Genomic DNA, 57,671 nt, shown 5'->3' with positions numbered 1-57,671 from the left:
CCGGCAACCGGCAAAATAATTGCGTCTACAGAAGTGAAATCTAAATTTTGTATACTTTCTTTTACTGCCCCTGTGAAACCATGATCTAACTGATCAAAACCTATCAAAGAAAGTTTCGCATCCAATTCAACTAGCTTACGAATTACTTCTAGCTGCCTTGCATCTCCTCCTATGACAGCAATATGCATCTCAGTCAACATTCCCTAATTCACCTTCTTTTTCTGTCATTTATAAGAAAAGTGCCTACTTTTTCTTTTTCCTCCACATCATATGTAATGTACGAGTTTATGGTGATTGAAAATCCAAATGCACATATGATTTATCAGGTTTCTATGTAGATACAAAAAAAGATGACCAAAATGGCCATCCTTCACTCCGAATTTGAACGATCTATACTATCACAAAGAAGCATATCGTGTCCGACTTTCTTTATTTGACTCCATGCCACTCTTACTTCTTGTGGTTCCTTTTTAAAACCTCCCCACTTCCCTACAGGTATTATAAGTGTTTGTATTTGTCCGTCTTTCTCATTAATCTCTAAATCCATATAACCTAAGGCTCCCATTTTTTCCGCTTTTTCTATATCTACAACCTCTTTACCGCTTAATTCACTTAATCGCATACTCACTCCACTCCCCTACTAAATTTTTCATTTGCATTGTCTATAATTAGTACCTATTCTATATGTATAAAAAAAATAACCTTCTCTCATTTAAAAAGAGAGAAGGTTATTTTCAGATACATCGTAAAAGTTGATTATAGTTTTATTCCTTTTGGAAGTTTTCCATCTGGACTAATTAATGCTGCAGAGAATTCATCTGTAAACATGTTACGAATTAACCCATCTACATTTTCTTTTGTTACAGTGTTTACACTTTCGATAATCTCATCAAGTGAACGATGCTTACGAAGTAGCAATTCATTTTTACCATTACGGCTCATACGACTATTCGTACTTTCTAAACTTAACATTAAGTTTCCTTTTAATTGCTCTTTACTATTAATAAGCTCTTTTTCTGTAATACCTGTATTTTTCAATGTTTCTAATGTTTCTTGCATTGTTTCATACAGTGTATCTAATTGTTGACTACCTGTTCCACCATACAGTGTTAACATACCTGTATCTTCATAAGAAGAATGGTAAGAAAATACTGAGTAAGCTAACCCACGTTGCTCACGTACTTCTTGGAATAAACGGCTACTCATACTACCGCCTAAAACGTTATTTAATACAATTAAGTTATAAATATCTTCGTGTCCCATTTGTAAGCCTTTATATCCTAAACATAAATGAGCTTGTTCTGTTTCCTTTTTACGTGCTACTTTGTTAAAATGGAAAATTGGACTATGTACTTGTTCACGGTTTGTTGTTCCTTCATAACTACCGAAATATTGCTCTACCGTTTGTAAGAAGGCTTCATCAATATTTCCTGCAACTGAAACAACTACATTTTCAGGTGTATAATGATCCTTAATATATTGGCGTAGCGTATCACCTGTAAACGTATCAAGTGTTTCTTCTGTTCCTAAAATAGGATATCCAAGCGGATGCGTTTCATATGTTGCTTTCGTTAACATATCATGCACAATATCGTCTGGAGCATCTTCGTACATTTTAATTTCTTCACATACGACATTCTTCTCTTTTTTCAATTCTTCTTCATCAAATGTTGAATTAAAGAACATGTCAGCTAATACATCTAAAGCATATTTAGCATGTTCATCTAGCACTTTTGCATAGTAACAAGTGTACTCTTTTGAAGTAAAAGCATTCACTTGCCCACCAATACTATCAAATGATTCTGCAATTTCGCGTGCACTACGTGTTTCTGTCCCTTTAAAGAACATATGCTCTAAAAAGTGAGAAATCCCGTTATTTTTTTCATTTTCATTTCTTGATCCCGCATGGATCCAAATACCAATCGCAACCGATCTTACAGTTGGTATATTCTCCATAACTATTCTTACACCATTTTTACAAGTATATTTTTTAATCAAAAACTTTCCTCCTACTGCCAGTTTCTCTAAATAAGTGCTATTATTTAATGATAACAAGTTTAAGGATGAATGTCATGCAAATGTATTTAATCCACACGTTTTTCATCCAGTAATTCTGTTATATTCCCTACTTTATATCCTTGTTCCTTCAATTTTTTAATCATTGTATCTAATGCTTCTGCCGTTGACGAAGTAGGATGCATTAATACGATAGCACCTGGGTGTATTTTTCTCATTACTCTCTGCAATAGTACATCTGGCTCAGGTCGCTTCCAATCGATTGTATCGACAGTCCACATAATCGTTCCCATTTGGAAATCATCAGCGATTTTCACGACTTCATCCCGAAAACTTCCACTCGGCGGGGCAAACCATCTCACCTTTTGATTCGTAGCAGCTTCAATCATTCGATTTGTTTTTTGTAACTGCTCTCGTATTTCATCAGACGATAGCGTTTTCATATTAGGGTGCGTATAAGAATGATTTCCGACTTCTTGATTTGCATCGACAATCATTTTTGCAAATCGTAAATTTTCTTTCACCCAACGTCCTTCTAAAAAGAAAGTCGCCTTCACATCATGCTTTTTCAATATTTCTAATATACGAGGCAAATACTCGTTTCCCCATGCCACATTTATTGTTAATCCCACCATCTTTTTATTCGGATGCCCCCTATAAATTGGAGCAGGTGATAAATCTTCTAAGTGGACACTCGGTGATACTTCCTTAAATTCAAGGTGTTTTTGATCAAATTCCTTTAGCTTCTTCATATTGTTATAGGATGCTTCCATATCAACTTGTCTTCCATTATATCCTGGTGTTGCTTTCCATATCTTATCAATCATCGCATTTTGAGGTGCAATCTCATATTGTTTTGCATGCTTTTGAATTTCTTCATATAAGTTATCCTGTGCAAAAACAGAATAAGAGCCTAAACTGACATATAAAGAAAATATACATATGTATGCCAATATACGAACTTTCATATAAACCCTCCCAAATTAACTATATAAAAAAACATTTTTCTTCTTATCTTTGTTAATTTGAGCGTTATAATGAAAACTATACCTATACTGACATAAAAATATATATAAATCATATTTTTACATAACAAAAAAAGCCAGTTAAACTGGCTTTCGCTTATTGCTGCTCTTGTTTGTTTTCTTCTTTAGCAGCTTCTTTTTCTTGCTCTTCTTTTAGCAATACTTTTCTAGATAGATTAACACGACCTTGCTTGTCAATCTCGATAACTTTAACCGTAATTACGTCACCGATTTTTACAACGTCTTCTACTTTACCTACACGCTCAAGTGCAAGTTCAGAAATGTGAACTAATCCATCTTTACCGCTGAATAATTCAACGAAAGCACCGAATTTCTCAACACGTTTCACTTTTCCTTCGTAGATTTCACCTACTTGTACTTCGCGAACGATATCTTCGATAATTTTCTTAGCTTTGTCGTTCATTTCTTGGTTTATTGAAGAAATGAATACTGTGCCATCTTGCTCGATGTCAATTTTAACGCCAGTTTCTTCAATAATTTTATTGATTTGTTTACCGCTCGGTCCGATAACGTCACGGATTTTATCTGGATTAATTGTCATTGTAATAATCTTTGGAGCGTACGCTGATAATTCAGTGCGTGGCTCTGGAATAACAGATAACATATGATTTAGAATGTGCACACGACCAACTTTCGCTTGTTGTAATGCCTCTTCTAAAATCTCACGAGATAGACCATCGATTTTAATGTCCATTTGTAGTGCAGTTACACCTTGTGCTGTACCTGCTACTTTAAAGTCCATATCACCTAAATGATCTTCCATACCTTGAATATCAGATAAAATTGTGTAATGCTCACCAGTTTTAACTAGACCCATTGCAATACCTGCAACTGGAGCTTTAAGTGGAACACCAGCATCCATCATTGCTAAAGTACTACCACAAATACTTGCTTGTGAAGTAGAACCATTTGATTCTAAAACTTCAGATACAAGACGTACTGTGTATGGGAAATCTTTTTCAGATGGAATTACAGGCTCAAGTGCGCGTTCTCCTAGTGCACCGTGACCGATTTCACGACGACCTGGTCCACGCATTGGTCTAGTTTCACCAACACTAAATGATGGGAAATTGTAATGGTGCATAAAGCGTTTTGATTCTTCTACACCAAGACCATCTAAAATTTGCACATCGCCTAATGCACCTAATGTACAAATACTTAATGCTTGTGTTTGTCCACGAGTGAACAAACCAGAACCGTGTGTACGAGATAAAATGCCAACCTCTGATGCTAATGGACGGATTTCGTCACCTTTACGGCCATCTGGGCGGATTTTTTCAACTGTAATAAGACGACGTACTTCTTCTTTTACAATTTTATATAAAATCTCATTTACTTGTCCTAATGTATCAGCGTCAGCTTCCTGCGCTTCGTAATGCTCAATAACACGCTTTTTCACTTCGTTAATTGCATCTTCACGTGCATGCTTCTCATGTACTTGAATTGCTGAATGCATATCTTCTTCAGCCATTTCACGTACAGCTTGGTTAAGATCAGCGTCAACTTCATAAAGTTTCACTTCTGTTTTCTCTTTACCTACAGCTTGTACAATCTCTTCTTGGAATGCAATTAGACGTTTAATTTCGTCATGACCAAACATAATTGCTTCTAACATTGTTTCCTCAGGCACTTGATCTGCTCCTGCTTCAACCATGTTAATTGCATCTTTCGTACCAGCTACAACAAGGTGAATATCACTTTGTTCTTGCTGTTCTACTGTTGGGTTGATAACGAATTCGCCGTTAATACGACCAACTGTTGCACCCGCGATTGGACCTTCAAATGGAATATCTGAAATCGATAACGCTAATGAAGAACCAAGCATAGCTGCCATTTCAGAAGAACAATCTTGATCAACACTCATTACGATGCTGACAACTTGTACTTCGTTACGGAAACCATCTGCGAAAAGTGGACGGATTGGACGATCGATTAAACGACTTGCCAAAATTGCTTTTTCACTTGGACGACCTTCACGTTTAATGAAACCGCCAGGAATTTTTCCGACTGCATATAAACGCTCTTCATAGTTTACTGTAAGTGGGAAGAAATCTACATTTTTTGCTTCTTTTGATGCAGTTGCTGTAGATAGAACCGCTGTATCGCCATATCTTACTAATACTGCTCCGTTCGCTTGTTTTGCAAGCTGACCAGTTTCAACTGTTAGCTGGCGACCAGCTAAATCTATCGAGAAGACTTGCTTTTCTTGACTCATTTAAGTACCCCTCTCAATTTAAAGTATTCAATTCTTCTATGTAAATGGATAGTATATCACAATATTCTACCTCTAGTATTGCCTAAAATTAAGTAAGCTATAAAGCGTAGAAGATATATTTTTACCTAACAAAAAAGCGGGAATATTCCCGCTTCTTTGACTATCGACGTAAGCCAAGCTTTGTGATTAATTCACGGTAACGTGTGATATCGCTATTACGAAGGTAAGTTAGTAAGTTACGACGTTTACCAACCATCTTTAATAGACCACGACGTGAATGATGATCTTTCTTGTGAGTACGTAAGTGCTCGTTTAGAGTGTTAATTTGCTCCGTTAGGACAGCAATTTGAACCTCTGGAGAACCAGTATCAGTCTCATGAGTTCTAAATTGTGCAATGATTTCATTTTTACGCTCTTGTGTTAAAGCCATCCTATTTCACCTCCTATTAATTAAACCCCCAATTACCTAGCAAGCGTCGGTGAGTCGCAATGCCAAGCAATGGTTGTCATAAAGTACATAACATAGAATACTACTTTTCATTTGAAAAAGCAAGTATATTCTTTTCGCTCACAAAATATTCTTGGGCTGTTTTCTTATCTTTTGCGATTTGTTCAACTAACTCATCAATACCGTTGAATTTCTTTTCTGCTCTTATACGCATATGCCACTCTACTGTAACATTTTGATCGTATATATCTTTGTTAAATTCAAATAAATGCACTTCAATTGATAATTGACGCTCATCTTCTTTAAAAGTTGGTTTATATCCAATATTACATACACCATCGTACCATTCATCGTGAACTTTTAATCTCACTGCATAAACACCTACAGGTGGCAATAAATACTCATCACTTAAACCTACATTAGCTGTTGGAAAACCAATTTGACGTCCACGTTTGTCGCCATGTATAACTGTTCCCGCTACAGTATAGGCTCTACCTAAAATAGATGGAATTTGCTCCATTTCGCCATTTCGAATTAACTTTCGTAATGCTGTAGAACTTACTTTCTCTTCTTGAAATTCAACTTTTTCAATCACAGTCTGTGTAAACTCCCCTCTTGCATGAAATGGTAAAGTCTCCATCTTTCCTTTTCCTAAACGTCCATATGAATAATCAAACCCTGCTACTACATGCTTTACATTTAAACCAATAATATAATCATCTACAAATTGTTGCGGTAATAACCCTGCAAATGATTCATCAAATTTAATTACATATAATATATCGATTCCTAAGCTTTCGACTATTTTTTCTTTATCGCGCATCGGTGTAATATACTCCACATGCGCATCCTTTTTTCCTAAAACAACAGATGGATGAGGATGAAATGTCATAACTGCACTTTTATATCCTCGGTCGTCCGCTATTTTTTTCGCAGTTCGAATTACACATTGATGTCCTAAATGAATGCCATCAAAAAATCCTAATGCCATTACAGTAGGTGGTAATTCTAATTTATTTTGTTCATGTGGATGAGTTAAATGAATAAGTTTCACGCTTGAATTCACCTTTTTCTGTAATAATCCTTCCAATAATTCATTATAGCTTTAGTTCTTGATTATTCACAAGTACTTTCATCGGCTTTAACATACCAGGATGTTTCGGATGATGTTCATAAATTGCTAAGCAACGATCATTTTTATCAAACACTGTAATAAATGGTGCTGTTATTTCTAATTCATTTTTTAAGAACATACCATTCTTTATTTTCTCTGCTTGCTTTTCATCTACAACCATTTTTGGAAACTTACTTAATGCTTCATCAATTGAAATGAAGATAGACTCTACTGTTCCATTTTGCACGTTTTCTTCAATTTCTTCAAATGATATGCAATCTTCTAATAAAAATTCACCAGATGCCGTTCTTATAAGGTGCGACATATGTGATGGGAAACCAAGTTTTTCCCCGATCATTACAGCTAACGTTCTTACATATGTTCCTTTACTACACGTTACACGGAAACGGAATGAAATATTTTCTCCTTCAAAAACTTCACGATCATCAAGTAATATGAATTCATGAATTGTAATTGTACGAACTGGACGTTCCACCTCTTGCCCTGCTCTTGCATATTCGTATAATTTTTTCCCGTTTACTTTTACAGCCGAGAACATTGGTGGCATTTGTTCAATCGTGCCTGTTAATTCCGCAAGGACTTTCTCTACTTCCTTACGAGTAATAGTACGATCTACATTTTTCGTTTCAACAACCTCACCAGAAGCATCTTCAGTTGTCGTTGAAAACCCTAATGTTACTTCACCTTCATATGTTTTCGTTTCACTTGTTAAAAATTGTGCAATTTTCGTTGCTCTTCCAACGCAAATTGGTAATACTCCTGTTACATCAGGGTCTAATGTTCCCGTATGACCAATTCTCTTTTCTCGCAATATCTTTCTTAATTTAAATACACAATCATGTGATGTCATGCCTTTTGGCTTATGTAATAATACTACACCTTCCATATATGTTCACCTCATCATAATTCTCTCGTAGTAAATATCCAAAACTTATTTTGCATTGAAAAAATGGATAGACAAATGTCTATCCATTATTCTTCACGTTTACCGTCTTTATTAATTTCATGTAAAAGTGTATCAATTCGATGACCATATCCGATAGACTCATCAAACTCAAAGGTAATTTCTGGTGTTTTACGAAGACGAATACGTTGGCCAATTTCTGAACGAATAAAGCCTTTTGCCTTCGCTAAACCTTTTAAAGTATTTTCTTTCTGTTCTTCATCACCTAAAACAGAAATATATACTTTAGCAATTTGTAAATCACCACTCACTTGTACATCAGTTACTGTAACAAATCCAATACGTGGGTCTTTAATTTTACGACTGATAATGTCGCCTAATTCTTTTTTCATTTGCTCGCCCACACGGTTCGCACGTAATTTCATAACTCTTCACCTCATTCAATACCATTCCAAATGTGTTATTGTACGTTCAATTTCAGGAAATGAATCGATGTACTCAAGTACACGATTCATTTCTTTCTCACAGATAACACGATTTGAGGATACGGAAACAATTGCAATTTCTGTACGTTGCCATACATCTTGGTGCCCAACTTCAGAAACAGCTACATTATAGCGCTGTTTTACACGAGTTAACACACGTTGTAAAATTGCACGTTTCTCTTTTAAAGAATGCACATCGTAAATCATACACTCGAATGAGAGTGAAGCGATAATCATCGCTTCACTTCTTCCATAATGTACGCTTCAATGATGTCCCCTTCTTTAAGATCATTATATCTCTCAATTGTAATACCACACTCATAGTTTTGTGCAACTTCTTTTACGTCGTCTTTGAAACGTTTTAACGTATCAAGTTGTCCTTCGAAAATTACTACGCCGTCACGGATAATACGTACGCCACTATCACGCGTAATTTTACCGTCTGTTACGTAACAACCTGCGATTGTTCCAACTTTTGTTACTTTAAACGTTTGACGAACTTCTGCTTGACCGATTACTTTTTCTTCGAATTCTGGATCAAGCATACCTTGCATAGCTGCTTCAATCTCTTCGATTACTTTATAAATAATACGGTGTAAACGAATATCAACGTTCTCTAATTCAGCTGTACGCTTCGCGTTCACATCTGGACGTACGTTAAATCCAATTACAATTGCATTAGATGCAGAAGCTAAAATGATATCAGATTCTGTAATCGCACCTACACCAGTGTGAATGATTTTAACTTTTACGCCTTCAACATCAATTTTACGAAGTGATGCTGCCATCGCTTCAACAGAACCTTGTACGTCTGCTTTTACGATTAAGTTAATTTCTTTTACATCGCCCTCTTGGATTTGTTGGAATAAATCTTCAAGGCTTAATTTAGATTTCTCACCACGTTGTGCAACTAACGCTTCTTGTGCACGTGATTCACCAATTTGACGAGCTTTCTTCTCATCAGCAAATGCCATGAAACGATCTCCAGCCTGTGGTACTTCGTTTAAACCAGTAATTTCAACAGGAGTTGATGGACCAGCAACTTTTACACGACGACCAATATCACTTACCATTGCACGAACACGTCCGAATGAAGTTCCAACAACGATTGGATCTCCAACTCGAAGCGTACCATTTTGAACAAGTAATGTCGCGATAGTTCCTTTACCTTTATCAAGCTGTGCTTCGATTACTGTACCAGTTGCATAGCGGTTTGGATTTGCTTTATATTCTTCTACTTCACTTACAAGAAGGATCATTTCTAGTAAGTTGTCAATGCCTTCGCCTTGAATTGCAGAAATTGGTACGAAAATAGTATCTCCGCCCCAAGCTTCTGGAACTAATTCATATTCAGTTAGTTCTTGCATTACGCGATCAGGGTTTGCAGCTGGTTTATCCATTTTATTCACAGCAACAATAATTGGTACTCCTGCTGCCTTCGCATGGTTAATTGCTTCAACCGTTTGTGGCATAACACCGTCATCCGCTGCAACAACAAGGATTGTAATATCCGTTACTTGTGCCCCACGAGCACGCATCGTTGTAAATGCTGCGTGACCAGGTGTATCTAAGAATGTAATCTTCTTATCGTTTACTTCAACTTGATATGCACCGATATGCTGAGTAATTCCACCCGCTTCGCCTGCAGTTACTTTTGAGTTACGAATAGAATCCAGTAATGTTGTTTTACCATGGTCAACGTGTCCCATGATTGTAACTACAGCTGGACGTTCTTTTAAGTTCTCTTCATCATCTTGCTCATCAATGAATGTTTCAAACTCAGTCTCGCTTACAATTACTTCTTCTTCTACTTCAATACCGTAGTCGTTAGCAATTAACTCAATTGTATCTTTATCCAAGTCTTGGTTAATTGTTGCCATAATTCCAAGCATGAAGAGCTTCTTAATAATTTCAGATGGCTCTTTGCTTAATTTTTTAGCAAGATCTCCTACTGTAAGGCTTCCAGAGAAAGTAATTTTATCTGGTGTTTCTACAATTTGAGTTTGTTGTCTACCAGCAAAGTTCTCTTGACGTTTGTCTTCGTTTCCTTTGCCTTTTTTCTTTTTCTTATTGCTGTTCTTTTTACTGCGAACAACTTTTTCTTCTACTTCAAACTCATCTGCAACAGAAGGTTTTTCAGTTTGATATTCATTATCTAATTTATTTACTACTTCATCGTCTAACATTGTCATATGATTCGAAACCTCGATATTCATTTCTTTTAGTTTTGTCATAAGATCTTTACTTGAGATATTATGTTTTTTTGCATATTCATGCACTCGAATTTTACTCATACCTTCACCCCCGGTAATTTGTATCGAGCATGCTACGCAGCTTTTTCGCAAAGCCTACATCTAACACAGCTACAACGACTCGCTCATCTCTCCCAATCGCATGCCCTAATTGTTGTCGATTTTCGACCTTTCTCATTGGTACGTTGTAGTACGTAGTTTTATCTGTGATGCGTTTTGTAGTATTTACTGACGCATCTTCAGATAGCAATACAAGTTTTGCTTTGCCACTTCGTACTTCTTTTAAAACGAGTTCTTCACCCGAAATAATTTTCCGAGCCCGGTTTGCTAGTCCTAAAAACGATTTCCAATCGGACACTTATTTCGACTCCTTCTCAACAAGCTCAAGAAGCTCTTCATATAAAGAACCGTCGATTTTCGCTTTTAGATGATGTTCCAAAACATTTTTCTTTTGAGCTTGAAGAATGCTCTCCTTGTCCTTCGACAAGTAAGCACCTCGTCCTGATTTTTTCCCAGTTAAATCAATGGACACTTCTCCCTCTTTGGAACGAACAATGCGAACGAGCTCTCGTTTTGATTTCATTTCTTGCGTTGCAACACATTTTCGTAACGGAACTTTTCGATTGCTCATACTCATCACCTCTATTCGATTTCGTCTTCCACTGAATCGAATCCAAATGCGATTACGCTATCTTCTTCTGTTACAATACCAAGTTGTTTCGCATCAGACTCACTCTTAATATCAATTTTCCAGCCTGTTAATTTAGCTGCAAGACGTGCATTTTGTCCACGCTTACCGATAGCTAATGATAACTGGTGGTCTGGAACAACTACTGTTGTCGCTTTTTCTTCTTCATCTACAAGTACTTTAACAACTTGTGATGGGCTTAATGCATTTGCAACATATTCAACTGGATCATTTGACCAGCGGACGATGTCAATTTTTTCACCTTTTAATTCGTCTACAATGCGTTGTACACGTTGCCCTTTTGGTCCTACACAAGAACCAACTGGATCAACATCAGTGTTCTCTGCATATACAGAGATCTTAGAGCGATCGCCAGCTTCACGTGCTACAGAACGAATTTCTACAGTTCCATCATAGATTTCAGGAACTTCCATTTCGAATAAACGTTTTAAAAGACCAGGATGTGTACGTGATACGTAAATTTGTGGTCCTTTTGTCGTTTTTTCTACTTTCGTAATGAATACGCGAATACGATCATGTGGTTTGTATTGCTCATTAGGCATTTGCTCACTTACAGGTAATAAAGCTTCTACTTTTCCTAAGCTTACATAGATGAAACGAGCATCTTGACGTTGTACAATACCTACCATAATATCTTCTTCACGGTCACTAAACTCAGAGTAAATAACACCGCGCTCTGCTTCACGCACTCGTTGTGTGACAACTTGTTTTGCAGTTTGTGCTGCAATACGACCAAAGTCTTTTGGTGTTACTTCAATTTCTAGTACGTCACCATCTTGGTAGTTTGGATTAATTTGTCTTGCTTCCTCTACAGAAATTTCAAGACGTGGATCAAACACATTGTCTACTACGTCTTTACGTGCTAAAACTTGAATTGTTCCCACTTCTGGGTTAAAGCTCACACGAACGTTTTGTGCTTGATTAAAATTGCGCTTATAAGCAGAGATTAAAGCTGCTTCAATCGCATCAATAATAATGTCTTTGCTAATGCCTTTTTCAGATTCTAATACGAGCAAAGCATCTAATAACTCAGTGCTCATGAAGATCCCCCTTCTAACTAAAACGTAACAGCAAGTCGCGCATTTGCGACTTTATCCATCGAAATTTGGATTTCTTTTTTACGTGTTTTAATTGTTAATAATAATGTTATTGTTGTACCATCGTAAGAAAGCAGTTTTCCTTCAAACATCTTTTCACCATCAATCGGCTCATATGTTTTAATTGCCACTTGTTTTCCTACCGCTTGCTGGAAGTCTTTTTCTTTCTTTAATGGGCGTTCCGCTCCAGGAGATGATACATCCAAAAAGTAAAGATGAGGAATTGGATCCTCTTTATCTAAAGCTTCGCTTAAACGTTCACTTACCGCACCGCATTCTTCAATGTCGACTCCCTTTTCAGAATCGATGAATACGCGTAAGAACCAGTCTTGTCCTTCTTTCACATACTCTACATCTACAAGTTCAAGATTTAACTCTTCAACGATCGGCTGCGCAAATGCTTCTACAACTTCTGTGACTTTCTTATCCATAAACAGCCTCCTTCCTGCCGTCATGTACCATTTAAAAGAAGAAGATCCCGCCACTTTAAAAACGGTCTATCTTATTCTTTCTCGTTAGCTAACAAAAGCCCCTGCTGTTCAGCAGGGATTATCTGTCTTAGTATTACCAAATTTAAGAAGTAAAACTTGTAACAAAATATGTATATACGACAGAAATCTTTTACCTATCTACGTAGAGAAAACATAGATAGTAACACGAAAGAGTGGGTTTCCCCACTCTTTTCTTTACACAATATACATGACATGGTTATCTCGGTTAATAGTATATCATAGGAAATGTTGATTTGCAAAGACTTTTCCTACCTACTAGAACAGTGATAACTGGTTTTGATCCGGTAAATCTCCTAAACAACCTTGACTATCTAAATACTCAATAATTGTTTTCGAAACCTTACTACGCTGCTGCAAGTCCTCTTTTGATAAGAAGTCTCCATTTTTACGTGCTTCCACAATACTTAAAGCTGCGTTTGTACCAAGACCAGGTACCGCATTAAATGGAGGAATTAATGTGTCTCCATCAATAATAAATTCTGTTGCATGTGAGCGGTATAAATCCACCTTTTGGAATGAGTATCCACGCTCACACATTTCAAGTGTCATTTCTAGTACTGTTAATAAACTTTTCTCTTTCGGCGCAGCATCTAGTCCCTTTTGAGCAATTTCATCAATTCTTGCACGTATAGATGCTGAACCTTTCGCCATTGCCTCTACATCAAAATCATCTGCACGAACTGTAAAATATGCGGCATAGAATAACAGTGCAAAATGTACTTTAAAGTATGCGATACGTACAGCCATAAGTACGTAAGCAGCCGCATGGGCTTTAGGGAACATGTATTTAATCTTCTTACATGAATCAATATACCAACCTGGTACATTATTATTTTTCATGTCTTCTTCCCATTCTTCCGGTACACCTTTACCTTTACGAACCGACTCCATGATTTTGAAGGCTAATGATGGATCTAGACCTTGATAGATTAAATATACCATGATGTCATCACGACAACCGATAACTTCGCTCAGCGTACATGTACCGTTATAAATTAACTCGTTTGCATTACCAAGCCATACGTCAGTACCATGTGATAGTCCAGAAATTTGGACTAACTCTGAGAATGTCGTCGGTTTCGTCTCTTCTAACATCTGTCTTACGAATTTTGTACCAAACTCTGGTATACCAAGTGTACCTGTTTTACAGTTAATTTGCTCTTCCGTTACCCCTAACGATTCTGGACCAGAGAAAATTTTCATTACTTCTGGATCATCCGTTGGGATTGTTTTCGGATCAATACCACTTAAATCTTGTAACATACGAATAACGGTCGGATCATCGTGTCCTAGTATATCAAGTTTTAATAAATTATCATGAATTGAGTGGAAATCAAAATGCGTTGTTCTCCATTCAGCACCAATTGAATCAGCTGGGTACTGTATTGGTGAGAAATCAAAGATATCCATGTAATCTGGCACAACGATAATACCGCCTGGATGCTGTCCTGTTGTACGTTTTACACCGGTACACCCTGCTACTAAGCGATCAATCTCTGCATTTCGAATCGTTAAGTTATGATCATTTGCATAACCTTTTACATATCCGTAAGCAGTTTTTTCCGCAACTGTACCAATCGTTCCTGCACGATATACATAGTCTTCACCGAACAGTACTTTCGTATAGTTATGGGCACGTGGTTGGTATTCCCCGGAGAAGTTCAAATCGATATCGGGCACCTTATCTCCTTTAAATCCAAGGAACGTTTCGAAAGGAATGTCATGTCCATCTTTTACATATGGAATATTACAAGCAGGACATTCTTTATCTGGTAAGTCAAAACCAGAACCTACAGAACCATCATTAAAGAATTCTGATTGCTTACACTTCGGACATACATAGTGTGGTGGTAATGGGTTTACTTCTGTAATTTCCATCATCGTTGCAACAAATGATGACCCTACCGATCCACGCGAACCTACTAGATATCCGTCTACTAACGATTTTTTCACAAGCTTATGTGAAATTAAATAAATTACGGCGAATCCATGCCCAATAATACTTTTTAATTCTTTTTCTAAACGTGCTTCTACAATTTCCGGTAGCTCTTCACCATAAATGCTACGCGCCATTTTATAACTCATATCACGCGTTTCATCATCAGCACCTTCAATTTTCGGTGTGTATAGATCGTCTTTTACTGGATGCACATCACCAATTAATGACGCAATCTTTTGTGTATTTGTTACAACAACTTCTTTCGCTTTGTCTTCACCTAAGAATGAAAAACATTCTAACATCTCATCAGTTGTACGGAAATGTACTGGCGGTAATGAATGTCGATTTAACGGATTGGCTCCGCCCTGCGAACTGACTAAAATTTTACGATACATCGCATCCTCAGGGTCTAAATAATGCACGTTTCCTGTAGCAACAACTGGTTTATCTAACGTCTCACCTAGTTTTACTAAGTTAGAAATAATTGTTTTTAATTGACCTTCGTCTCGAACAAGCTCACGTTCTACTAAATGACGCAACACCTCTGGAGGCATTACTTCAATGTAATCATAGAACTGGGCAATTTCTTCTACCTCTTCAGGTGCCTTTTGCATCATTGCCTCGAACACTTCACCTTTATCACAAGCCGTTCCTACTAAAATTCCTTCACGATATTTTTTTAATAGTGACCTCGGCACACGTGGTACACGGTAAAAGTAATTAAGGTGAGAATATGAAACAAGTTTATATAAATTTTTCAATCCAACATCCGATGTGGCAAGTAACGTCATATGACTTGGACGGCCACGCTTATACGCATCCCCTTGTCCCATGCTATCATTTAATTGATCGTGATATTCAAATCCCTTTTCAATTACGTCTTTCAACATTTTCACAAGTAAATATCCCGTCGCTTCTGTATCATAAATCGCACGGTGATGTTGTGTTAATTCAATATCAAGTTTTTTACACATCGTATTTAATCGATGATTTTTCATTTCTGGGAATAAAAATCGTGCAAGTTCTAACGTATCAATAACTGGATTATTCGTTTTTTCTAGTCCAGCCTTTTTAAAACCTACGTTAATAAAGCCCATATCAAAGCTCGCGTTATGGGCAACAAGTGTATGGTCGCCCATCCATTCCTCAAACTTTTTAAACACTTCGTCCACTTCAGGTGCATCAGTTAACATATCATCCGTAATACCTGTCAATTCAATAATCGTCGCTGATAATGGTTGATGTGGATTTGCGAAAGATTCAAAGCGATCAATAATTTCGCCACCCTTTACTTTTACGGCAGCCAACTCAATGACTGTATCGTATACAGCTGATAAACCTGTCGTCTCAACGTCGAAAACAACATACGTTTCCTCTGCAAGTAAACGATGCGCTTCGTTATACGCTATCGGTACACCATCATTAACTAGATTTGCTTCTACACCATATATAACTTTAACACCAGCCTTCTTCCCTGCAGAATACGCCTCTGGGAAGGACTGAGCCACGGCATGATCTGTAACCGCAATAGCCTCATGTCCCCATTTACCAGCTTGAGCAACAAGCTTAGAAACTGGAGTGACAGCGTCCATTTGACTCATCGGAGTATGGAGATGCAGCTCTACTCGTTTTTCGCCTTCTGGTGCTTTATCTTTACGAGACGGTCCTGTTATTTCATTAATATCATTTGCAATCATTACTAAATCTCGAACGAATGTATCGTTTTGAACAGAACCACGCGCTTTCACCCACATTCCTTTTTTCAAGGATTGCAGCATTGGAATATCTTCTTTGTCACGCGAGAACATTTTGATCATAATAGAATCCGTATAATCCGTTATTTTTAAAGTTAATAACGTACGCCCACTACGAAGCTCTTTTGTTTCTACATGGAAGACATATCCTTGAACCGTTTTTCTTCTTTCTTCATCTTGAATTTCTCGCATCGGTGTAATCTCTTCATCTGGCTTAATAAGATACCCGAGTGTAATCGGTCCTTCATACACAACGCTGCTTTCTTCAGCTTGCTTCTTCGCCATTTCTTCCATAGCTTGTATAACACGCTCACGGTCTTCTTGCTGCGTTTGTTCACGAAACTTTTGCATTTCTTCTGTATTTTGCTGTATATGTGTGTCTAACTGAAAACGCGGGAATCCAAAAACTTCGTATTGATCCCCTACTGGTTTCGCAACGTTTTTCTTTAAAGCCGTAGACTCCAGCTCGTTATTTACATTTATTAGCAACTTCACTCCATTCACCTGTGGAAGCTGCTTCTTTAAGTATGCGAACATAGGTGAAAATGTAATTCGTTCCGTACAAAGCGGCCAATACGCCCTCACTTCTTCTTCTGTAAATTGTTTATTCTCTGTTTCTAATGCAAATGTTGTTCTTGCAATATGAGAAAATGATTGCTTAAGCTTTGTTTCTAGCAATTCATATAATTCTGTAGGCAAAATACGTGGCACTTGTAAATCAAAATGCCAACTTTTATTCGCTTTATCAATAACGAGCCTTTCAATACCACCGCCTTGTAAATATTGATTTATAAGGTCGTCTGGTATTTGCAACTGCTGGAGCAAAATTTGAAATCGCTCTTGTTGTTCATTTGTTAAAGACATAAGCACTCTCCTTCCATTTGCTATTATAAATTGAAACGTACCACAAAGAAAGATTTCTCACCTCTTCTTTTACAAAATACGTTTACAAAGAAAGAGAAGGTACCCCATTACGAGGTACCTCTTCTTATTTTAAAATATTTGCAATATATGTTTGAAGTTCTTCTACTTTTACTTCTTCAGACTCACCTGTAGCACGTACTTTCACTTCTACAATACCTTCGTCTGCTTTTTTACCAACTGTAACACGAACTGGAAGACCGAATAAATCTGCATCTGCAAATTTAACACCTGCACGTTCTGCACGATCGTCTAATAACACTTCATAGCCTTGTTCTTGTAATGAGTTGTAAATATTTTCACCCATTTCACGTTGTGCATCAGATTTCATATTTACTGGAATTACATGCACATGGAACGGTGCTACCGCTTTTGGCCAAACTAAGCCGTTCTCATCGTTAAATTGCTCTGCAATTGCTGCTACTGTACGAGATACACCGATACCGTAACAACCCATAATAAGTGGTTGTGTTTTTCCGTTTTCATCTAGGAATGTTGCGTTCATTGCTTCACTATAACGAGTTCCTAATTTGAATACATGACCAACTTCAATTCCGCGTGCGAAAAGAATTGTTCCGTTTCCATCTGGAGATTGGTCTCCTTCTTGAATGAAGCGTAAATCTGTATATTGACTTACTTTAAAGTCACGTTCTGGATTTACATTTACATAATGGAATCCTTCTTCATTCGCTCCTGAACATCCGTTAACAATTGATGCTACAGCATGATCAGCAATAATTTCGATATCACCTGTTACATTAATCGGTCCTAATGAACCCACTTCACAATTTAATAATGCTTTTACTTCTTCATGAGAAGCAAGCTCAACAACTGAAGCGCCGTATACATTTTTCACTTTCACATCGTTTACTTCGTGATCACCACGAACAAGTACAACTACTAATTTCTCATCTACTTTAAACACCATAGACTTAATGCACTTGTCAGCTGCAATGTTTAAGAATGCAGATACTTCTTCAATTGCTTTTTGGTCTGGTGTTGCTACTTTTTCAAGTGCTTTTTCTGCTTCGTCACTCTTCTTATACGTAGCTACAACAGGAGCCATTTCGATGTTTGCTGCATAATCAGATGTGTCAGAGTATGCAATTGTATCTTCACCAACATCAGATAATACCATAAATTCATGTGTATCTTTTCCGCCCATTGCTCCAGAATCAGCAATAACTGCACGGAAATTCAAACCACAGCGAGCAAAAATGTTAGAGTATGCTTTATATAAGCGATCGTATACTTCATCTAAGCTCTCTTGTGTAGCATGGAAAGAGTATGCATCTTTCATTAGAAACTCTCTTCCACGTAATAAGCCGAAACGAGGTCTTTGCTCATCACGGAATTTTGTTTGAATTTGGTATAATGTTAACGGTAATTTTTTATATGATTTCACTTCATCACGCACAAGATCCGTAATTACTTCCTCATGTGTCGCTCCTAATGCGAATTCACGAGCATTACGATCTTTCATACGCATTAATTCAGATCCGTAAGAATACCAACGACCTGATTCTTGCCATAATTCCGCAGCTTGCATAGCTGGCATTAATAATTCTACAGCTCCTGCGCGCTCCATTTCTTCTCGAACGATACGTTCTACTTTGTGTAATACTTTTAATCCAAATGGTAGAAAGCTATAAATACCAGAAGCATTTTGACGCATAAAACCTGCACGAAGTAATAGCTGATGACTCTTAATTTCAGCATCAGCTGGAACTTCACGTAATGTAGGACTGAATACCATACTTTGTTTCATTTATTTGCACCTCTTCATTTTACTCTTACACGCAGTAAAACCCCTCACCTCGAGTTAGGTGAGGGATTTTATTCTACGAGCTCTATTTCATTATAAGTTTCACTTTATTTTACAAGAAAAACTTACGAATGTCATTCCAAGTTACAACTAACATAAGTAACATTAATAATGCAAAACCAATAAAGTGAACCATTCCTTCTTTTTGGCGATCAATTGGTTTTCCTCGTAACGCTTCAATTAAGAAGAAGAATAAACGGCCACCATCTAAAGCAGGAACTGGTAATAAATTAAATAAACCAAGATTAATGCTTAGAACTGCAGCTAAACTTAGTACACGCGTAAACCCATAATCTACAACTTGATCTGTTAGATTATAAATTCCTACTGGACCTGATAACTCATTAATAGAAAATTGACCAGTTACTAATTTAACAAGAGATTCAAAAATTAGTTTCGTCCATTGGTACGTTTGTTCAAATCCTGATTTAATAGAACCCATTACTGTTTTCTCTACAGGAGAATAAACACCGATTCTACCAACTTCGTCTTTTCCTTCTTTATCAAGTGTTGGCGTTACTTTCACATTAAACTGTTCATTATCACGCTTTACTTGTAACGTAATTTCTTTATTTGGGTTTTCACGTACAATAGTAACAACATCTTTCCATGTACTTGTGTTTTTCCCATCAATAGCTTGAATTGTATCATTCTCTTTCAATCCAGCTTGCTGTGCTGCACTGTTATCCATCACTTTTCCGACCATTGGTTTGTCAATAGGGACCCCTTGTACAAATCCAAGAATCACAAAAATAACAAATGCTAAAATGAAGTTCATTGCAGGACCCGCAAAGATTGTTAAAGCGCGTTGCCCTAGTTTTTTCGAGCCAAATTGTCTATTATACGGGGCAATTTGAATTTCTTCCCCCGCAGTAATAATACGAGCCTTTTCATTCACTCGGAATGTTTGAAGCTCTTCCTCGTACTCTTCATAGCCCGAAATTGTTAAATTATGCTCCAAATCAGCTTGTTCGACTTCAATAACACGAACATTTGGATACTTTTCATATCCATCAAAAACTAATTTCACAACTTCGTCTTTTTCATTTAATACAAGGCCAACCTTTTTCCCAGGCTTTAACTCAACTGTGTCCGCATCCTCGCCAGCCATTCTTACATAGCCACCAAGGGGCAGTAATCGAATCGTATACACCGTTTCATTCTTTTCAAATGAGAATATTTTCGGACCAAAACCAATCGCAAACTCGCGGCATAAAATACCTGCTCTTTTTGCGAAATATAGATGCCCTAGCTCATGGAAAAATACGAGTGCACCGAAAATTAATATAAAGGCAATCGCTGTATTCAATTCCATAACCACCTTTGCTAAATTTGTTCCATCACAAACCGTCTTGTGGCCGCATCAATTTCCAAAATTTCCTCTAAGCTCGGTCGTGCAATGACATTGTGATGGTTCATTGCTTTTTCAATGAGGTCTTCCACTGTTAAGAAATCAATTCTCTTTTGTAAAAAGGCTTCAACAGCTACTTCATTCGCTGCGTTCATTACAGCTGGCATACTTCCACCTGCTTTTCCAGCTTCATACGCAAAACGTAAACAACGGAATCGTTCTTGGTCCATTTTCTCAAAATGCAACGTCCCTATTTCCCATAAGTTTAACTGTTTTGTGTCTGAAAGAGGCAATCTATCAGGATATGTAAGTGCGTATTGAATTGGTACTCGCATATCAGGTGAACCAAGCTGCGCCATTACACTACGATCTTCAAATTCAACCATAGAATGGATAATACTTTCTTTATGTAAAACAACATCGATTTGCTCATAAGGGATACCAAAAAGCCAATGTGCTTCAATTACTTCTAGTCCCTTATTCATCATTGTAGCAGAATCAATTGTAATTTTCGAACCCATTGACCAGTTTGGATGTCGAAGCGCATCTTCTACGGTCACACGATGCAATTCATCCCTCGTTTTATCGCGGAAACTTCCACCAGAAGCCGTTATAATAAGACGAGAAATTCTTTTTTCATTTTCACCATTCAAGCATTGAAAAATAGCCGAATGTTCACTATCAACTGGAAGTAACGAAACATTATGTTTTCGTGCTGCTTCCATTACAAGATGTCCTGCAGTTACTAACGTTTCTTTATTTGCAATTCCAATTGTTTTTTTCGCCTCAATTGCACGAAGTGTTGGTAACAACCCTACGCTACCTACAACAGCATTTACTACAATCTCCGCATCTGGATGTAATGCTACTTCTAAAAGTCCTTCACTACCATATACAATTTTTGTATTACCAGAAACAGATTGTAATTTTAAAACATCTTCCTCTCTTTGCACAGAGACGATTTGCGGAGAAAATTCTTGAATTACCTTTACTGCGTAGTCAATATTTTTCCCTACAGAACAAGCAACGAGACGGAATTGGTCTGGGTGCGAGCGTAATACATCTAAAGTTTGTGTACCAATTGATCCGCTTGCACCTAATAAACTAATGTTTTTCATGACTCCAACCCCTCGTTCATTTATTAATTGTATTGTAATAAGAAGTAGAGAATTGGTAAAACGAATAACCAACTATCTGTTCGGTCTAATATACCACCATGCCCAGGTAAAATTGTACCTGAATCCTTTACGCCATAATGACGTTTAAAAGCAGATTGTACTAAATCACCAATTTGTCCAAAAATAGAAATGATAATTGTCAGCACAATTAAAATTACTACATTCGATTCGACTGGGAAGAACACGTTGTAAACAAGTGCCACAATAATTCCACAAACGATGCCCCCTAATGAACCTTCAATCGTTTTATTTGGACTGATTTCTGGCCACAATTTTCTCTTGCCCAATGCTTTTCCTACGAAATATGCGCCTGAATCAGTAGCCCATATAACAAATAATGCGCAAAATACATATTTAATTCCTAATATTCTCGTTTCATTTAAATATAAGAATCCCATTGCCACATATGTCGTTGCCATCAGTAAAAATGAAGCATTATCAAAAGTAAATGTATTCTTAGAAAGGACTGTATATGATAAAAGTAATAAAACAATCACAAATGTGATTTCCAATTTACCTAATCCAATCCATGTAAACAGTTCTGATGCACTACTTGGAATTAAAAGAATCCACAATAATACTGCAGCTAAAACTGTCGGTACTGAAATAAGCGTAAGCTTATTCATACGAATTAATTCATATAAACCTATAGAAGCAAGTGCATACACTAAAACCGTAAAAGGCACGCCACCGTATATTACGATGGGAATGAATAGCGCGGCAGCAACCACTCCAGTAATAATTCTCTGTTTCACTACCAAACCCTCTCTTTCTACACGCCTCCGAATCTGCGCCCTCTATGTTGAAAGTCAGTAATCGCATTTAGCAAATGTTCTTCTTTGAAGTCTGGCCAATACACGTCTGTAAACCAAAACTCCGAATATGCAATTTGCCATAACATGAAATTACTAATACGTAGCTCTCCGCTTGTTCGGATTAACAACTCTGGATCAGGTAAAGAACTCGTCATTAAGTAGGAGGAAAGCATTTCTTCACTTACCTCTTCAGAACGAATTTTTCCTTCCTCATTATCTTTCATCATATGTTGCACAGCAGAAACGATTTCATCTCGACTTCCATAGTTTAACGCGAAATTAAGAATTAATCCCGTATTCTCTTTCGTATCTTCCATGGCTTTCTCCATCGCTCTGCGTGTATGCGTAGGAAGACGATCTTTTTGCCCTATTACTCGGACTTGTACGTTTTCTTCAATCAATTCTGGTAAAAATGTACCTAGAAATTCTTCTGGAAGCTTCATTAAATAATCAACTTCCTTTTTCGGTCTTTTCCAGTTCTCAGTTGAAAAAGCATAAAGAGTTAACACTTTCACATTAAGTTTACTTGCAAATTTTGTAATTTTCTTTACAACTTGCATACCTTCATGATGTCCCGCAATACGAGGCATTGCTCTCCTCTTTGCCCATCTTCCATTCCCATCCATAATGATGGCAATATGTTCTGGGATATATCCTTTTTTCACTTCTTCAACGAGATGATCAAACGATGTGTCCTTTTTACCTTTAAAAAAAGGAAAGTTTTTAAACATCATTCATACCCTCCAGCAAGCAGACGTATGCCTAAAAGTGTAAAAAGACCCCCTTAAGAAGAGGGTCATAATTGCGAAGTTATCGCTATTACACTTCCATGATTTCTTTTTCTTTGTTTTTTGCGATTTCGTCAACTTTTGCAATATATTTATCTGTTTCTTTTTGGATATCTTCAGTATATCCTCTTAAATCATCTTCTGTAATCTCGCCAGCTTTTTCAAGCTTCTTAAGATCATCATTTCCGTCACGACGTACGTTACGAACAGCAACTTTAGCTTCTTCAGCATATTTTTTCACAACTTTTACAAGATCACGACGACGTTCTTCTGTTAATGCAGGGAATGCAATACGAATTACAGTTCCATCATTAGAAGGATTTAAGCCTAAATCTGCTTTTAAAATTGCTTTTTCAATATCACCGATAGAAGTTTTATCATAAGGTTGAATTACTAGTAAACGCGCTTCTGGAACTGTAATGTTCGCTAATTGCACAACTGGTGTTGGTGCACCATAGTAATCAACTTGTACCTTATCTAATACAGACGCGTTTGCACGGCCAGCACGAACTGTTGCTAATTCACGAGAATAAGCAGCAACTGCTTTTTCCATTTTTTCATTTGAAGACTTCAATACTTGTTGTCCCATATTTATTTCCCCCTTACCACTGTTCCGATATTTTCGCCTAAAACGGCACGTTTAATATTACCTTTTTCCATAACTGAGAATACAATTAATGGAATATCATTATCCATACATAGAGAAGAAGCTGTAGAATCCATTACACCTAAACCTTCTTTTAATACGTCTAAGTAAGTAAGCGTTTCATATTTCGTAGCTGTTGGATCAATAGATGGATCCGCATTATATACACCATCTACATTGTTTTTTGCCATTAAAATTACATCTGCTTCAATTTCTGCCGCACGTAATGCTGCTGTTGTATCTGTAGAGAAGTATGGGTTACCTGTACCTGCTGCAAAGATAACAACACGTTTTTTCTCTAAGTGACGAACTGCTTTACGACGAATGTAAGGTTCTGCAACTTGACGCATCTCAATTGAAGTTTGTACACGAGTTTGAATTCCGATATTCTCCAAGCTATCTTGAAGAGCTAATGAATTCATAACTGTCGCTAACATGCCCATGTAATCTGCCCCTGCACGATCCATGCCCATTTCACTTCCAATTTTCCCACGCCAAATGTTACCGCCACCAACAACAACAGCAACCTCTACATCAAGTTCTGCAATTTCTTTTACTTGTTCCGCAACTGACTTAATAACAGTTGGGTTAATTCCAAATCCTTGCTCTCCAGCTAAAGCTTCTCCACTTAGCTTTAAAACGACACGATTATATTTCGGTTTACTCATAATGAACCTCCAATTGCTTACATCTTTATTTTAAAAAAGGGAACACAATGTGTTCCCTAATCTGTATTAGTTGCTACCTTTTACTTGGTTCATTACTTCTTCAGCAAAGTTGTCTTCGCGTTTTTCGATACCTTCACCAACAGCGTAGCGAACGAATCCTTTTAATGTTCCGCCTTTAGACTCAACGAACTGACGAACTTTCATATCAGGGTTTTTAACGAATGCTTGGTCAAGTAAGCAAATCTCTTCGAAGAATTTGCCTAAACGGCCTTCAACCATTTTTGCAACGATTTTCTCAGGCTTGCCTTCGTTTAATGCTTGTTGTGTTAATACTTGACGCTCATGCTCAACTTCTTCAGCTGTTACAGCATCGCGGTCGATGTATTTAGGGTTAACTGCAGCGATGTGCATTGCAACATCTTTAGCAGCAGCTTCATCAGTAGAACCTTCAAGAACTGTTAATACACCAATGCGTCCACCCATGTGTAGGTAAGCGCCGAATGCATCTGCATCAGTTTTTGATACGATTTCGAAACGACGAAGTGTAAGTTTTTCACCAATTTTAGCGATTGCTTCGTTGATGTGCTCTTCAACTTTTTTACCGTTTTCCATTGTTTGAGCCATAGCTTCTTCAACGTTAGCTGGTTTGTTAGTTAATAAGTGAGCAGCTAATTCTTTAATTAGTGTTTGGAAACCTTCGTTTTTCGCAACGAAATCAGTTTCAGAGTTTAATTCTAAGATTAAAGCATCGTTACCGTTTGTTTCGATGAAAGTTAAACCTTCAGCAGCAATGCGGTCAGCTTTTTTAGCAGCTTTCGCAATACCTTTTTCACGTAAGAAGTCAATTGCCTTCTCCATGTCGCCGTTAGTTTCTGTTAAAGCTTTTTTGCAGTCCATCATACCTGCGCCAGTTTTTTCACGTAATTCTTTTACCATTTGAGCAGTGATTGCCATACTTTTCATCCTCCTAAAATATGTATTTATACCTTTTATAAAGGTGTTTATACCTTAAAAAAGGTGATAAAAGGCCGAACCCCTTATCACCTTTCCAACTTTGTTACGCAGTAACAGTTTCTTCACCTTGTTTTGCTTCAAGGATCGCGTCTGCCATTTTAGATGTAAGAAGTTTTACAGCACGAATTGCATCATCGTTTGCTGGGATAACGTGATCGATTTCGTCTGGATCACAGTTTGTATCAACGATACCGATGATTGGAATGTGTAATTTGCGTGCTTCAGCAACTGCAATACGCTCTTTACGAGGGTCTACTACGAATAATGCACTTGGAAGACCTTTCATATCTTTAATACCGCCTAAGAATTTCTCAAGACGCTCTAACTCTTTTTTAAGTTGAACAACTTCTTTCTTAGGAAGTACTTCGAAAGTACCATCTTCTTGCATTCTTTCGATGTCTTTAAGACGCTTGATACGCTTTTGGATTGTTTGGAAGTTTGTTAAAGTTCCGCCTAACCAACGTTGGTTAACGAAGTACATACCAGCACGAGTTGCTTCTTCTTTAATAGCTTCTTGTGCTTGTTTTTTAGTACCTACGAATAAGATGTCTCCGCCTTCAGCAGCGATGTCGCGCATCGTTCTGTAAGCTTCCTCAACTTTTTTCACAGTTTTTTGTAAGTCGATGATGTAGATACCGTTACGCTCTGTGAAAATGTAACGCTTCATTTTTGGGTTCCAACGACGAGTTTGATGTCCGAAATGAACACCAGCTTCAAGCAATTGCTTCATAGAAATTACTGACATAATATAGTTCCTCCTAAATGGTTTTTGATATCCTCCGTTTACTTCATCTCTAAGCGAAACTACAAACGTAGCACCAACACTTAAATCAGTAAACGTGTGTACTTTGTACTGACACCACTGCTTACTATATCATACTGAAATATTACAATCAAGTCGAAAATGCGAACAATGTAAAACTTTCTTTGTGCATACTCGAATTCTAGTATTACCAACCTTCATTTCTTTTAAGCAAAAAAATAAATACAATTAATAGTTTTCTCAGAAAACACGCTTATGACACTTTTCACAAGCACCATCTATCCATTGCACATAAAAAACTCTCCTCGATTGAGGAGAGTTTTTTACAAATTAGTTTGTTTTTAATTTAGCAAGTTCCTGTAGAAACTTGTCGTTTAGCACTTTAATGTATGTTCCTTTCATACCTAAAGAACGAGACTCAATAACACCAGCACTTTCTAATTTACGTAGTGCATTTACGATTACAGAACGAGTAATTCCTACGCGATCAGCAATTTTACTTGCAACAAGTAAACCTTCTGTTCCATTTAATTCTTCGAAGATGTGCTCAATCGCTTCTAACTCACTGTAAGATAATGAGCTGATTGCCATTTGAACAACAGCTTTACTACGTGCTTCCTCTTCGATTTCTTCTGCTTTTTCACGTAAGATTTCCATACCTACAACAGTTGAGCTGTACTCAGCAAGGATTAAATCATCATCTAAGAACTCTTGACCAAGACGAGCTAATACTAATGTACCTAGACGCTCACCGCCACCAACGATTGGTACGATTGTAGTTAAACCTTGACCAAATAATTCTCTGTTTTCTACTGGGAATGCTGTGTAAGCACTGTTCACATCTAAGTTTGAAGATGTTTCTGTAATGTTGAATAAGCTTTGTGTATATTCTTCTGGGAATTGACGTTCTGCAAGCATTTGCTTCATGCGTTCGTTTTCGATTTGTTGGTGAATTGCATAACCTAGTAATTTACCACGACGGCTAACTACGAATACGTTTGCTTCGATTACTTCACACATTGTGTCAGACATTTCTCTAAAGTTTACAGGCTTCCCTGCTGCGCTCTGTAATAACGCATTTAATTTTCTCGTTTTTGCTAATAATTCCATTTCAAAAGTTCCTCCTACATGTTACTCACATATTTTTTCATCACTTGGAAACTAGGGCGAGTCACCTGATGACACTATTACAAAATAAACTGGCTCACATCTTTATTTTTAGCAATTGTTGCTAATTTCTCCTCAACGTATTGAGGTGTTATCGTTATTTTCTCTAACGTAATTTCAGATGCTTCAAACGATAAATCTTCAAGGAGCTTCTCCATAATCGTATGAAGTCTTCTTGCTCCAATATTATCTGTATCCTGATTAACTTGATAAGCAATCTCAGCAATCTTACGAATAGCTTCGTCTGAAAATTCAATTTCTATACCTTCAGTCGCTAATAATGCCATATATTGTTTAATTAACGCATTGTCAGGCTCGATTAGTATTTTAACAAAATCGTCTGTCGATAATTTTGTTAATTCTACTCGAATCGGAAATCTCCCTTGCAATTCCGGAATTAAATCCGACGGTTTAGACATATGGAACGCTCCAGCTGCAACGAATAAAATATAATCCGTTTTTACTGATCCGTATTTTGTCGCAACATTCGACCCTTCTACAATCGGCAAAATGTCACGTTGCACACCTTCACGTGATACATCTACGCTATTCGACTGCTTACCAGCAATTTTGTCAATTTCATCGATAAAAATAATCCCGAGCTGTTCAGCACGATAAACAGCCTCTTGTGTAACTTCATCCATATCAATTAAGCGCTGTGCCTCTTCATTTGTCAAGAGTTTTCTTGCTTCTTTTACAGAAAGTTTACGTTTTTTCGTTTTTTTCGGCATAAAACTTCCTAGCGCATCTTGGAAATTCATTCCCATTTGCTCCATACCAGTTCCTTGTAACATATCAAACATGGAAGACTGTTGTTCAGTCACTTCAATCGATACAATTTCGTCTTCAAGAAGCCCTGCAGCAAGCTTTCTCTCCACATCTTGACGCTTCTTTTCGATTTCAACATCTTCTTGTGTATCAGACGTTTGATTCGAATTTTGAGTGCCTCCAAAAAGCATCTCTAATGGATTTTTGAATCCAGATTGTTTCTCTGGACTCGGCACTAAAATTTCAACAAGACGTTGATTCGCTTGCTCTTCGGCTTTATCTTGAACTTTCACTACCATTTCTTCTTTTACGATACGAACCGATGTTTCCACCAGGTCACGTACCATCGACTCTACATCTCTACCCACATATCCAACTTCTGTGAATTTTGTGGCCTCAACCTTAATAAAAGGTGCTCCAACGAGTTTCGCCATTCGTCGTGCTACCTCTGTTTTCCCAACACCTGTCGGTCCAATCATTAAGATATTTTTAGGTGCAATTTCGTCACGTAAATTTTCAGCTAATTTACTGCGACGATATCGATTTCTCAACGCTACAGCAACCGCTTTCTTTGCGTCTTTTTGACCGATGATGTATTGATCTAATTTTTCCACAATTTGGCGCGGAGTAAAATGTAAATGCATATAAAATGCCTCCCTTACGATTCTACAATTCTTCAACAATTATGTTGTGATTCGTATAAACACAAATATCGCCAGCAATCTCTAAACTCGCTTTCGCAATTTGCTTCGCTGTTAAGTGTTCACTTGCATATTGCTTTAAAGCACGACCTGCAGAAAGTGCATAATTTCCACCAGATCCAATTGCTAAAATACCATCATCCGGTTCAATCACTTCTCCTGTACCTGAAACAAGGAGCATAGTTGTTTTATCCATGACAATGAGCATTGCTTCTAGCTGACGTAACATTTTATCGCCACGCCATTGTTTGGCCATTTCAACAGCAGCACGCTGCAAGTTGCCATTATACTCTTCTAATTTCCCTTCAAACATTTCAAAAAGAGTAAATGCGTCAGCAACTGATCCTGCGAAACCAGCTAAAACTTTACCTTGGAAAAGTTTACGAACTTTACGAGCTGTATGTTTCATTACAACAGCATTTCCCATTGTCACTTGGCCATCTCCAGCCATTGCACATTCTCCATTATGATGAACTGCAAATATCGTTGTAGCGTGGAAATTTCCCATAGAAAAAACTCCTTTATTTGTTTTTATAGCTTTTAAAGCAATTTATGCCCGCGGGTGATGCTTCATGTAAACAGAACGCAATCTTTCTTTAGAGACATGCGTATAAATTTGTGTCGTCGACAAATTTTCATGGCCTAATAACTCCTGTACAGTACGTAAATCCGCCCCTTCATCTAGCATATGTGTAGCAAATGTATGCCTTAACATATGGGGACTTATCCGCATTGTCAGCGAAGCCTTTTTAATGAGTTCATTTAAAACATAACGAACTCCACGACTTGTTAGCGGTGTACCTTTCGCATTTAAAAATACCATATGAGAGTCTTCGTCAGTCTTATTAACTAACTGTTTTCTCCCATTCTCTATATAAGTAATTAAAGAATCTTGCGCATAGCTTCCGAACGGAATATACCTTTGTTTTTTTCCTTTTCCCATTACTAAAATTGTTCCCACCGCAAAGTCAATATCGGTAAGTTGTAAATTGACACATTCACTCACACGGATCCCAGTCGCATACATCAACTCTAACAAAGCTTGATTCCTTTGACCTAATGGTGTTTCCGTGTCAGAAACTTCAAATAATTCCTCTAACTCTTCAGCATATAAAAACTTTGGGATTGACAATTCTTTTTTGGGGAGTGACGCAAGTGCAAACGGATTATCCTTTCGATAACCTTCACGCATCAAAAAACGATATAAACTTCGTAAGCTTGATACTTTTCTTGCGACAGATTTACGGGCTAACTTCTCATCGTGCAACGTCGTTAAGTACAAACGAACATCCGCGTATGTAACGTCTAAAAAAGAGGATATGCCTTCTCGTTTCATAAATTGCACAAAATGTTCTAAATCATTTTGATAACTTGCAATTGTATATTTTGAATAATTTCTTTCAATTTGTAAATATCCAACGAATAATTGTAACAATTTCTTCACATTCACACAACTCACCTCAATAAAGGCTACTAAATCGTATCACAACTTAGTAGCCTTTGCAAGAAATTTAACTAAATATTTACAAAATTTCGAATCGTTTCTAAAGCGCGTGCTGCGTACGCTTCATTTCGTTCTGCTTTCTTTTTAATCTTCTTCTCTAACGGTGCAAATAGACCGAAGTTCGCATTCATCGGTTGGAAGTTTTTAGCGTTCGTTGCCGTAATGTAATTTGCCATGCTACCCATCGCAGTTACTGGCGGTAATACAACTGGCTCTTCACCTTGCACAAGACGCGCAGCATTAATTCCTGCTAATAATCCTGATGCTGCTGATTCAACATATCCCTCTACTCCAGTCATTTGACCAGCGAAGAATAAATCATCCCGTTGTTTATATTGATACGTTGGACGAAGCAAATTAGGTGAATTAATAAACGTATTACGATGCATTACACCATAACGTACAATCTCTGCATTTTCCAATCCTGGAATTAACTGTAGCACTTCTTTTTGCGGTCCCCACTTTAAATGTGTTTGGAAACCTACGATATTGTATAAAGTTCCCGCTGCATCATCTTGACGTAACTGAACAACAGCATATGGCGTTTTCCCTGTTTTTGGATCTTCCAATCCAACAGGTTTCATAGGTCCAAATACTAACGTCTGTCTCCCTCTACTTGCCATAACCTCTACTGGCATACAACCTTCAAAGAAAATTTCTTTTTCAAACTCTTTTAAAGGCACTGTCTCAGCAGCAATTAGAGCCTCATAAAAACGATCAAACTCTTCTTCTGTCATTGGGCAATTTAAATATGCAGCTTCACCTTTGTCATAACGCGATTTTAAATATACTTTATTCATGTCAATGCTGTCTTTTTCTACGATTGGGGCTGCAGCATCATAGAAGTAGAAATAATCTTCTCCTGTTAATTCTTTCAATTTTGCAGAAAGATCAGGAGATGTTAATGGACCTGTAGCAATAATTGTCGGTCCCTCTGGAATATCTGTAATTTCTTCATTCATTACAGTTACATTTGGATGGTTCTTTACGTATTCTGTTACTTTAGCTGCGAACTCATGACGGTCTACAGCTAAAGCGCCTCCAGCTGGTACAGAGCACTCATCCGCCGCACGAATAATTACAGAATCCATTAAGCGCATTTCCTCTTTAATAACTCCAACTGCATTTGTTAAAGTGTTTGCACGAAGTGAGTTACTACATACTAATTCAGCGAATTTATCTGTGTGATGAGCTGGCGTTTGCCTTACCGGTCTCATTTCATATAATCTAACTTGGACACCACGTTTTGCAATTTGGTAAGCTGCTTCACTTCCTGCAAGACCTGCGCCAATGACGTTTACTACTTGTGTTGTCATTTATATCACCTTTCCTTTTCTTCCCGAAAAAAATGTGAGCAGTTACGCTCACATTTGTTGTTCTTCTTCATAATCGCACGAAATACATTGTACTTGCACGCCTTTTTTCAACTTTTTCTCTACAAGCATGCCTTCGCACTTCGGACACTTACGACCAATTGGCTTATCCCAAGATACAAAGTCGCATTCCGGATACGTACCGCACCCATAGAAAAGACGTTTCTTTTTATTACTACGGCGTTCAATAATTTGACCCTTATCACACTTTGGACAAGTAACACCGATTTCTTTCACAATCGGCTTTGTATTACGACAATCTGGGAAATTCGAGCAAGCCATAAATTTCCCGTATTTACCCATTTTAAAGACCATTGGGTGATTACATAATTCACAATCTTCCCCAGCTGGTTCATCTTTAATTTCCACTTCACGCATTTCTTTTTCCGCTTTTTCTAAACGCGGTTCAAAACCTACGTAGAAATCATCAACAATTTTTACCCAATTCGCATTTCCTTCTTCTACTTCATCAAGGCTTTGCTCCATATTGGCAGTAAATTCAATGTTAATAATTTCTGGGAAAAACTCTAAAATAAGTTCAATTACTATTTCACCAAGTTCAGTCGGAACGAAGCGTTTATTATCCAAGCCTACATACCCACGCTTTTGAATCGTTTCAAGTGTAGGTACATATGTCGACGGTCTTCCAATTCCAAGTTCTTCAAGTGTTCTTACTAGGCGAGCCTCTGTATAGCGCGGAGGAGGTTGTGTAAAATGTTGCTTTGGTTCTAAATCCTTTGAAAATACAGTTTCCCCTACTTCTAAAGGCGGCAACATCTTATCCTTTTCTTCAGCACCATCATCTTTTGACTCTACATACACTTTCATAAATCCTGGGAACTTTACAACCGATCCACTTGCACGGAACTGAACATTGTTATTAATGAGTCTCGCTGTCACAGTATCCATTATAGCAGACGCCATTTGACTTGCAACAAATCGCTCCCAAATCAATTTATATAATCGAAGTTGATCACGACCTAAGAAACTTTTTAGTTCCTCTGGCTTTCTCATTACCGAAGTAGGACGAATTGCCTCATGCGCATCTTGTGCATTTGACTTTTTCGTTTCTTTCTTCTTTTCTGTTCCTATGTATTCCGTACCATACGCTTCAGTGATGTAAGTACGAGCCTCTGTTTGAGCTGTTTCTGAGATACGTGTTGAATCAGTTCTCATATACGTAATAAGACCTACAGTTCCTTGTTTTCCAAGATCTATCCCTTCATACAATTGCTGTGCAAGCATCATTGTTTTCTTTGCTCGCATGTTTAACTTACGGGCTGCTTCTTGTTGCAAGGAAGATGTTGTAAACGGTAATGCAGGGTTACGTTTTCGCTCTTTGCGCGTTACATTGTCAACTGAAAACGCATTGTCTTTCATCTGTTCAATTATTTCATTCACTTGCGTTTCATTTGTTAATTGAACTTTTTCACCATCTACACCGTAAAAGCTTGCTTCAAATGTGTCTTTTCCTTTTACAAATTCTGTTTTAATTGTCCAGAATTCTTCAGGTTCAAAGTTTTGAATTTCCCTTTCACGCTCGATGATTAAACGAACTGCTACAGATTGTACACGTCCTGCACTTAATCCTTTTTTTACTTTCTTCCATAATAAAGGACTAATATTGTAACCAACAAGACGATCAAGTATACGTCTTGCTTGTTGTGCATCCACTAAATCCATATTAATTGCACGAGGATGTTTAAATGATTCTTTGATTGCATCTTTCGTAATCTCATTAAACACAACCCGACAATCTGATTCAACGTCCACATTTAACGTATTCGCTAAATGCCAAGCAATCGCTTCCCCTTCACGATCTGGATCGGCCGCGAGATAGACTTTCTTTGCTTTTTTGGCCGCTGATTTTAAATCTTTTAAGACGGGACCTTTACCACGAATGGTAATATACTTCGGGGTGAAGTTGTTCTTTACTTCTATCCCCATTTGACTTTTTGGCAAATCGCGAACATGTCCCATAGACGCGACAACTTTGTATTTTTTCCCTAAATATTTCTCAATGGTCTTCGCCTTAGAAGGCGACTCCACGATTACGAGGTAATCTGACATGCTAGTGCCTCCTTAAGAGGTGGATTCAAGTCTTCATTAATCTTATTGATTTCTCTTGTTTTTGTCAATCAAGAATGAATATACCATACAGTGCCAATCTACCATTTGTCAATAATTGTTTAATAAAAACATAAAAATATAAAGTTAATTTAAAATCTCTTCCAAGATATCTTCTGCATTTCTTACTAGTTTTGCTCCTTGCTGAATAAGATGATTCGTTCCCGATGCCCCCTCTATAAATATAGGTCCAGGAAGCGCAAATACCTCTCTACTTTGCTCTAACGCAAGGTCCGCAGTAATAAGTGTTCCACTTCTCGATTTCACTTCTACAACTAAAACACCTTTACTTATACCACTAATAATCCGGTTTCTTTTTGGAAAATACCATTTTTTCGGTGCATAGTGCGGCGGATACTCTGTCAATAACAATATATATTCCTTCCACATTTCATATAAAGGTCTATTTTCTTTCGGATACATAAAAGACAATCCATGCCCTAATATCGCAATAGTCGGGCAATGATGCCTTACTGTAATCTCATGAGACATTGTATCTATCCCTTTTGCAAACCCACTGACAATAAGCCACTCTCTTTCTAATAAAGGGTGTAAAATAAACTTCAAACTCTCATGACCATATAATGATGGTTCTCTCGTTCCAACAACTGCTAATTTATTTACTTTATTCAGGAAATCTTTCTCTCCTTTTCCATATAAAACGAAGGGAGGATCTTGTATCTCACGTAATAATTGCGGATAATTTTCATCCCATATCGTTATATAAAAAATACGATTTTTCTCTAAATAAGATATATATTGCGGAAGATTTGAACTTTGAAGAAATTTTACTAGTTCTGAAGATTTTTTCGAGGATATTCCAGTGTAGTGTTCCATTTGTTTTTCGTTAAAATTATATATGTTCTCTAATTCTGGATCGACATATAGTAGCCTCTCCATCGCTTTCCAATAATCTGCTAGCAAGTAATGAAGATGTAATAATCTCTCTCTTTTCATCTTGATTCTCCTTACCCATAATTTTTATTATGTAAACAGAAAAAGTCTAAAAAGACACCCTCAAGTAAGAAGGTGTCTTTCAACAGATTAATAGTTTTTACAAGTCTCAAATAAACCTTTTTCTTTTAAAACAGAGATTAGCGTTTCTCCCATAACTGCTGGAGTTTCAGCTACTTTAATGCCACAAGCTTCCATTGTTTTAATCTTTTCAGCAGCAGTTCCTTTACCGCCAGAAATGATTGCACCAGCATGGCCCATACGTTTGCCAGCAGGCGCTGTTTGACCACCAATGAAGCCTACAACAGGTTTTGTCATATTAGCTTTTACCCATTCAGCTGCCTCTTCTTCTGCTGTACCGCCGATTTCACCAATCATAATTACAGCATGTGTTTCTTCATCTTCATTAAATGCTTTTAAAGCATCAATAAAGTCTGTACCGTTAACAGGGTCTCCGCCGATACCTACAGCAGTAGATTGGCCAATACCTTCTTGTGTTAACTGATGTACAGCCTCATACGTTAATGTACCAGAGCGAGATACGATACCAACATGACCTTTTTTATGAATATATCCTGGCATAATACCAATCTTACATTCATCCGGTGTGATTACACCTGGGCAGTTTGGTCCAAGTAAACGTGTATGTTTACCCGCCATATATCTCTTTACGTTTACCATATCTAATACAGGAATCCCTTCAGTAATACATACTACTAAATCAATTTCTGCATCAACAGCTTCCATAATTGCATCTGCCGCAAAAGCGGGTGGAACGTATACAACTGAAGCGTTTGCGCCTGTTGCTTTCACTGCATCTTCTACTGTATCAAATACTGGTACACCTTCAATATCAGTGCCGCCCTTACCTGGTGTTACACCACCGACAATTTTCGTACCGTATTCAATCATTTGTTTTGTATGGAATAAACCTTGAGAACCTGTAATACCTTGAACAATAACTTTTGTATCTTTATTAACTAATACGCTCATTTTTCTCCCCCGCTTTCTATTAGCCCACTAGTGAAACAATTTTTTGTGCACCGTCTGCCATAGATTCTGCTGCAACAATATTTAAGCCAGACTCATTTAAAATTTTCTTACCTAGTTCTACGTTTGTACCTTCAAGACGTACAACTAAAGGTAACTCAAGACCTACTTGTTTCGTTGCTTCAATAACACCTTCTGCAATAACATCACACTTCATAATGCCACCAAAAATGTTAACAAAGATACCTTTTACATTTTTGTCAGAAAGGATAATTTTGAATGCTTCTGTAACTTTTTCTGCAGTTGCACCGCCACCAACATCTAAGAAGTTAGCTGGGTCACCGTGGTAATGTTTAATGATATCCATTGTAGCCATCGCTAAACCTGCACCATTAACCATACAACCGATATTTCCATCTAAAGGAATGTAGTTTAAGTCGTATTTTGAAGCTTCAATTTCTTTTGAATCCTCTTCATCAAGATCACGAAGCTCTAAAATGTCTTTATGGCGATATAATGCATTAGAATCAAAGTTTAATTTTGCATCTAATGCCATAACTTTACCTTCACCTGTTGTAACAAGTGGGTTAATCTCAGCGATAGAGCAATCTTTTTCGATAAACGCACGGTATAAGCCCATCATAAACTTCACAGCTTGTCCTACAAGCTCTTTTGGAATATTGATGTTAAATGCGATTCGGCGCGCTTGGAAACCTTGTAAGCCTACTGCTGGATCAATATATTCTTTAAAGATTTTTTCAGGTGTTTTTTCTGCTACTTCTTCAATTTCTGTTCCGCCTTCTTCAGACGCCATTAAAACAACTTGAGAAGTTGCACGATCTAAAACTAGACCTACATAATATTCTTTTTTAATATCGCAACCTTCTTCGATAAGTAAGCGTTTTACTTCCTTACCTTCAGGACCTGTTTGATGTGTCACAAGTGTAGTTCCTAAAATGCTTTCTGCATATGTACGAACTTCATCTAAATTTTTTGCAACTTTTACTCCGCCAGCTTTGCCGCGTCCACCAGCGTGAATTTGTGCTTTCACTACACATACATCTGTTCCTAATTCTTTCGCCGCTTCTACAGCTTCTTCTACTGTAAATGCAACCTTCCCGTTCGGAACGCTAACCCCATAGCTTCTAAGGACTGCCTTACCTTGGTACTCATGGATATTCATGGTCCCATCCTCCCCTGTTTTCCTGTTTTACTCGAAAAGTTTTTTAATGTTTAAAAAACATTACATTGCCATTGTATAAGATGATTGGCACGCTGTCTACAATAAAGTGTCAGAAAACTGAAATCGCTTTATTCTTTTTCGGAAATAGTAATGTTTATATGCCAAAATAAAAAAATAAGCTGTATATTTACAGCTTATTTTTGAATCATATCTTTAATTGGTGCGAATGACTTGCGGTGTTCATCTAGTACTCCATGCACTTGAATTGCCTCTAAATGTTGCTTTGTGCCATATCCCATATGTTGCTCAAATCCATATTGAGGATACTTCTCTCCCAGTTCTTTCATCATACGATCTCTCGTTACTTTTGCGATAATGGATGCTGCTGAAATCGAAACACTTTTCGCATCACCTTTAATAATTGATGTTTGCGGAATTGGTGTAGGAAGCTTCATCGCATCAATTAATAAATGTTGGGGTGTACAAGATAAATTTGCAACTGCATCTAACATCGCTTGTTTCGTTGCTTGGTAAATATTAATGTCATCAATAACTTGCGGTGATACAATTCCTACTCCAATTGCAATTGCTTGTACTTTTATTTCATCATAAAAACGCTCACGTTTCGCTTCACTCAACTTTTTCGAGTCATTTAACCCTGGAATATAAAAATCCTCAGGAAGAACGACAGCTGCCGTCACAACAGGCCCAGCCAATGGCCCGCGCCCTACTTCATCAATACCCGCGATATATGTGACCCCTTTTTCACGCAAAGCATTTTCATACTCGGACATTTCAAAAAACTTCTCTTTTTCTTTCTGTTCTAACTCTTTTTGTTTATACCACTTCAAAACGAGCTTTTGAACACCTTTTCGATCATCTTTCATTAACAGTTGAAAGCGATCATCTTCTTCATTCATAATTTCTTTCAATACATTTTCTGCTTCTTTTATCGTCATAGTTTGCATTTATACAAGCTCCTTTTTAAACATATCCAAAAAGAAAAGACGCACAAACGCACGTCTTATACTTCTTCTATTTTTTCCACATCTTCTACTTGCTCTGCAAACTCTTCCGGTGTTTCAAACGTCATTTTTCCCAGTTTGCCACCACGAAGCTCACGAAGCACAAGCTCAGATGTCTTATCATAATCAATCATTCCGCCGCCCATTAAGCAGCCTCTATTTTTTCCAATTGCATCGAATAATTCCACAATATCTTCTGGAATCTCATTTAAATTATAGCGTTCTTTCAAGCGTTCTGGATAATGTTTCTCCATAAAACGTAATGCGTAAACAGCTACATCTTGTAAATTTAAAATTGAATCTTTAATTGCACCCGTTGTCGCTAAGCGAAGACCCACTAATTGATCTTCAAATTTAGGCCACAGAATACCTGGTGTATCTAACAATTCCATTTCCTTCCCAACTTTAATCCATTGTTGAGCTGTTGTCACACCTGGACGATCTCCTGTTTTAGCAATATTTTTCTTTGCCAATTTATTAATCAATGTAGATTTACCAACATTTGGTATGCCTACAATTAATGCACGAATCGCTCTCGGTCTAATACCTTTTGCAACCATTTTATCAAATTTTTCTTTAACAAGCACTTTACAAGCTGCTGCAATTTCCTTCATACCTTGTCCAGCTTGCGCGTTAATTGAAATTGCCATATGGCCTTTTTCTTTAAAATATGCGATCCATTGTTTTGTTAAACGATCATCTGCCATATCCGCTTTATTTAAAACAACAAGCCTTGGCTTATGTGTAATGATTTCATCAATCATTGGGTTTCGAGATGATAATGGTAATCGAGCATCTACAAGTTCAATTACAACATCAATTAATTTTAATTTCTCCGTTACTTGGCGTCTAGCCTTCGCCATATGCCCTGGAAACCATTGAATTACCATGTTGCCACCTTCTTTTTCATTTATTTCACAATACGTGCGTCTTCTAACGGCCAATATAACATATTAGCTTTACCAATTACTTGATCCATTGAAATCGTACCGATTGAACGGCTATCTTTACTAAAACGACGATTATCACCTAAAACAAATAATTGATCTTTTGGAACGGTTTTCTTGCCTGTCATTTCTTCAAGATTAAAATCATATGTAAGCGGTCCGTCAGCAATTTGCTTTTTCTGCTTGTCTAAATACGGCTCCTCATAAGCCTTTCCGTTAACATACAGTTTATCATTACGATACTCTATTTCATCGCCTGGCAGGCCTATAATGCGCTTAATGTAATCTTTATCTTCTGTTGCTCGAAATACGATAATATCAAAGCGTTTTGGATCTCCAATGTGATAACCAATTTTATTCACAATCATTCGATCACGATCATGTAAAGTAGGTGCCATCGATACCCCGTCTACGAGAATTGGCGCAAAGAAAAACTGTCTAATAACACCAGCTAATACAACAGCAATCAAAATTGCTTTAATCCATTCCCAAAGTGAACTCTTCTCTTTTTTCATGCATTTCCCCTCCACGGTTATGTAAACTGCTCGTATTATACCAAAATTTCATATAGATTGGAAAAAGGGAGCTTGTGCATTTACAAGCTCCCATACATGTCTTATCGAATTTCTTTAATACGTGCTTTTTTACCGCGAAGGTTACGTAAGTAGTATAACTTAGCACGACGTACTTTACCACGGCGAAGTACTTCGATTTTCGCGATTCTTGGCGTGTGAACTGGGAATGTACGCTCAACACCTACACCGTAAGAAATCTTACGAACTGTGAATGTTTCACTGATTCCGCCACCACGACGTTTAATTACAACACCTTCGAAAAGCTGAATTCTTTCACGAGTTCCCTCAACAACTTTTACGTGTACACGTAAAGTGTCACCAGGACGGAATGAAGGAAGGTCAGTTTTTAATTGGCCTTTTGTAATTTCTGCGATTAATTGTTGCATATTAAATTCTCTCCTTTAAACAGATGCTCTTATAAAGTCTTAATAAATTACAGCGGAACATCGTTAATACGGCTACTGATTTCAGTAGCACAAATGTTATAATAGCATATTACTAGGCCTGTTGCAATAGCAAATATATGAAGTTATTACTGCTCTCGCTTTATTTCCTCAAGCCATTTTTTCTCTTGTTTAGATAGCTCTCTCTCATCTAATAAATCAGGTCTACGCGTATACGTTCGGCGCAAAGATTCCTTATGTCGCCATTCATCAATGTTTTTATGATTCCCTGACATTAATACATCCGGTACCTTCATACCACGAAAATCAGCTGGACGTGTATAATGAGGATGCTCTAATAAACCTGTACTAAACGAATCCTCTACTTGTGAAGCATGATTTCCTAGCACACCTGGCAAGAGACGTACCACACTATCAGTAATAACCATAGAGGCTAATTCTCCGCCCGTTAATACATAGTCACCAATAGAAATCTCATCCGTTACGAGATGCTCACGAATTCGTTCGTCATATCCTTCATAATGCCCACATACGAAGATTAAATGTTCTTCCCCTGCAAGCTCTTCCGCTTTCTTCTGCGTAAATCTTTCGCCCTGCGGACACATTAAGACAACTCTCGGCTTACGCTCTGTCTCTTTCGTCAAATCTTCTACAGCATCAAAAATAGGCTGAGGAGTAAGCACCATACCAGCTCCTCCGCCGTAAGGATAATCGTCTACGCTATTATGCTTACTTGTTGTATAATCACGAAAGTTAACAACACGAAGGTTTACCGCTTCTTTTTCTTGCGCCTTCTTTAATATAGAAGATCCAAATACACCGGTAAACATGTCTGGGAACAACGTTAAAATATCAATTTTCATTATAGCAGCCCTTCCATTACATGAATGGTTACTAATTTATTTTCAATATTAACTTGAAGTACAACATCATCGATATAAGGAATTAAGAGATCTTGACCCTTCGGGCGTTTAATTACCCAAACATCATTTGCACCAGGAGATAGAATCTCTTTGATTGTCCCTAGCGCTTCTCCTTCTTCCGTTACAACACTGCAACCAATAATTTCATGATAGTAGTATTCACCTTCAGCAAGTTCGCCTAACTGCTCTTCTGGTACTTTTATTAAAGAACCTTTAAACTTCTCTACTTCATCTACATTGTTATATCCTTCAAATGTTAATAAATCGAATGTCTTATGTTGGCGATGAGAAGTTACCTTCACCGGAAGATAGTCTGTGCCTTTCTCATTCGATATGTATAGCGTGTTTCCTACTTTATATCGCTCTTCTGGAAAATCAGTACGAGAAATAACACGGATTTCTCCTCTTACGCCATGAGTATTTACAATTTTCCCTACGTTAAACCATTTTGTCATAAATAGTATGTCACCCCTGGTTTCTATATAAATTAAGCATCTCCATTTCGCAGATGGAACATGCAATCTCTATTTAAATGTTAAAAAAGGGAGAGGAATAACTCCTCGCCCTTTTTACGTTTATTGAATTTCCAGTGTTACTTTTTCATCATTATGATGTCCCACTGAATACAAGAGCATTCGAATCGCTTTCGCAACTCTCCCTTGCTTTCCAATGACTTTTCCAACATCCTCAGGATGTACAGTTAATCGATACTTTATCTCTCCGTTGCAAAGTTCCTGTGTAACTTTTACATCTTCAGGATAATCGACAAGAGGCTTGACAATCGTCTCGACTAACTTCTTCATAGTCATTGCCTCAATTACTTACCTTGTTTAGATAAGTGGAATTTCTCCATGATACCTTGGTTAGAGAATAAGTTACGAACTGTATCAGATGGTTTAGCACCATTTCCTAACCATTTTAATGCTGCTTCTTCGTTGATCTTAACTTCAGCTGGTTGAGCAACTGGATTGTAAGTTCCGATTTCCTCAATGAAACGTCCGTCACGAGGAGAACGAGAATCTGCAACAACTACACGATAGAAAGGAGTTTTTTTAGCTCCCATACGTTTTAAACGAATTTTAACTGCCATTTATAAAGCACCTCCGAATTTATTTCACACAGATAATTATATTAGCAAAAAGACTATTGCTTTGTAAAGTATTTTTTCTTAACAGAGCCATCTTTTTTTCCTTACATGAATGGAAACTTCAATCCACCTAGTCCTTTTTTCTTACCTTTTTGCATTCCCGTCATCGTCTTCATCATTTTTTTCATGTCATCGAATTGCTTAATTAGACGATTGATTTCTTGTACAGTTGTACCGCTACCTTTGGCAATGCGCTTTTTGCGACTAGCATTGATTATTTCCGGTTGTTCTCGTTCTAATTTAGTCATAGAACGAATAATTGCCTCAATATGCCCAATTTGTTTTTCATCAACTTGCGCATTTTTCAGCCCTTTAATTTTATTTGCACCAGGAAGCATTCCTAACAATTCATCAAGCGGCCCAAGTTGGCGCACTTGTCCAAGTTGTTCTAGGAAATCGTCAAGCGTAAACGAAAGCGTACGCATTTTTTGCTCAAGTTCTTTTGCTTTCTCTTCATCAACTGTAGCTTGCGCTTTTTCAATTAACGTTAAGACATCGCCCATCCCTAAAATACGGGATGCCATACGCTCTGGATGGAACGCTTCAATTGCATCTAGTTTTTCACCCATACCAGCAAATTTAATCGGCGTGTTTGTTACAGCCTTAATAGATAATGCAGCACCACCGCGCGTATCACCATCTAATTTCGTTAATACAACACCTGTTAAACCTAACTGTTCATGGAAACTTTGTGCAACATTTACCGCGTCTTGCCCCGTCATCGCATCGACAACAAGGAAAATTTCATCCGGTTTCGCAACTTCTTTCACTTTCGCTAATTCATCCATTAATTCTTCATCAATATGCAGGCGACCCGCTGTATCGATTAAAACATAATCGTGATGATCTTCTTTTGCTTTTGCAATCGCTTGTTTCGCAATTTCAACAGGACTTACTTGATCTCCTAAAGAAAATACAGGCATGTCCAATTGCTTCCCTAATGTTTCAAGCTGTTTAATCGCTGCTGGACGGTAAATATCCGCTGCAACAAGCATCGGTTTACGATTATGCTTTTTACGAAGCAAATTCGCAAGCTTACCTGTCGTCGTTGTTTTACCCGCACCTTGCAGACCAACCATCATAATAACAGTCGGTGGCTTATTAGCAACAGCAATTTTGCTTTGCTCTCCGCCCATAAGTTCTGTAAGTTCTTCCTGTACAACTTTAATTACTTGTTGTCCAGGTGTCAAACTTTTCATTACATCTTGTCCGACAGCACGTTCAGACACACGCTTCACAAAATCTTTTACTACTTTAAAGTTAACATCCGCTTCTAAAAGAGCTAGACGAACTTCTCTCATCATTTCTTTCACATCGGCTTCAGAAACTTTTCCTTTGCCGCGGATTTTTTGCATTGTCTGTTGAAGTCGGTCGGCTAATCCTTCAAATGCCATATTGCCGCCCTCCTAATCTAATTTTTCGATAGCTTCAACAACTTGTTTCATTTCTTCATTCACATGCTCTTCTTCGCTGATTAGCTGTTTTAGCTTTGCAACAAGTCGCTGTCGCTCTTGAAACTTTTGAAGTAATACTAATTTTTCTTCATATTCTTCAAGCATCGCTTCAGTCCGTTTAATGTTATCATACACGGCTTGGCGACTTACATCAAATTCTTCCGCAATTTCACCAAGAGATAAATCATCTAGATAATAAAGCGACATATAACTTCTTTGTTTTTGCGTTAACAACGATTGATAAAAATCAAATAAATAGTTCATTCTCGTTGTTTTTTCGAGCATGTTGGATCATCCTTTGTTAAGTGATTTCCCTTTACATGAATTAGTTTACATGTAGTCCAAAAGAGTGTCAAGTTTTTTTCTTAACATCATATATTTTTTATAGAAAAAGAAGCGGAAATACCGCTTCTTTCGCTTATACTTCTTCTGTTTCTACTAAGTTCGCAAATAAACCATACACATATTGTTCTGGATCAAACTGCTGCAAGTCATCCATTTGCTCTCCTAATCCAACAAACTTCACCGGTACATCCATTTCGTTACGAATCGCTAATACAATACCACCTTTAGCAGTTCCATCTAACTTCGTTAAAACAATACCAGTTACATTCGTTGCTTCACGGAATGTTTTCGCTTGGCTTAAACCGTTTTGTCCTGTTGTTGCATCAATAACAAGCAATACTTCATGAGGAGCACCTGGTACTTCACGCTCAATTACACGCTTCACCTTCTCTAACTCTTTCATTAAGTTCACTTTATTTTGCAAGCGTCCTGCTGTGTCACATAGTAATACATCTACCTTACGTGCTTTCGCTGCTTGTACAGCGTCATACATAACCGCCGCTGGATCAGATCCAGATCCTTGTTTAATCACTTCTACACCAACGCGATCGCCCCATACTTCTAATTGTTCAATCGCTCCAGCACGGAATGTGTCTCCTGCCGCCAATAGGACTGACTTACCTTCTGATTTAAACTTATGCGCCAGTTTACCAATTGTCGTCGTTTTTCCTACACCATTAACACCAACAAATAAAACAACCGTTAATTGGTCCTCTTGCATATTAATTTCGTTACTAAAATCGCTGTCACCTTTGTAAATTCCTACTAGTTTTTCTGAAATAACAGCTTGTACTTCTTTTGGATCTTGAATGTTACGACGTTGTACTTCTTCTTTCAATTGGTCAATTAATTCCATTACCGTCGCAACGCCAACGTCTGCACCGATTAAAATTTCTTCTAACTCTTCGAAGAAATCTTCGTCCACTTTACGGTAACGATACACTAAATCATTCACTTTATCCGCAAATGAATTTCTCGTTTTTTCTAATCCTTGTTTAAATTTCTCTGTAACTGTATCCGTTTGTTTTGAAATTTTTTCTTTTAGTTTTTTAAAAAAACTCATACTTTCCCATCCTTCCTATTCACTTGCAATAAGTTCTTCTCCGGCGTCTAAACGAACCGAAACAAGTTTAGATACCCCCGATTCTTGCATTGTTACACCGTACAACACATTAGACTCTTCCATTGTACCTTTTCTATGTGTAATTACAATAAACTGCGTCTCATCACTGAATTTCTTTAAATACTGTGCAAAACGAGCTACATTCGCCTCATCAAGGGCTGCCTCTACCTCATCTAGTACACAGAACGGTACTGGGCGTACTTTTAAAATACCAAATAAAAGCGCAATTGCTGTTAAAGCACGCTCTCCACCTGAAAGTAAACCTAAGTTCTGCAATTTCTTCCCTGGCGGTTGTGCTACAATATCAATACCCGTATTTAGTAAATCCTCTGGATTAGTCATTACTAAATCCGCTCTACCGCCTCCAAATAATTCAGAGAATACCGATTGAAACTCCATTCTAATGCCTTCAAACGTAGTAGAAAAGCGTTTTTTCATTTCTTCATCCATTTCGGTAATAAGCTGGTGCAATGTCGCTTTCGCTTCTTCTAGGTCGTCTCTCTGCTCTAGTAAGAATGTATGACGCTCCGCTACACGTTCATATTCATCAATTGCCCCTAGGTTCACTGTACCTAACTCTTCTATGGATAATTTGATTAATTTTACTTTCTTACGCGCATCTTCTGCAGGCATTGTCATTGTATATTTTAGTTTTGCCGCTTCAAATGAAATCGTATATGTTTCACGTAAATGTTGTAATCTATTTTCCAACTCTACATCCAGTCGATTTATTCTCACTTCTTGATCTTTCAACATTTCAAGAACATATTTATGTTTACCTGTCGTTTCTTTCAAATTGCGCTCTAAATGTTCTACTCTCTCTTGCAACGATACACGTTGTTCACGACGAGAGCGAATTAATTCTGAAGTTTGATTACGATCATATGCTTTCTTCTCAATCATATTCGTAATTTGCTCTTCACCACTTGAATTAGATGTCATTTCTTGTTTTAAGAACGCTAAATCCTCTTTCGTTTTTACAAGTGTCGCATCCGTTTCTTCTTTTTCCTTCGTCAATCGTTCAACTTTTTCTTTTTGATTAGATAAGCGTTGTTGCTTTTCAGCTGCCAGCACTTTTAACTCAGTCATTTCTTTTTGAACTTTTTCTTTCGAAGAATGTTGCTCACTTTTTTGTTTTGTTAAAGCTACAATTTTACTATCTAACTTAGTGATTTCAGCTTGAAGATTCGTTAAAACCCCTTCTAACTCCTCTTTACGCCCTTGCATTTTTACTCGATCTTGTAAAAACCCTTCAATCTCTAAATCATAAATAGACAACCGATCATTAATACGATGTTCTTCTAATTCTAAACGATTAATCTCTTCTCTTAATTTCTGCTCATCTACACGATCTGCTTCTACAGTTTGCCTTAGTTCGCGTATTTTCACTTCTTTTTCTTGAATCTCTTGTTTTACTGCTTTAACAAAGTTTTCTAACTTCGTTGTTTTTTCTTCCATATCAGTTAACTTGCTAGTCCACTCTTCCAGTTCACGTTGGCGTCCTAATAAAGAAGATTTCGCTTGCTTTACCGCCCCACCAGTCATAGAACCGCCAGGATTCACTACGTCACCTTCGATTGTTACAATGCGATAACGGTATTGCAGTTGTTTCGCCAACTCATTTGCTCCACGTAAATCTTTCGCAACAATAACAGTACCTAATAAATTTGAAACTACATTTTCATATTTATTGTTGTACTGCACAAGTTCTGCCGCCACACCTACAAACGATGGGTGTTGATTTGCAATGCGTAATTGCTCAAATGATAACGATCTGCTTTTAATAACAGCTTGCGGTAAAAACGTTGCACGTCCATGTTTATTTTGCTTTAGAAATGCAATCGCATTACGAGCATGTTCCTCTGTTTGTACAACAATATGCTGCATCGCTGCACCTAGAGCGATTTCCATTGCAACTTCGTATTCTTTCGGTACCGTTAACAGTTCCGCAACAGCACCCTCGATACCTTGCAACCTATTTTCTCTAGCTTTCAATACTTCACGTACACCTTGATAGAATCCAGAATAATCTTCTTGCATCTCTTCAAGCATTTCTTTTCGAGAACGTGCCTGTTGCACAAATTGATATGCTTGATACAGTTTTGTTTCATTTTCACTATACTGCGTCTTACATTTCCCAAGCGCCGCCTCTGTCTTCTGTATATTTGAGAGAATGCCAGCTACTTTTTCTTTCGCTTGTTCGTAACTTTCTACAAGTTTCGTCTTTTTCGCTGTAATTCCCATACGCATTTCTACATATTTCGCATTCTCTTCATCTAGACGCTCGTTTTTAGACGTTTGCTGTTTCGATTGTTCTTCAATCATAGATAATTCATTACGATGACTAGCTTGTTGATTTAAAAGCTCAATATAGTCACCTTTTAAATTCTCAATCTGTTCCTCTAAATTGTCAGCAAAAGTAGCAAGCAGTTGCTCATTATCATGCAATTTTTGCTCCAACTCTTTTACTTCATTCACAAATTGCATTAAAGATTCTGTACTTGACTCAATCTCACCATCGTAACTTTTAGCTTTCTCAGTTAATTCAACAATTAACTGCTCAAGTTGCGCACAATGCGTCGTAGCATTTTGCTTTCTTTCTTTTAACAACTCACGCTGCCCTTCTAGTTTTTCTAGCTCTTTACTAGAAAGAAGAAGTACTTCTTGCAACGAGTCTACAGACTCGTCTACCGCTTGTAATTGTCCTCGTAATTCCTCAAGCTCTTCTTCACTTTTTTGTAAATCCGTTGACATTTTAGCTTCTTCGTTTTTATTATGCCCAAACTGATTTCGAAGCGCTTCCCATTTCTCATGCAATTCTTCAATTTCATGAACAATAAGCGCAGCTTCTACTTTCTCTAATTCTTCTTTATTCTCAAGATAATCTTTCGCAATAGAAGCTTGTCTTTCTAAAGGTTCTACTTGACTACTTAATTCATGAATTATATCTTGTACACGATTTAAGTTTTCTTGTGTTTCTGCTAGTTTCCCTTCAGCTTTCTTTTTGCGAAGTTTGTATTTTAGTACGCCTGCCGCTTCTTCAAATACACCTCGACGCTCTTCTGACTTACTACTTAAAATCTCTTCCACTTTCCCCTGGCTAATAATTGAAAAAGCTTCTCTTCCCATACCAGAGTCCATAAATAAATCGATAATATCTTTCAATCTACATGATTGTTTATTAATATAAAAATCACTATCACCTGAACGAGATACACGACGTGTTACACACACCTCATTGTATTCAATTGGTAATCGTTGATCTTCATTATTTAAAGTTAATGTTACTTCAGCAACATTAACCGCTCTCCTCGTATCACTGCCTGCAAAAATAATATCCTCCATCTTTGCACCACGTAATGATTTTGCAGATTGTTCACCAAGTACCCAGCGAATTGCATCAGTAATATTACTTTTCCCGCTTCCATTAGGTCCTACTACAGAAGTTACACCTGGGACAAAATCAACAGATACACGCTCAGCAAAAGACTTAAACCCTGCTATTTCTAATCTTTTTAAAAACACGAAAGGCCTTCCTCCTATTCTCCGTCGTTATAAATGTTCTCTATACAAAAACAAGTATTATACGGATTTACCTTCTTTTTCTTTATAAACAAAAAGAAAGTTTCATTCTATGCATAAGGAATCCCCCTCATTCAAAGGGGGATTCCTTATAGTTGTTCTTTTAATTTTTTCAATGCTTCTGCAGCAGCTTGTTGCTCTGCTTCTTTTTTCGACTTACCACTACCAAGACCTAAAGCTACGTTATTTAACGTAACACGTGACACAAATTCTCGATTGTGAGCTGGTCCTTTTTCTTGCAAAATTTGATACTCAACATTGCCACTGCCATCACGCTGAATCAATTCTTGCAACTGACTCTTATAATCCATCACATGAGAAAAAGCACCCTCATTAATTTTCGGATATACAATTTCTTTTAAGAATTCCCAAACTGTTTCTAGCCCTTGATCAAGATAAAGGGCACCAATAAACGCTTCAAAGACATCCGCTAATAAAGCTGGTCGTTCACGTCCACCTGTCATTTCTTCACCTTTTCCTAATAAAACGAGGCTGCCAAATGACAATTCGTTCGCAAAACGAACAAGAGATGGCTCACATACAATAGCTGCACGTAGTTTTGTTAACTCTCCTTCGCTCATTGTCGGATATTTTTGAAACAGATACTGTGATACAGTCAGTTCCAATACTGCATCTCCAAGAAATTCAAGACGCTCATTATCTTCATGCGGTTTTTTTCGATGCTCATTCACATACGATGAATGCGTAAATGCTTGAATCAATAATTTTTCATCTGTAAACGTAATACCTATCTTTTCTTGAAACACTTTAAATGCTTCACGATATTTTGTTTCGTATTTTTTTTCTCTATATTTTCGGTACGGCATAGGTCCCTCCAGATATAAGCCAGAAAGCCCCGCTAAAAAACGGGACTTCACTTAAGCATTATAGATGACTCTCTATGTAAGTCACAGCATCGCCAACAGTAGCAATCTTTTCAGCATCTTCATCAGAAATTTCCATTTCGAATTCATCTTCTAATTGCATTACAAGTTCTACTACATCTAGGGAGTCTGCTCCTAAATCTTCCTTGAAGCTTGCAGCTGGTACTACCTCAGTCTCTTCTACTCCTAAACGATCAACGATGATTTTTGTTACGCGCTCTAAAACATCTGCCATTCCATTCACCTCCCCTCAAATATTATATTAAATATTGACCAAAAAAACTAGGTGAAATCGATTCTTTTATTACATTACCATACCGCCATCAACATTTAACGTTTGACCTGTAACATATTTGCTTTGATCAGAAGCAAAAAACGTTACAGCATTCGCGATATCTTGCGCTTCACCAAATTGAGCAGCTGGAATAACTTTTAACATTTCGGCTTTAATATTCTCATCTAGTACATCAGTCATATCAGTCGCAATAAAGCCTGGCGCAATTGCATTCACAGTAATATTTCGACTTGCTAACTCTTTTGCAGATGTTTTTGTTAATCCAATAACACCCGCTTTAGCAGCAACATAATTAGCTTGCCCTGGGTTTCCTATAACACCCACAACAGAAGCGATATTTATAATTCTACCGTGACGTTGACGCATCATATAACGAGATACTGCTTTTGTACATAAGAATACACCTTTTAAGTTTGTATTAATAACTGTATCCCATTCTTCTTCTTTCATACGCATTAATAAATTATCTTTTGTTACACCAGCATTATTTACAAGAATATCAACTTGTCCAAATGTATCTACTGTTTGTTTCACCATATTTGTAACATCATCAGCATTTGCAACATCTGCTTTTACCGCAATTGCATCAGAACCTAATTTCTTAATTTCATCTACTACTTCAGTTGCTTTTTGTTCATTACCTGCATAATTTACTACTACATTTGCCCCTTGTTTCGCTAAATCGATCGCAATCGCGCGACCAATTCCACGTGAAGCGCCAGTTACTAATGCTACCTTCCCTTTTAACATCAGTTTTCTCCTCTCAAATTTGAAATGGTATCTTTTAATGTCTCTTCATCATATATCGCATATGCTTTCACTGATGAATCAATTGACTTCATAAGTCCAGCAAGTACTTTTCCAGGCCCAATTTCAATAAATGTATCTACTCCCTGCTTCACCATACATTCAATAGACGGGTACCATAATACAGGCGAATAAAGCTGTTCGATTAACTTTTCTTGAATGTCGGCACCACGCGTAATAACATCCGCCGTAACATTTGCAATAACAGGAATATTCGTATCATGAATTGTAATTTCATTTAAAACACTTTGGAACTTCTCAGCTGCCGGCTTCATAAGTGAAGAATGGAATGGCCCACTTACTTTTAGTGGAATTGCTCTCTTTGCACCATTTTCTTTCGCTCTTTGAGAAGCAACCTCTACGCCTTGCTTCGTTCCAGAAATTACAATTTGCTTCGTACTATTCATATTAGCGATTTGCACTGCATATCCTTCACTTGTTACTTCTTCTGTAACTTGTTTCAGCATATGTGGGTCAGCACCTAATATAGCTGCCATTGCACCTTCCCCGCCCGGAACAGCTTCTTCCATATATTCCCCGCGTTTCCTTACAGCATATACCGCATCTTCAAAAGTTAATGCACCAGCTGCTACAAGAGCGCTATATTCACCTAAACTATGACCAGCGACAAAGTCAGGTGTAATGTCATACTCTTTCAAAGCTGTCAAAATAGCAAAACTCGTTGTTAATAATGCAGGCTGAGCATTTGTTGTTAATGTAAGCTTTTCCTGCGGGCCTTCAAAAATCACTTCTGAAAGTGACTCTTGTAACACCTCATCTGCTTTTGCAAACACTTTTGCAACCTCTTTATTATTCTCTGCTAATTGTTTACCCATTCCAACTGCCTGTGAACCTTGGCCCGGAAAAAGAAATGCTATTTTTCCCATTTCAAATCCTCCTCTTATTGGAGTGACTCTTTCTCCATTACGCTTGAAATTGTAGGAATTACTTCTTTCGCTACCATTTCTCTCGTTTGACGAATCGCACTAAATATCGACTGGTCATTAGAAGAACCGTGAGCCTTAATGACAGGTGCTTTCAATCCAAATAATGCAGCTCCCCCATACTCCGAATAATCCATTTTATCTTTTAATACCATAAGTTTTGGCTTTAATACCGCCGCTGCTAATTTGCTCGTAAACGAACTCATTAGTTGTTCTTTCAACATAGAGAATAGCGCAAGTGCTGTTCCTTCTAATGATTTCAACGCTACATTCCCTGTAAAACCATCACATACAACAACATCTGCTACACCTTGCAATAAATCTCTCGATTCAACGTTCCCAACGAAATTAATTGGCGCATCTTTAAGCATTGCAAATACTTGCTTTGAAAGCTCGTTTCCTTTTCCATCCTCTGTTCCAACGTTTAATAGTACAACACGAGGATTTTCAATTCCTCTTACCTTCTCAGCATAAACAGATCCCATTACTGCATATTGATATAAATGAATTGGTTTTGCATCAACATTTGCTCCAACATCTAACATAACAAAACCTTTTCCATCTACAGTCGGCATTGTAGGCGATAAAGCTGGTCGCTCAATTCCTTCCATACGACCGACAACAAATAATCCAGCTGCCATTAAAGCTCCTGTACTACCTGCGGATATACAAGCGTCTGCTTCTCCATCCTTTACTTGTTGTGCCGCAAGCACCATTGAAGCTTGTTTTTTTCGACGAACCGCTCTTACTGGTTCCTCCGTTGATTCTATTTTTTCGTCTGTATGAAGAATAGTAATTCGTTCATCACTCGTTAAGTATTGACGAATTTCCTCTTCTTTCCCTACTAACGTAATATGTAAATCAGAATATTCCTTAATAGCTTTCATTGCCCCTAATACTACAGCCTTTGGAGCGTGATCTCCGCCCATTGCATCTATTGCGATTTTCATAAGTTGTTACCTTCCTCACTATAATTACTAGATCGATACATTTCAAAAGTGCCTGTAAAAACAAGTTCTTCTCCAACGAAGCTACGCACTTTGACAACCGTCCGTCCCTTATCATTCTCTACATCTTCAACGCGCGCTTTTGCAACAACACGCTCTCCTAATTTTACAGGGCGAATGTATCGAATGGTAGACTTTGCAGTTAAAGCTAATTCTTCATCAATAACCGCAACAGCTAGTGAGTTTGCTTGCGCAAACAGATGATGCCCACGGGCAATTTGATTTCTTTTAAATACATGTTCTACCTTTACTTCAAAGATAGAGATTGCATGTCTATCTAATTCAATATCAATAATTTCTCCAACAACCTCTTCTAACGGTAAAGATTTCACATCTTCTTCATGTTGCTTTGTAGCTACATGTTTAATTCTCTCTCTTAATTCAGGAATAGACAATTCCATACGATCAAGTCGTACTGTCTGTATACTCACTTGAAATTTTTCCGCTAAATCTTCATCCGTAATAAAAGGATTTGATTCGATTGTTTGTTGTAATAACTCTTGTCTTTCTTTTTTACTTCTTCTTTTTTTCATACCGCACCATCCATTTTTATGACTAGGTACTAACAGTAGTATATAATCATTAAAAGTAGAATGCAACAAAAACTTTTGTTGACTCCCTTTAATCGAGCTTCTCTCCTTGGAACACACCTGTCCCATCAAGATACGTACGCAAGGCAGCGTACTGATCATTGTGCCAAAACGCTTCTGAATCTACTAGTATCGCCGCATCTTGCCTTGCTGTTTCTAACGCTCGATAATCATGTACCATGTCAGCAACCTTAAATTCTGGTAAGCCACTTTGCTTACTCCCAAAGAAATCTCCAGGACCTCGTAATTCTAAATCTTTTTCTGACAATACAAATCCATCATTTGTTTCAGTCATTATGCGCATTCTTTCTTTCCCTGTTTCTGATTTAGGGTCTGCTATTAATAAACAATATGATTGTTCACTACCACGGCCGACACGCCCTCTAAGCTGATGAAGCTGCGATAAACCGAAACGTTCTGCATCATAAATAACCATTACAGTCGCATTCGGTACGTTCACACCTACTTCAACAACTGTTGTCGATACAAGAATTTGCACTTTATTTTCACTAAACTGTCCCATTATCTCTTCTTTTTCCTGAGACGATAATCTCCCATGCATCAATCCAACTTGGCATTTCCCTTGGTAATGATGCGTCAGCATACTATGTAAGTCGATAGCATTTTGCACATCAAGTTTCTCAGATTCTTCAATTAGAGGACAAATAACGTATGCCTGTCTTCCTTTTTTTATCTCCTTTTCAACAAAACCGAGAACGCGATCTAACATATCATGTTTTGCCCAATATGTTTCAATCACCTTTCTACCTGCTGGCATCTCATCGATTATCGAAACATCCATCTCTCCAAATGCAGTAATTGCAAGCGTACGCGGAATTGGTGTCGCTGTCATAAATAATACATCTGGACTTTCACCTTTCTCCCGTAAAACTCGGCGCTGCGCTACACCAAATCGATGCTGTTCATCTGTAATAACGAGACCCAATCTATGAAATATAACTTCATCTTGAATTAAGGCATGCGTTCCAACAAGAATATCTATTTCTCCTTGTTCTAACTTCGCTAAAATTTCTCGACGTCTCGCACCTTTAACAGAACTTGTTAACAGTTCCACCTTCATACCAAAATGCGAAAACGTTTCAGCAAGCGACTGATAATGTTGCTCAGCTAAAATTTCTGTAGGAACCATTAAAGCACCTTGATAATGAGCTAATTTCGATGCATAAAGGCTAATCGCAGCAACAACTGTTTTCCCAGAACCAACGTCACCTTGCAATAGTCGGTTCATCCGATAAGGAGATGTCATATCTTTCAAAATTTCATCTACAACTCGGCGCTGCGCACCCGTTAATGGAAACGGCAGTGCATCGATAAATTCTTGTAATTCTACTGACGGAATCTCTTTCTTCGTCCCTTTTGAATTTTCCCTCTCCATTTTCCGGAGCGTTTGCATTTTCAGCTGAAATAAGAAAAATTCTTCATATACAAAACGGCGACGCGCTTGCTTCAAATCTTCCTGTCCTACCGGAAAATGCAATGCCCTAAGCGCTTCATATCTTGGTAATAATTTATATCGCCCTAACAAACCATCCGGTAACACTTCGACTATAGAATCTCCATATTCCTTTAACGCTTGAGCAATAAAACGACGCATCTGTTTTACTGTAAGTTTCCCCTTTACTGAATAAACAGGTTCCACTTCTTGTTGACGTACAACCGGCCCAAAATGAAGTTCTGATACAGCAATTGTTTGACGATGTTGATCCCATTTACCAGTAATCGTTACCGTTTCATCTAACTTTAATTTTTGCTTATAGTAAGGCCTATTAAAACATACCGCCGTAATTAAATAACGACCGACGAGAACACGAACTGTTAAACGCGATTTCTTCTTACCATAATATTGCAGCAAAGGAGCACTATGAATCTTCCCTTCAACCGTTACACGTTCATCATGCTTTACTTCAGCAAGATCTTTCATCGCATAATCTTCATAACGGTACGGAAAATGTTCCAATAGATGAGAAACTGTATAAATACCCATCTCATGTAGTAACTCAGATGTTTCTCCTCCTATCCCCTTTACATCCGTAACAGGAACTTGTACAACATCATTCAAGATTCTCACACCCCGTCACATTATTTTCTTTATTGCATTTTATTTGAGTACCAATTAGCATCTGTAATCGCTCTCTTTCACCTTATATATTCTATCATAGGCATTCTAAGAGAAACTACTCAAATCCCTTATATAAAACAAGTAAAAAAGAGCCTCACTATTAGCAGCAAGGCTCTTTTCTCTCTTCAATATGCTAGCCTTTTGAATAAAAACTAGTAATAAACTTCATATTACTACTTCTTATCCATTAGCAAGTAAGTAATCCATTTATTTCCAAAACGAATCTTATCTTATTCTACAGAGAAGATGAAAGAATACACTGGTTGGTTTCCAGCATGCACTTCTACTTCTGCATCTTCAAATTTCTCTTCTACAAATTCAACTAACTCCGCTACTTCTTCGTCAGTTGCATCTTCACCTTGTAGAATCGTTACGATTTCAGAATCTTCATCAATAAGCGCTTCTAGCAATTGCTTCGCAGCTCCTACTTTTTCAGCATTTGTAGATACAATTTTCCCATCTGCAATACACATGAAATCATCTTTTTGAATTGCTAAACCATCAATTTCCGTATCACGTACAGCATACGTAATTTGACCTGTTTTCACATGAGATAAAGCTTCTTGCATGTTTTCTTCATTCTCTTCTAACGTTCCAACTGGGTTAAATGCTAACATTGCTGCCATACCTTGAGGAACTGTTTTCGAACGAACAACAATAACTTCTTGATCTACAACTGATGCCGCTTGTTCTGCTGCCATTACAATATTTCCGTTATTCGGTAAAATAATGATTTTTTCAGCATTTGCTTCTTCAATTGCCTTCACGATATCCTCCGTACTTGGATTCATCGTTTGACCACCTTCGATAACTTTCGTTGCGCCGATGCTCTCAAATAAAGTTTTAATACCAGACCCCATAGCTACAGTTACGATACCATATGGTTGTTTTTCTTTCGATTGAGCTGGTTGTTCAGGAACCATAGTAGGTTCATCTAATAAAGCAGTATGCTGTTCACGCATATTTTCTACTTTAATCTTAATTAAACTACCGTATTTTTGCCCGTAGTTCATAGCGTCTCCAGGATGTTCTGCATGGATATGAACTTTTACAATTTCATCATCAGACACAACTAGTAGAGAATCACCATATACACTAATATCTTCACGGAATTTTTGTTCAGAGAAATTATGCTCTTTCACCTTTTCAGCCTCTAATTTCACCATGAATTCCGTACAATATCCATACTTAATATCTTCTGTACTCAATTGGCTTTGTACACTACGGTGATGTTCTGCGCGTACCATTTCATTCATAGATGGTTGCGTCGGTGCATCAGAAGAAATCGTTTCTCCTTTTAAGTCAGCTAAAAATCCTTCGTATACCACTACAAGACCTTTACCACCGCTATCTACAACGCCAACTTGTTTTAATACAGGTAATAAATCTGGCGTACGATTTAACGATGCGTTTGCTTCTTTCACAACGTCTTCCATAAACAAAACAAAGTCGCGCTGTTTTTTCGCAACTGTTACTGCATATTTACCCGTTTCTCTTGCAACCGTTAAAATCGTTCCTTCAATCGGTTTCATAACCGCTTTATAAGCCGCCTCTACTCCAGCTTCTAGTGCTGCAGCAAAATCAACTGTTGTTAATTCTTCTTTTTGTTCAATGGATTTAGAGAAACCACGGAACAACTGAGATAAAATAACTCCAGAGTTACCACGAGCTCCCATTAATAATCCTTTGGCTAAACTTACGCCGACTTTACCAGCATGCTGTGAAGGGTTTGCTTTCACTTCACGCGCACCTGAAGTCATAGATAAGTTCATGTTTGTACCGGTATCGCCATCTGGAACTGGAAATACGTTTAATGCATCAACAAGCTGAACATTGTTTGTTAAATTATTCGCTCCTTGCATGATCATTTGTGATAAACGTTTTCCATCAATTTTTTGAATTGACACAGATTTTCCTCCTTAATGCACATTACAAGTTTATTACTTTAACTCCTTGTACGTAGATGTTTACAGAATCTACTGCTAGTCCTACAGTTTGATCTAATGTATATTTCACTTTCGTCTGCACATTATGTGCCACTTCTGAAATTTTCGTACCATAGCTCACAATAATATACATATCAATATGTACTTCATCTTCATCTTTACGAACAATAACACCTCTAGTGAAGTTTTCTTTTCGTAAAATGTCTGTTAATCCATCTTTTAACTGATTTTTTGATGCCATACCTACGATACCGTAGCAATCTACCGCGGCACCTCCAGCAATTG

Annotated in this window: 55 protein-coding genes (2 of these 55 running past the window's edge); all 55 read right to left on the bottom strand. The window is 37.5% G+C overall.

Annotation, left to right across the window (positions count from 1 at the left end):
* Nucleotides 1-200, bottom strand: partial view of a dipicolinic acid synthetase subunit A gene (dpaA, locus tag GBN78_RS02630; RefSeq protein ID WP_152126912.1) — the 5' portion only. 703 nt of this gene lie to the left of the window's left edge; only the first 200 of its 903 coding nucleotides appear in the window; its start codon is at nt 198-200; its stop codon lies beyond the left edge, outside the window.
* 170 nt (nt 201-370) lie between these two features.
* A complete protein-coding gene (locus tag GBN78_RS02625) occupies nt 371-622 on the bottom strand; it encodes a YlmC/YmxH family sporulation protein (RefSeq protein ID WP_001239756.1) in 252 nt (83 codons plus the stop codon).
* 134 nt (nt 623-756) lie between these two features.
* Nucleotides 757-1,998, bottom strand: coding sequence for a M16 family metallopeptidase (locus tag GBN78_RS02620; RefSeq protein ID WP_000592989.1), 1,242 nt, complete (start codon nt 1,996-1,998; stop codon nt 757-759).
* Between the two features lie 86 nt (nt 1,999-2,084).
* Nucleotides 2,085-2,984 (bottom strand): polysaccharide deacetylase family protein, encoded by a 900-nt coding sequence (locus GBN78_RS02615; protein WP_000868232.1) that lies wholly within the window; start codon nt 2,982-2,984, stop codon nt 2,085-2,087.
* A gap of 154 nt (nt 2,985-3,138) precedes the next feature.
* Complete coding sequence (pnp, locus tag GBN78_RS02610; RefSeq protein ID WP_000076754.1) at nt 3,139-5,277, bottom strand: polyribonucleotide nucleotidyltransferase; 2,139 nt, start codon at nt 5,275-5,277, stop codon at nt 3,139-3,141.
* 160 nt (nt 5,278-5,437) lie between these two features.
* Nucleotides 5,438-5,707, bottom strand: coding sequence for a 30S ribosomal protein S15 (rpsO, locus tag GBN78_RS02605; RefSeq protein ID WP_001229392.1), 270 nt, complete (start codon nt 5,705-5,707; stop codon nt 5,438-5,440).
* A gap of 100 nt (nt 5,708-5,807) precedes the next feature.
* Nucleotides 5,808-6,779, bottom strand: a complete 972-nt coding sequence (gene ribF / locus GBN78_RS02600; protein ID WP_000766702.1) for a bifunctional riboflavin kinase/FAD synthetase — start codon at nt 6,777-6,779, stop codon at nt 5,808-5,810.
* A gap of 43 nt (nt 6,780-6,822) precedes the next feature.
* Nucleotides 6,823-7,746: a tRNA pseudouridine(55) synthase TruB gene (truB, locus tag GBN78_RS02595; RefSeq protein WP_000399348.1), complete on the bottom strand. Its 924-nt coding sequence runs from the start codon at nt 7,744-7,746 to the stop codon at nt 6,823-6,825.
* An 86-nt stretch (nt 7,747-7,832) separates the two neighbouring features.
* Nucleotides 7,833-8,189, bottom strand: coding sequence for a 30S ribosome-binding factor RbfA (gene rbfA, locus GBN78_RS02590; RefSeq protein ID WP_000776437.1), 357 nt, complete (start codon nt 8,187-8,189; stop codon nt 7,833-7,835).
* 15 nt (nt 8,190-8,204) lie between these two features.
* Nucleotides 8,205-8,486 (bottom strand): DUF503 domain-containing protein, encoded by a 282-nt coding sequence (locus tag GBN78_RS02585; protein WP_000582363.1) that lies wholly within the window; start codon nt 8,484-8,486, stop codon nt 8,205-8,207.
* Nucleotides 8,483-10,543: a translation initiation factor IF-2 gene (gene infB, locus GBN78_RS02580; protein ID WP_000036343.1), complete on the bottom strand. Its 2,061-nt coding sequence runs from the start codon at nt 10,541-10,543 to the stop codon at nt 8,483-8,485. The genes GBN78_RS02585 and infB overlap by 4 nt, the downstream gene beginning before the upstream one ends.
* A 4-nt stretch (nt 10,544-10,547) precedes the next feature.
* Nucleotides 10,548-10,859: a YlxQ family RNA-binding protein gene (locus tag GBN78_RS02575; RefSeq protein WP_001286524.1), complete on the bottom strand. Its 312-nt coding sequence runs from the start codon at nt 10,857-10,859 to the stop codon at nt 10,548-10,550.
* Nucleotides 10,860-11,132, bottom strand: coding sequence for an RNase P modulator RnpM (gene rnpM, locus GBN78_RS02570; RefSeq protein ID WP_000071127.1), 273 nt, complete (start codon nt 11,130-11,132; stop codon nt 10,860-10,862).
* 11 nt (nt 11,133-11,143) lie between these two features.
* Nucleotides 11,144-12,250 carry a transcription termination factor NusA gene (gene nusA / locus GBN78_RS02565; protein WP_000102604.1) on the bottom strand — a complete coding sequence of 369 codons (1,107 nt, stop codon included), beginning with the start codon at nt 12,248-12,250 and terminating at the stop codon, nt 11,144-11,146.
* Nucleotides 12,251-12,267: 17 nt separating this feature from the next.
* Nucleotides 12,268-12,738, bottom strand: a complete 471-nt coding sequence (gene rimP, locus GBN78_RS02560; RefSeq protein ID WP_000359096.1) for a ribosome maturation factor RimP — start codon at nt 12,736-12,738, stop codon at nt 12,268-12,270.
* A gap of 336 nt (nt 12,739-13,074) precedes the next feature.
* Nucleotides 13,075-17,376, bottom strand: coding sequence for a PolC-type DNA polymerase III (locus GBN78_RS02555; RefSeq protein ID WP_000060005.1), 4,302 nt, complete (start codon nt 17,374-17,376; stop codon nt 13,075-13,077).
* Nucleotides 17,377-17,500: 124 nt separating this feature from the next.
* Entirely contained in the window at nt 17,501-19,201 is a 1,701-nt protein-coding gene (locus tag GBN78_RS02550) for a proline--tRNA ligase (RefSeq protein ID WP_000814297.1), read from the bottom strand.
* Nucleotides 19,202-19,310: 109 nt separating this feature from the next.
* The gene (gene rseP, locus GBN78_RS02545) at nt 19,311-20,567 is read right to left on the bottom strand and encodes an RIP metalloprotease RseP (protein WP_001090243.1); all 1,257 of its coding nucleotides are present in this window, start codon (nt 20,565-20,567) and stop codon (nt 19,311-19,313) included.
* A gap of 17 nt (nt 20,568-20,584) precedes the next feature.
* Nucleotides 20,585-21,727: a 1-deoxy-D-xylulose-5-phosphate reductoisomerase gene (gene dxr / locus GBN78_RS02540; RefSeq protein WP_152126910.1), complete on the bottom strand. Its 1,143-nt coding sequence runs from the start codon at nt 21,725-21,727 to the stop codon at nt 20,585-20,587.
* Nucleotides 21,728-21,750: 23 nt separating this feature from the next.
* Complete coding sequence (cdsA, locus tag GBN78_RS02535; protein ID WP_000813592.1) at nt 21,751-22,542, bottom strand: phosphatidate cytidylyltransferase; 792 nt, start codon at nt 22,540-22,542, stop codon at nt 21,751-21,753.
* 17 nt (nt 22,543-22,559) lie between these two features.
* Nucleotides 22,560-23,336, bottom strand: coding sequence for an isoprenyl transferase (gene uppS / locus GBN78_RS02530; RefSeq protein WP_000971296.1), 777 nt, complete (start codon nt 23,334-23,336; stop codon nt 22,560-22,562).
* 85 nt (nt 23,337-23,421) lie between these two features.
* The gene (gene frr / locus GBN78_RS02525) at nt 23,422-23,979 is read right to left on the bottom strand and encodes a ribosome recycling factor (RefSeq protein WP_000531501.1); all 558 of its coding nucleotides are present in this window, start codon (nt 23,977-23,979) and stop codon (nt 23,422-23,424) included.
* Nucleotides 23,980-23,981: 2 nt separating this feature from the next.
* The gene (gene pyrH / locus GBN78_RS02520) at nt 23,982-24,704 is read right to left on the bottom strand and encodes a UMP kinase (protein WP_000042668.1); all 723 of its coding nucleotides are present in this window, start codon (nt 24,702-24,704) and stop codon (nt 23,982-23,984) included.
* A gap of 66 nt (nt 24,705-24,770) precedes the next feature.
* Nucleotides 24,771-25,658 (bottom strand): translation elongation factor Ts, encoded by an 888-nt coding sequence (gene tsf / locus GBN78_RS02515; protein ID WP_001018578.1) that lies wholly within the window; start codon nt 25,656-25,658, stop codon nt 24,771-24,773.
* Between the two features lie 103 nt (nt 25,659-25,761).
* On the bottom strand, nt 25,762-26,463 hold the full coding sequence (gene rpsB, locus GBN78_RS02510) for a 30S ribosomal protein S2 (protein WP_000111485.1): 702 nt from the start codon (nt 26,461-26,463) through the stop codon (nt 25,762-25,764).
* Nucleotides 26,464-26,811: 348 nt separating this feature from the next.
* A complete protein-coding gene (codY, locus tag GBN78_RS02505; protein ID WP_000421290.1) occupies nt 26,812-27,591 on the bottom strand; it encodes a GTP-sensing pleiotropic transcriptional regulator CodY in 780 nt (259 codons plus the stop codon).
* A 77-nt stretch (nt 27,592-27,668) separates the two neighbouring features.
* Nucleotides 27,669-29,060 carry an ATP-dependent protease ATPase subunit HslU gene (gene hslU, locus GBN78_RS02500; RefSeq protein WP_000550087.1) on the bottom strand — a complete coding sequence of 464 codons (1,392 nt, stop codon included), beginning with the start codon at nt 29,058-29,060 and terminating at the stop codon, nt 27,669-27,671.
* Between the two features lie 22 nt (nt 29,061-29,082).
* Nucleotides 29,083-29,625: an ATP-dependent protease proteolytic subunit HslV gene (gene hslV / locus GBN78_RS02495; RefSeq protein WP_000526272.1), complete on the bottom strand. Its 543-nt coding sequence runs from the start codon at nt 29,623-29,625 to the stop codon at nt 29,083-29,085.
* 42 nt (nt 29,626-29,667) lie between these two features.
* Nucleotides 29,668-30,567, bottom strand: coding sequence for a tyrosine recombinase XerC (gene xerC / locus GBN78_RS02490; protein ID WP_044584806.1), 900 nt, complete (start codon nt 30,565-30,567; stop codon nt 29,668-29,670).
* A gap of 65 nt (nt 30,568-30,632) precedes the next feature.
* On the bottom strand, nt 30,633-31,937 hold the full coding sequence (gene trmFO, locus GBN78_RS02485; protein ID WP_000213002.1) for an FADH(2)-oxidizing methylenetetrahydrofolate--tRNA-(uracil(54)-C(5))-methyltransferase TrmFO: 1,305 nt from the start codon (nt 31,935-31,937) through the stop codon (nt 30,633-30,635).
* 48 nt (nt 31,938-31,985) lie between these two features.
* The gene (topA, locus tag GBN78_RS02480) at nt 31,986-34,064 is read right to left on the bottom strand and encodes a type I DNA topoisomerase (protein WP_001286960.1); all 2,079 of its coding nucleotides are present in this window, start codon (nt 34,062-34,064) and stop codon (nt 31,986-31,988) included.
* A 144-nt stretch (nt 34,065-34,208) separates the two neighbouring features.
* Nucleotides 34,209-35,078, bottom strand: a complete 870-nt coding sequence (gene dprA, locus GBN78_RS02475; protein ID WP_152126908.1) for a DNA-processing protein DprA — start codon at nt 35,076-35,078, stop codon at nt 34,209-34,211.
* Nucleotides 35,079-35,165: 87 nt separating this feature from the next.
* On the bottom strand, nt 35,166-36,068 hold the full coding sequence (gene sucD / locus GBN78_RS02470; protein ID WP_000115178.1) for a succinate--CoA ligase subunit alpha: 903 nt from the start codon (nt 36,066-36,068) through the stop codon (nt 35,166-35,168).
* Nucleotides 36,069-36,087: 19 nt separating this feature from the next.
* Nucleotides 36,088-37,248 carry an ADP-forming succinate--CoA ligase subunit beta gene (sucC, locus tag GBN78_RS02465; protein WP_001020791.1) on the bottom strand — a complete coding sequence of 387 codons (1,161 nt, stop codon included), beginning with the start codon at nt 37,246-37,248 and terminating at the stop codon, nt 36,088-36,090.
* 194 nt (nt 37,249-37,442) lie between these two features.
* Nucleotides 37,443-38,216, bottom strand: a complete 774-nt coding sequence (locus GBN78_RS02460; protein WP_152126906.1) for a ribonuclease HII — start codon at nt 38,214-38,216, stop codon at nt 37,443-37,445.
* A 56-nt stretch (nt 38,217-38,272) separates the two neighbouring features.
* The gene (gene ylqF / locus GBN78_RS02455; protein ID WP_000236702.1) at nt 38,273-39,163 is read right to left on the bottom strand and encodes a ribosome biogenesis GTPase YlqF; all 891 of its coding nucleotides are present in this window, start codon (nt 39,161-39,163) and stop codon (nt 38,273-38,275) included.
* A 20-nt stretch (nt 39,164-39,183) separates the two neighbouring features.
* A complete protein-coding gene (lepB, locus tag GBN78_RS02450; RefSeq protein ID WP_000711853.1) occupies nt 39,184-39,735 on the bottom strand; it encodes a signal peptidase I in 552 nt (183 codons plus the stop codon).
* Nucleotides 39,736-39,836: 101 nt separating this feature from the next.
* On the bottom strand, nt 39,837-40,181 hold the full coding sequence (gene rplS / locus GBN78_RS02445) for a 50S ribosomal protein L19 (protein WP_001186516.1): 345 nt from the start codon (nt 40,179-40,181) through the stop codon (nt 39,837-39,839).
* Nucleotides 40,182-40,327: 146 nt separating this feature from the next.
* Nucleotides 40,328-41,062, bottom strand: coding sequence for a tRNA (guanosine(37)-N1)-methyltransferase TrmD (gene trmD, locus GBN78_RS02440; protein ID WP_000686903.1), 735 nt, complete (start codon nt 41,060-41,062; stop codon nt 40,328-40,330).
* On the bottom strand, nt 41,062-41,577 hold the full coding sequence (gene rimM, locus GBN78_RS02435; protein WP_000170278.1) for a ribosome maturation factor RimM: 516 nt from the start codon (nt 41,575-41,577) through the stop codon (nt 41,062-41,064). Before rimM ends, trmD begins: the two co-directional genes overlap by 1 nt.
* 120 nt (nt 41,578-41,697) lie before the next feature.
* Nucleotides 41,698-41,925 carry a KH domain-containing protein gene (locus GBN78_RS02430; protein ID WP_000737401.1) on the bottom strand — a complete coding sequence of 76 codons (228 nt, stop codon included), beginning with the start codon at nt 41,923-41,925 and terminating at the stop codon, nt 41,698-41,700.
* Nucleotides 41,926-41,939: 14 nt separating this feature from the next.
* Nucleotides 41,940-42,212, bottom strand: coding sequence for a 30S ribosomal protein S16 (gene rpsP / locus GBN78_RS02425; protein ID WP_000268750.1), 273 nt, complete (start codon nt 42,210-42,212; stop codon nt 41,940-41,942).
* A 101-nt stretch (nt 42,213-42,313) separates the two neighbouring features.
* On the bottom strand, nt 42,314-43,663 hold the full coding sequence (gene ffh, locus GBN78_RS02420; RefSeq protein ID WP_000863460.1) for a signal recognition particle protein: 1,350 nt from the start codon (nt 43,661-43,663) through the stop codon (nt 42,314-42,316).
* A 12-nt stretch (nt 43,664-43,675) separates the two neighbouring features.
* The gene (locus tag GBN78_RS02415; RefSeq protein ID WP_000891062.1) at nt 43,676-44,008 is read right to left on the bottom strand and encodes a putative DNA-binding protein; all 333 of its coding nucleotides are present in this window, start codon (nt 44,006-44,008) and stop codon (nt 43,676-43,678) included.
* Between the two features lie 133 nt (nt 44,009-44,141).
* Nucleotides 44,142-45,131 (bottom strand): signal recognition particle-docking protein FtsY, encoded by a 990-nt coding sequence (ftsY, locus tag GBN78_RS02410; RefSeq protein ID WP_000007655.1) that lies wholly within the window; start codon nt 45,129-45,131, stop codon nt 44,142-44,144.
* Nucleotides 45,132-45,146: 15 nt separating this feature from the next.
* Nucleotides 45,147-48,716, bottom strand: a complete 3,570-nt coding sequence (gene smc / locus GBN78_RS02405; protein ID WP_152126904.1) for a chromosome segregation protein SMC — start codon at nt 48,714-48,716, stop codon at nt 45,147-45,149.
* A 146-nt stretch (nt 48,717-48,862) separates the two neighbouring features.
* Nucleotides 48,863-49,600: a ribonuclease III gene (rncS, locus tag GBN78_RS02400; protein ID WP_001146875.1), complete on the bottom strand. Its 738-nt coding sequence runs from the start codon at nt 49,598-49,600 to the stop codon at nt 48,863-48,865.
* 58 nt (nt 49,601-49,658) lie between these two features.
* On the bottom strand, nt 49,659-49,892 hold the full coding sequence (gene acpP / locus GBN78_RS02395) for an acyl carrier protein (RefSeq protein ID WP_000786062.1): 234 nt from the start codon (nt 49,890-49,892) through the stop codon (nt 49,659-49,661).
* Between the two features lie 69 nt (nt 49,893-49,961).
* A complete protein-coding gene (gene fabG / locus GBN78_RS02390) occupies nt 49,962-50,702 on the bottom strand; it encodes a 3-oxoacyl-[acyl-carrier-protein] reductase (protein WP_152126902.1) in 741 nt (246 codons plus the stop codon).
* Nucleotides 50,702-51,646, bottom strand: a complete 945-nt coding sequence (fabD, locus tag GBN78_RS02385; protein ID WP_000515910.1) for an ACP S-malonyltransferase — start codon at nt 51,644-51,646, stop codon at nt 50,702-50,704. Before fabD ends, fabG begins: the two co-directional genes overlap by 1 nt.
* Nucleotides 51,647-51,660: 14 nt before the next feature.
* The gene (gene plsX, locus GBN78_RS02380) at nt 51,661-52,653 is read right to left on the bottom strand and encodes a phosphate acyltransferase PlsX (RefSeq protein WP_152126900.1); all 993 of its coding nucleotides are present in this window, start codon (nt 52,651-52,653) and stop codon (nt 51,661-51,663) included.
* On the bottom strand, nt 52,650-53,243 hold the full coding sequence (gene fapR / locus GBN78_RS02375) for a transcription factor FapR (protein ID WP_000747349.1): 594 nt from the start codon (nt 53,241-53,243) through the stop codon (nt 52,650-52,652). Before fapR ends, plsX begins: the two co-directional genes overlap by 4 nt.
* A gap of 88 nt (nt 53,244-53,331) precedes the next feature.
* Nucleotides 53,332-55,380, bottom strand: coding sequence for an ATP-dependent DNA helicase RecG (gene recG, locus GBN78_RS02370; protein WP_001000815.1), 2,049 nt, complete (start codon nt 55,378-55,380; stop codon nt 53,332-53,334).
* 290 nt (nt 55,381-55,670) lie between these two features.
* Nucleotides 55,671-57,347, bottom strand: coding sequence for a DAK2 domain-containing protein (locus GBN78_RS02365; RefSeq protein WP_152126898.1), 1,677 nt, complete (start codon nt 57,345-57,347; stop codon nt 55,671-55,673).
* Between the two features lie 22 nt (nt 57,348-57,369).
* Nucleotides 57,370-57,671 carry the 3' portion of an Asp23/Gls24 family envelope stress response protein gene (locus GBN78_RS02360; protein WP_000021109.1) on the bottom strand. It continues 61 nt past the right edge of the window, so only the last 302 of its 363 coding nucleotides appear in the window; its start codon lies beyond the right edge, outside the window; the stop codon is at nt 57,370-57,372.

It is taken from the genome of Bacillus sp. B2-WWTP-C-10-Post-4 (genome assembly GCF_009183805.1).
Taxonomy (GTDB): Bacteria; Bacillota; Bacilli; order Bacillales; family Bacillaceae_G; genus Bacillus_A; species Bacillus_A cereus.
The sequence above is the reverse complement of the archived record's forward strand: the minus strand, read 5'-3'. Positions and strand labels throughout refer to the sequence as shown.

Bases quoted from the DNA above. Each gene is read 5' to 3' on its own strand.
- GBN78_RS02625 (WP_001239756.1), bottom strand. From the start codon at position 622: ATGCGATTAAGTGAATTAAGCGGTAAAGAGGTTGTAGATATAGAAAAA.
- GBN78_RS02615 (WP_000868232.1), bottom strand. From the start codon at position 2,984: ATGAAAGTTCGTATATTGGCATACATATGTATATTTTCTTTATATGTC.
- pnp (WP_000076754.1), bottom strand. From the start codon at position 5,277: ATGAGTCAAGAAAAGCAAGTCTTCTCGATAGATTTAGCTGGTCGCCAG.
- rpsO (WP_001229392.1), bottom strand. From the start codon at position 5,707: ATGGCTTTAACACAAGAGCGTAAAAATGAAATCATTGCACAATTTAGA.
- truB (WP_000399348.1), bottom strand. From the start codon at position 7,746: ATGGAAGGTGTAGTATTATTACATAAGCCAAAAGGCATGACATCACAT.
- rbfA (WP_000776437.1), bottom strand. From the start codon at position 8,189: ATGAAATTACGTGCGAACCGTGTGGGCGAGCAAATGAAAAAAGAATTA.
- GBN78_RS02585 (WP_000582363.1), bottom strand. From the start codon at position 8,486: ATGATTATCGCTTCACTCTCATTCGAGTGTATGATTTACGATGTGCAT.
- infB (WP_000036343.1), bottom strand. From the start codon at position 10,543: ATGAGTAAAATTCGAGTGCATGAATATGCAAAAAAACATAATATCTCA.
- rnpM (WP_000071127.1), bottom strand. From the start codon at position 11,132: ATGAGCAATCGAAAAGTTCCGTTACGAAAATGTGTTGCAACGCAAGAA.
- nusA (WP_000102604.1), bottom strand. From the start codon at position 12,250: ATGAGCACTGAGTTATTAGATGCTTTGCTCGTATTAGAATCTGAAAAA.
- rimP (WP_000359096.1), bottom strand. From the start codon at position 12,738: ATGGATAAGAAAGTCACAGAAGTTGTAGAAGCATTTGCGCAGCCGATC.
- GBN78_RS02555 (WP_000060005.1), bottom strand. From the start codon at position 17,376: ATGTCTTTAACAAATGAACAACAAGAGCGATTTCAAATTTTGCTCCAG.
- GBN78_RS02550 (WP_000814297.1), bottom strand. From the start codon at position 19,201: ATGAAACAAAGTATGGTATTCAGTCCTACATTACGTGAAGTTCCAGCT.
- dxr (WP_152126910.1), bottom strand. From the start codon at position 21,727: ATGAAAAACATTAGTTTATTAGGTGCAAGCGGATCAATTGGTACACAA.
- uppS (WP_000971296.1), bottom strand. From the start codon at position 23,336: ATGATGTTTAAAAACTTTCCTTTTTTTAAAGGTAAAAAGGACACATCG.
- frr (WP_000531501.1), bottom strand. From the start codon at position 23,979: ATGGGACAACAAGTATTGAAGTCTTCAAATGAAAAAATGGAAAAAGCA.
- pyrH (WP_000042668.1), bottom strand. From the start codon at position 24,704: ATGAGTAAACCGAAATATAATCGTGTCGTTTTAAAGCTAAGTGGAGAA.
- tsf (WP_001018578.1), bottom strand. From the start codon at position 25,658: ATGGCAATCACTGCTCAAATGGTAAAAGAATTACGTGAAAAAACTGGC.
- rpsB (WP_000111485.1), bottom strand. From the start codon at position 26,463: ATGTCAGTAATTTCTATGAAGCAATTGCTTGAAGCTGGTGTTCATTTC.
- codY (WP_000421290.1), bottom strand. From the start codon at position 27,591: ATGGAATTATTAGCAAAAACGAGAAAATTAAATGCGTTATTACAGAGC.
- hslU (WP_000550087.1), bottom strand. From the start codon at position 29,060: ATGCATTTACATTTTACTCCGCGCCAAATTGTGGAAAAATTAGATCAA.
- hslV (WP_000526272.1), bottom strand. From the start codon at position 29,625: ATGGGAAATTTCCACGCTACAACGATATTTGCAGTTCATCATAATGGA.
- trmFO (WP_000213002.1), bottom strand. From the start codon at position 31,937: ATGACAACACAAGTAGTAAACGTCATTGGCGCAGGTCTTGCAGGAAGT.
- topA (WP_001286960.1), bottom strand. From the start codon at position 34,064: ATGTCAGATTACCTCGTAATCGTGGAGTCGCCTTCTAAGGCGAAGACC.
- dprA (WP_152126908.1), bottom strand. From the start codon at position 35,078: ATGAAAAGAGAGAGATTATTACATCTTCATTACTTGCTAGCAGATTAT.
- sucD (WP_000115178.1), bottom strand. From the start codon at position 36,068: ATGAGCGTATTAGTTAATAAAGATACAAAAGTTATTGTTCAAGGTATT.
- sucC (WP_001020791.1), bottom strand. From the start codon at position 37,248: ATGAATATCCATGAGTACCAAGGTAAGGCAGTCCTTAGAAGCTATGGG.
- GBN78_RS02460 (WP_152126906.1), bottom strand. From the start codon at position 38,216: ATGCAAACTATGACGATAAAAGAAGCAGAAAATGTATTGAAAGAAATT.
- ylqF (WP_000236702.1), bottom strand. From the start codon at position 39,163: ATGGTAATTCAATGGTTTCCAGGGCATATGGCGAAGGCTAGACGCCAA.
- lepB (WP_000711853.1), bottom strand. From the start codon at position 39,735: ATGAAAAAAGAGAAGAGTTCACTTTGGGAATGGATTAAAGCAATTTTG.
- rplS (WP_001186516.1), bottom strand. From the start codon at position 40,181: ATGCAACAATTAATCGCAGAAATTACAAAAGGCCAATTAAAAACTGAC.
- trmD (WP_000686903.1), bottom strand. From the start codon at position 41,062: ATGAAAATTGATATTTTAACGTTGTTCCCAGACATGTTTACCGGTGTA.
- rimM (WP_000170278.1), bottom strand. From the start codon at position 41,577: ATGACAAAATGGTTTAACGTAGGGAAAATTGTAAATACTCATGGCGTA.
- GBN78_RS02430 (WP_000737401.1), bottom strand. From the start codon at position 41,925: ATGAAGAAGTTAGTCGAGACGATTGTCAAGCCTCTTGTCGATTATCCT.
- rpsP (WP_000268750.1), bottom strand. From the start codon at position 42,212: ATGGCAGTTAAAATTCGTTTAAAACGTATGGGAGCTAAAAAAACTCCT.
- ffh (WP_000863460.1), bottom strand. From the start codon at position 43,663: ATGGCATTTGAAGGATTAGCCGACCGACTTCAACAGACAATGCAAAAA.
- GBN78_RS02415 (WP_000891062.1), bottom strand. From the start codon at position 44,008: ATGCTCGAAAAAACAACGAGAATGAACTATTTATTTGATTTTTATCAA.
- ftsY (WP_000007655.1), bottom strand. From the start codon at position 45,131: ATGAGTTTTTTTAAAAAACTAAAAGAAAAAATTTCAAAACAAACGGAT.
- rncS (WP_001146875.1), bottom strand. From the start codon at position 49,600: ATGCCGTACCGAAAATATAGAGAAAAAAAATACGAAACAAAATATCGT.
- acpP (WP_000786062.1), bottom strand. From the start codon at position 49,892: ATGGCAGATGTTTTAGAGCGCGTAACAAAAATCATCGTTGATCGTTTA.
- fabG (WP_152126902.1), bottom strand. From the start codon at position 50,702: ATGTTAAAAGGGAAGGTAGCATTAGTAACTGGCGCTTCACGTGGAATT.
- fabD (WP_000515910.1), bottom strand. From the start codon at position 51,646: ATGGGAAAAATAGCATTTCTTTTTCCGGGCCAAGGTTCACAGGCAGTT.
- plsX (WP_152126900.1), bottom strand. From the start codon at position 52,653: ATGAAAATCGCAATAGATGCAATGGGCGGAGATCACGCTCCAAAGGCT.
- fapR (WP_000747349.1), bottom strand. From the start codon at position 53,243: ATGAAAAAAAGAAGAAGTAAAAAAGAAAGACAAGAGTTATTACAACAA.